Here is a 56,480-nt window from a genome sequence, read left to right as displayed (position 1 = left end):
GAAGACCTTCAACGACGGCTGGACCGAGCTCGACAACGACTGGCTCGCCGGGCCCTACAAGGTCGACGCCGAGGACAAGACCCAGAAGACGGTGAGCGTCGTCCCGAACGACAAGTGGTGGGGCGACAAGCCGCTCCTCGACAAGATCACCTGGCGCACCGTCGCCACGGACGCCACCCCGAACGCCTTCGTCAACGGCGAGATCGACGCCTTCGACATCGGCCCCGACCCGAACGGCTTCCAGCTGGCCTCCGGTGTCGCGGACGGCGCCGTGCGCAAGGCCGCCGGCCCGAACTGGCGCCACATCACCTTCAACTCCAAGGCCGGCGTGCTGAAGGACGAGAAGGTCCGCCAGGCGCTGGTCAAGGGCCTCGACCGGGCCGCCATCGGCGCGTCCGACCTGGCCGGCATCGACTGGCCGGTCACCCAGCTGAACAACGGCATCATCCTGTCGAACCAGCAGGGCTACGTGGACCTGGGCCAGAAGACCGGCATCGACTACAACGTCGAGCAGGCCAAGTCCGACCTGGAGGGCCTGGGCTGGGTCGCCGGTTCCGACGGCATCCGCGAGAAGGACGGCAAGAAGCTCACCGTCAAGTTCTCCGCCCTCGACGGCGTCCCGGCGTCGCAGAACGAGGCGCTGCAGACGCAGAACCAGCTCAAGGAGATCGGCGTCAAGGTCGACATCGTCAACGTCCCCGCCGACGAGTTCAACACGACGCTGTCCAGCCACTCCTTCGAGCTGATCGCCTTCACCTGGATCGGCACCCCGTTCCCGTTCGCCAACATCAACCAGCTGTACGGCACGGGCTCGGAGAGCAACTACCAGCAGGTCTCGCTGCCGGAGACGGACAAGCTCATCACCGAGATCAGCAAGGAGACCGACCCCGCCGCCCGGATCGACCTGGCCAACCAGGTCGCCGAGCAGCTGTGGACCAGCGTGGGCATCGTCCCGCTCTACCAGCGGCCCGAGCTGATCGCGACCAAGGCCAAGCTCGCCAACTACGGCGCGTTCGGCCTGAGCAGCCCGCAGTGGGAGAACATCGGCTTCCAGAAGTGAGCCGCTAGCACGACCCCGCGCACGCGGGAGACCTGACCGGAGGGCCGGCGCCGCAGGGCGCCGGCCCTCCGTGCGTCCAGGGCCGCCGCGCCCGCCCCTGCTAACGTCTCGACGTCATCACGGAAGAGCGGCAGGAGCGCCGGTGGACGCGAGGGATCAAGCCCTGGCCGACCTGGAGGAGCGGGTCCGGCGGCTGGAGGCCCGGCTGGGCGGCGACGAGCCCCGCGAGGAGCCGGCGGCGGGCGGCACCGCAGCCGACACCTTCTGGCTGCTGGACGCGCTGCGGGAGCGCGACCTCGCCGCGGCCGTGGCCTTCGGCGGCACGGCGGCCGACGCCGACGGCGCCCCCGTCTCCTGGCAGATCACCCGCGGCGCCGAGGACCTGACGACCACGGACTGGACCACCTCGGTCCCCGCCCTGGCCGCCCTCGGCCACCCGTCCCGGATGCAGATCCTGCAGCTCGTGGCCACCGGCCGCGCCCGCACCGCGGCCGAGCTGGCGCACGCGGACGGGCTGGGCACCACGGGGCAGATCTACCACCACCTGCGCCAGCTGGTCGGCGGCGGCTGGCTCCGCGTCACCACCCGCGGCCAGCACCAGGTGCCCCCCGAGCGGCTGATCCCGCTCTTCGTGGTGCTGGCGGCGACGTCGGGCCCCTGAGCACTCCTCTGCGCCCGCTGTCGTCCGCGCCCTGAACTTGTCGAAGGGCCTCCGACGAGCTCAGGCAACGGGGGCGCCGGCGGACCTCGAGCTCCGGCGACTCGAGGTCCGGCGAACGGTCCGGCGGAGCCGGACCACGTCTGACCCCCGAGCGCCGAGGTCGTCCTCGTCCTGTGTCTGACGGTGATCCCCCGTCGTCAACCGGGACTGGCGAGCGGTCGTGACCACCACGGTGTCGGCCTGACGGTAGCGGCCGCCGGGGCCCGGCACCAGGGTCCTAAGTCACGTCGTCGCGGGGTAGGCGACGTAGGCGAAGCGGTCGGAGTCGGGCGCCCAGCTGTTGACGTTGACCGTGCCCTGGCCGCCGCGGAAGGCGAGCACGTCGCGCAGGTCCTCCCCGGCCGGGCCCATCGTCCGCAACCGCACCTGGCGTCCGCCCGGGTGACCGGTCGTCCCGGGCGGGAAGCTGAGCACCAGCACCGTCGTCCCGTCCGGGGACACGTGCGGGAACCAGTTCACCGCCTCGTCGTCGGTGAGCTGGCTGATGCCGCTGCCGTCCGGGCGCATCCGGAAGACCTGCGCGTGCCCGGGCGCCGCGGCCGGCGCACCCTCGGGCCGCAGCTCGCTGTTGAAGTAGACCCACGCGCCGTCCGGGCTGTACTCCGGCCCGTCCGTGGGCGCGGTCGTGCGGGTCAGCTGCTCGTCGGCGCCGCCGGCGCTGGGGACGGTGAAGATGTTGCTGGTGCGCCGGCCCTGCTCGTCGGTCTGCACGCCGACGTAGGCCAGCATCGTCTCGTCCGGGGAGACACCGTGCAGGTAGTGGGTGAACCCGGGCCCGCGGTCGTTGGTGATCCGCTCCGGTCGGCCGCCGGTGAGCGGCACCCGGTAGAGGTGCCCGTCCGAGGACGAGGACAGGTACAGGGTCCGCCCGTCCGGGCTCAGCACGTGGTCGTTGTTGAGCTGGTCGAGGGGCGCGGTCTCGACCAGCTCCAGCGCGCCACCCCCCACCGGGATGCGGTAGACGCGTCCGTCGGCGTTGACGACCAGCCACCTCCCGTCCGGCGTCCAGTTCGGCGCCTCGACGTGGGCGTCGGTGGCCAGCACCAGCTGGTCCGCCCCGGTGGACAGCGTGTGCACCCGCAGCTCGGCCCGGACCCCGGGCTCGAGGCTCACGGGAGGATCCCGTCGACGTAGCCGCCGTCGACGCGCAGCGCGCCGCCGGTGGTCGCCGACGCCAGCGGCGAGGCGAGATAGGTGACCATGTTCGCGATCTCCTCAGGTTCGATCAGCCGCTGGATCAGCGACTGGGGTCGGTGGTGGCGCATGAACTCCCGCTGCGCCTGGTCCCAGGGCAGCTCGTCGCCCACCAGCGAGCGGACGAAGGCCTCGACGCCCCCCGTGTGCGTCGGCCCGGCGATGACGGCGTTGACGGTGACGCCGGTGCCCGCGGCCTCCTTGGCGAACCCGCGGGAGACGGCCAGCAGCGCCGTCTTGGACGTGCCGTAGTGGATCATCTCGACGGGGATGACCACGGCCGAGTCGCTGGCGATGTTCAGCACCCGCCCCCAGCCGCGCGCGGTCATGCCCGGCAGGTGGGCCCGCGTCAACCGCACGGCGGTCAGCACGTTGACCTCGAAGTAGCGCCGCCACGCCGCGTCGTCGATCTCCAGGGCCGGCGTCGCCTCGAAGATGCCCAGGTTGTTGACCAGCACGTCCACGTCGGGCAGCAGCGCGAGGGCGCGGGCGGTGCCCTCCTCGGTGGTGACGTCGGCCGCCACCTCGACCAGGTCGGCGGCCGGCAGCCGCTGCCGCAGCTCCGCGACCGCGCGGCCGACGGACTCCGGGGTGCGCCCGTTGACGCCGACGCGGGCGCCCGCCCCCGCCAGGCCGGCGGCGATGGCGGCCCCGATGCCCTGCGTCGAGCCCGTCACCAGGGCGGTCCGGCCGCTCAGATCGATGTGCACGACCCCACCCAAGCAGACGCCCTCGTCCGGCGGCTCAGTCGATCCCGTTCCCGAGCGGTTCGCCGTGCACCGGCCGGCGGGCCTGCAGGCCCCGTTCGTAGCCCACCCGCACCCAGTGCGCGAGGAGGTCGTAGTCCAGCCGCTCGGCCGCCATCACCAGCAGTCCGGCGACCACCAGCTCGTGGCCGACGCGGACCTCGGGCCAGGCCATCCAGGAACCGGCCGTCACCCCGGCCGCCTCCGCCAGCACGTCGTCGCGACCGCGGGCGAGCGCGCGGAGCTCGACGAGGGCGTCGTCGATGGAGCGGTGCTCGACCGCGGCCCGCCAGGCCGTCCCGTGCAGGACGGAGGAGAGCAGGTTGTCCCGGGTGGCCATGCCCCAGTATCGAACACGTGTGCGAATAGCGGTCAAGGCACCGGCGCGTCGCGGCGCCGTCGGAGGGGGTCGGACGCTCCCCGGTGAACACACCGGGAACGTCGTGGGCAACTTTCTCACCTCTCACCCCGGGCCACGGGGCCCTCACTAGCGTCGCCCCTGACCGCGCCTGTGCCCGGCGCGGCCCGACGAACCCTTGGGGGGAAGCATGTTCAGAAGGAGCAGACCGGTCCTCGTGCTGGCCGCGGCCACCTGTGCCGTCGCGCTGGTCGCGACGCCGGGATGGGCCGACAGCGCGCCGGCGAAGGCCGGGACCGTGAAGGTGGTGACCCGCGGCCTCGACGGTCCCCGCCAGGTCAGCGCGAACGGCGGCCGGCTCTACGTCGCGGAGTCCGACTCGGGTGAGATCACGCGCGTCAACCCGCGGACCGGCGCGAAGTCCGTCGTCGTCTCCGGTCTGGCCAGCCCGCAGGGGGTGGCCAAGGTGGGCGGCAAGATCTACGTGGCGACCGGCGGGCCGGCCCCGGACGCCCCCGCAGGGGACGCGCGGCCGGCCATCATGGTCGCCCGGCCCGGGGAGAAGCCGACGCTGTTCGCCGACCTGCTGGCCTACGAGCTGAAGGCCAACCCGGACGGGCAGACCCAGTTCGGCCCCGACGATGCACCCCTCGACGCCCTGTCGAACCCCTACTACGTGCTCCGCGACCGCAGCAAGAACGGCTTCCTGCTGGTGGCCGACGCGGGGGCGAACACCGTCCTCAAGGTGGACCGCAAGGGCAGGGTGTCGACCTTCTTCGTCCCCCCGACCCAGGTCACCGGCGCCTGCGCGGACCAGCCGAACAACAACGCGAGCGGCAAGGGCTGCGACGCGGTCCCCACCGGCCTGGCCTACGGTCCCGACGGCCTGCTCTACGTCTCGGCGCTGACCTCCGAGGTCCGCGGCCAGGGCCGCGTCTACAAGGTCGACCCGAAGACCGGGAAGCTGGTCTACACGATCGGCGGCTTCACCTCCCCGACCGGCGTGGCCGTGGACAAGAAGGGCAACGTGTACGTCTCCGAGCTGCTCCAGGGCGCACCGGAGGGCGACGACCCGCCGCCGCCCGGGTTCGACCCCAGCGCGGTCGGCCAGATCGTCAAGCGCGAGCCCAGCTCCGCGCACAAGCGCAGCTACGCGCAGGTGACCATGCCGAGCGGTCTGCTGGTGCGGGACGGGAAGCTCTACGCCTCGGCCTGGTCGATCGCGGGCTTCCTCGGCATCCCCGCGGCCGGTCAGGTCGTGACCGTCAGCCCGAAGGCGTTCGTCCCGCTCCGGCGGAGCTGACGTCCTCGGTCGTGCGGCCCCGGGGCTCCACCCCGGGGCCGCACGTCGGCGTCGGGCCCCGCCTAGGGTGAGCGGGTGACCGACCAGCCGCCCGCGCGCCCGAACCCCTACGGCTGGGCCGAGCCCGTGCCCGACGCGGAGGTGCAACGGGCCCTCGTGGTCACCGCGCACCCGGACGACGCCGACTTCGGCGCCGCCGGCACGTTGGCCGGCTGGGTCGCCGCGGGCGTCGAGGTGACCCTGCTGCTCTGCACGCGGGGCGAGCAGGGCGGCTTCGACGACACCCCGCGCGAGCAGATGCCCGCGATCCGCGAGCGGGAGCAGCAGGCCGCCTCGGCCGAGCTGGGGGTGACCGACGTCCGCTTCCTGGACGGCTGGAGCGACGGCTGGCTGGAGCCCTCGTGGGAGCTGCAGCGCGCCGTCGTCGAGGTGATCCGGCAGGTCCGGCCGCAGCGGGTGCTGACGCAGTCGCCGCAGCGGCTCTACCAGCGGCTGCAGGCCTCCCACCCCGACCACCTGGCCGCGGGCGAGGCGACCGTGCGGGCCGTCTACCCGGCCGCGGAGAACCGTTTCGCCTGGCCGGAGCTGCTCGAGCAGGGCCTCGAGCCGTGGAAGGTCACCGAGCTGTGGCTGATGGGCCACCCCGAGCTCCCGCACGCCGTCGACATCACCGACCGGTTCGACCGCAAGGTCGCCGCCCTCACCGCGCACACGTCCCAGACCGGTCACCAGGGCGCGGGCCTGGAGGAGATGCTGCGCGGCTGGAACGCCGGCAACGCGGCGCTCGCCGGCCTGCCCGAGGGACGGCTGGCCGAGCTCTTCGCCGTCTCCCGCCTCAACTGACCCGTCCCGGAAGGACCACTCCGTGCCCCTGCCCGGCCAGCCGCTGCGCAAGCTCGGCTTCCTGACCATCGGCGTCTTCGACCCGGCCGACCCCGGACCGGGGCACCGGGCGACCCTCGACGTGATCGCGCTCGGCGAGCAGCTCGGCTACGACAGCGCGTGGGTGCGGCACCGCCACCTGCAGCACGGGATCTCCTCCCCCGTCGCGGTGCTGGCGGCGGCGAGTCAGCGCACCCACCGCATCGAGCTGGGCACCGCCGTCATCCCGCTGGGCTGGGAGAACCCGTTGCGGCTGGCCGAGGACCTGGCCACCGTCGACCTGCTCTCCGGCGGACGGCTCAACCCCGGCGTCAGCGTCGGCCCGCCGATGCAGTGGGAGCGGGTGCAGCGTGCGCTGTACCCCGACACCGCCGACCGCGAGGACTTCGGCTACGGCCGGGTCGAGCGGCTGCTCCGGCTGGTGCGCGGCGAGCCCGCCACGGACTGGAGCGGCGTCGAGGGCATCGAGGTGTTCTCCGACCGCGTGCAGCCGCACTCCCCCGGTCTGGCCCGCCGGCTCTGGTACGGCGGTGCCAGCCTGCGCTCGGCGCGGTGGGCCGGCGAGCACGGGATGAACTTCCTCACCAGCAGCGTGGTCAAGGCCGAGGACTCGGTCGACTTCGCCGCCATCCAGCAGACGCAGGTCCGCGCCTTCCGCGCCGCCCACCCCGACGGCGAGCGGGCCCGGGTGTCCCAGGGCCTCGTCGTCATCCCCACCGACTCGGCCACGCCGGCCCAGCGGCAGAGGTACGAGCAGTACGCCGCCGGCCGCCGGGGCCGGGTCGGGGTCCCGCAGGGACCCGGTCGGCTGCTCTTCGCCGAGGACCTGGTGGGGCCGGCCGAGCAGATCGCGGAGCAGCTGCACGCCCACGCCGGCTTCCGGGAGGTCGACGAGGTGGCCTTCGCCCTGCCGTTCAGCTTCGAGCCCGAGGACTACGTCCAGATCCTCACCGACATCGCCGCCCACCTGGGACCGGCGCTCGGCTGGACGCCCACCGCCCCCGCCCCCGCCCCCTGAGCCTGTCGAAGGGCGAGGGCCGATACTGAGCCGGTGCCGCGCGACGCCTTCATCGAGGTCCGGGGGGCGCGGGAGCACAACCTGCGCGACGTGGACGTCCGGCTGCCGCGGGAGGCCGTCGTCGCCGTCACCGGCATCTCCGGGTCCGGCAAGTCCTCGCTCGCCTTCGGCACCGTCTTCGCCGAGGCCCAGCGTCGCTACCTGGAGTCGGTGGCGCCCTACGCGCGGCGGCTGATCCAGCAGGCCGGGGTGCCGCGGGTGACGTCGGTGACCGGGCTGCCGCCCGCCGTCGCCCTGCAGCAGCAGCGGGCCGCCGGGTCGTCGCGCTCGTCGGTCGGCACGGTGACCACGCTGTCCAACTCGCTGCGCATGCTGTTCTCGCGCGCCGGGACCTACCCGGCCGGGGCCGAGCGGCTGGACTCCGACGCCTTCTCCGCGAACACGGCGGCCGGCGCCTGCCCGCACTGCCACGGCGTCGGCGTGACCTACGACGTGAGCGAGTCCTCCGTCGTGCCCGACCCGTCGCTGAGCATCCGCCAGGGCGCCGTGGCCGCCTGGCCGGGCGCCTGGCTGGGGAAGAACTTCCGGGACATCCTCGCCACCCTGGGCCACGACGTCGACCGTCCGTGGCGCGAGCTGGACCCGGAGGCACGGCGGTGGATCCTGTTCACCGACGAGCAGCCCGTCGTCACCGTGCACGCCGAGCGCGAGGCCGGCCGCATCCAGCGGCCCTACCAGGGCCGGTGGACCAGCGTCCGCGCCCACGTCCTCGAGACCTTCGCGTCGACCCGGTCGGCGCCGGTGCGCCGCCGGCTCCGCGGCTACCTCGACGCCACCCCCTGCCCGGTCTGCGGTGGGCGGCGGCTCCGGCCGGAGGCGCTCGCCGTCACCTTCGCCGGGCAGGACATCGCCGACCTGGCCGCGCGACCGCTGGCCGAGCTCACCGCGGTGCTCCGCGCCGCGGCGGCGGAGCACGAGCCGGAGAGCACGGCGGGCACGGTGCTGGCCGACCTGCTGGGCCGCAGCGAGCTCGTCGTCGACCTGGGGCTCGGCTACCTGGCGCTGGACCGGGCCGTGCCGACCCTGTCGTCGGGCGAGCTGCAGCGGCTCCGGCTGGCCACCCAGCTCCGGTCCGGCCTGTTCGGCGTGGTCTACGTCCTCGACGAGCCCTCCGCCGGGCTGCACCCCGCCGACACCGAAGCCCTGTGGGCGGTGCTGCTGGGGCTCCGCGACGCGGGCAACACCGTGCTGCTGGTCGAGCACGACCTCGAGCTGGTGCGCGGGGCGGACTGGCTGGTCGACGTCGGACCCGGGGCGGGCGGCGCCGGCGGCCGGGTGCTGCACAGCGGGCCGGTGGCGGGCCTGCAGGCCGTGCCGGCCTCGGCGACCCGCCGCTTCCTCGACCCCGCGCACCGCCCCCGGCTCCGGCCGGCGCCGCGGGCGCCGAGCGGCTGGCTGTCCCTGACGGGGGTCACGGCGCACAACCTGCGCGGCCTCGACGTCGCGCTGCCGCTCGGCGCCTTCACGGTGGTCACCGGGGTGTCGGGCGCCGGCAAGTCGACGCTGGTCACGCAGGTCCTGGCCGAGGTCGTCCGGGCGCACCTCGGGCTGCCCGCCGACGTCGACGAGGAGGAACCGGCGCCGGAGGACGCCGACGACGCCCCGCAGGAGGGCGGCCCGGTCGCCGACGCCGGTCCCGGGATCGGCTGGTCGGTCGGCCGGGTCGACGGGTTGGCGGCGGTCCGCCGGCTCGTCGTGGTGGACCAGCGGCCGATCGGTCGCACCCCGCGCTCGAACCTGGCCACCTACACCGGGCTCTTCGACGCGGTGCGGACCGTCTTCGCCCGCACCCCCGAGGCCCGCCGCCGCCGCTGGACGGCGAGCTGGTTCTCCTTCAACGTCGCGGCCGGTCGCTGCCCCACCTGCAAGGGCGAGGGGTTCCTGGTCGTCCGGATGCTGTTCCTGCCGGGCACCTACGCCCCCTGCCCCACCTGCCACGGCTCCCGCTACGCGGCCGACACCCTCGAGGTCACCCACCGCGGCCGCACGATCGCCGACGTCCTGGACCTCAGCGTCGACGACGCGGTCACGGCCCTGGACGACATCCCGGCCGCCGTCCGCGGGCTGACCGCCCTGCGTGACGTCGGCCTCGGCTACCTGCGGCTCGGCCAGCCCGCCACCGAGCTCTCCGGCGGCGAGGCGCAGCGGATCAAGCTCGCCACCGAGCTGCAGCGCTCCCGGCTGACCGGCACGCTCTACCTGCTCGACGAGCCGACGACCGGCCTGCACCCGTCCGACGTCGAGCGGCTGCTCCGGCTGCTGCACGAGCTGGTCGACGCCGGCAGCACCGTGGTCGTCGTCGAGCACGACGCCGCCGTGGCCCTGGGCGCCGACTGGCTGCTCGACCTCGGACCGGGCGGCGGCGACGCGGGCGGGCGGCTGGTGGACGCGGGCCCGCCGGCCGACGTCGTCCGCCGCCGCGCCGGGCCGACCGGCACGCACCTCGCCCGCCGGCTGACCGGGCCGGCCTGACCCCGGGCCCGCGCGCGGTCAGCCGGGCTCGACCAGCAGCCCCCGCAGCACGCTGCGGAGGGTGTGCTCGAAGAGGTCCGGCCGCGGCCCGGGCGGGGTGGGTCGGGTGAGCGCGGCCACCAGGTGGGGGTGCCGGTCCGCCGACGCCACCGCGAAGAGGTCCGCCGGGGCCAGCGCCCGCGTGTCGACCGGAGCCGGCCGCGCGAACAGCGAGACGACCCCGGTGATCAGCGCGACGGCCTCCATCCTGGCCGCGGACCCGGCGCCGGCCGGGGCCATCAGCCGGAGGCAGCGCTCGATGTGGTCGGTGCCGTGGGGCCCGACGGCGGTCCCCCGCAGCCCCGCCTCCAGCAGCCAGGGGTGGCGCCGGTGCAGGTCGAGCTGGGCGCGGCCGAGGTCGACGAGGTCCTCGAGCCAGTCCGGGCCGGGCGGCTGCTCCGGGGGCAGCTCCGCCAGCACGGCGTCGACCATCAGGTCGAGCAGGTCGTCGCGGGAGGACAGGTAGCGGTAGAGGGAGGCGGCGGCGGTCCCCAGCGCGGCCGCCACGGCGCGCATCGTCGCCGCGCCCAGCCCCCCGGCGTCGGCGAGCGCCACGGCCGCCGCGGCGATCGCCTCCCGGCTGTGCTCCGGCTGCGGGCCACGGCCTCCCCGGTCCGGTCGCGTCCAGACCGACGGACGGGTCGGTCCGGCGGTGGAGGCCTCGGGGGTTGCGTCCGGCACGAGCACCAGCCTAAACTGCGAACATTGTTCGCACCACCAGGGAGGCCCGATGCTCGAGTCCACGGCCCGTTCAGCCGACGGGGGCACGATCCTCGTCAGCACCGTCGGCTCCGGCCCCGGCGTGGTCGTCCTGCACGGCGGGGGGATCGCCGCGCGCGACTACCACCGGCTCGCGGCGGCCCTCGCCGAGCGCTGCACCGTGCACCTCTACGACCGGCGCGGTCGGCCGGGCTCCCCGCCGCTGGACGGCACCGAGACCGTGGCGACGGACGTGGCGGACCTCGCCGCGGTGCTGGAGCACACGGGCGCCCGGCAGGTCTTCGGCCACAGCGGCGGCGGTTTCGTCGCCCTGCGGGCCGGGCTCGCGCTGCCGCTGGAGCGGATCGCCGTCTACGACCCGGGGCTGTCGGTCGACGGTCGCCCGTCCTTCGCGTTCCTCGAGGCGTTCGAGGAGGCCGTGAGCCGCGGGCAGCACGCCCGGGCGATGACCGTCATGGCCCGGGCCGTGCACCCCCAGGACCCCGGGGCGAAGCTGCCCTACGCCGCCGCCGAGCTGCTCACGCGGGCCTTCCTGCGCACCCCGATCGGTCGGCGCTTCGTCGAGCTGCTGCCCACCGTGCCGCCCGAGGTCCGGCGGATCGCCGAGCACGACGGGCCGGCGAGCGACTACACCGGCATCACCGCCGAGGTGCTCCTCGCGGCCGGGAGCCGGAGCTCGACCTACTTCGCCGAGAACTGCGCGGCGCTGGCCGCCGCGATCCCCGGCGGCCGCGCCGTGGTCCTCCCCGGCTGCTCGCACAACGCCGCCAACATCGCCCGGCCGTCCTTCGTCCGCCCCTTCGCCGACTTCCTCGGCGCTCCGGTGAGCGCGACGGCGGGGTGAGCGCAGCCTCACCTCAGCAGCGGTGAGCGAAGCCTCACCTGCCTGGTCAGAGCGCCTTTCGAGGGCTACGTTCGGCTCAACCGACCCTGCCCGGAGGAGACACCATGACCGCCACCCTGGAGATGCCGCACGTCACCGCGTGCACAGCCACCAGCTGCGCCTACAACCACGACGGCTGCCACGCCTACGCGGTCACGATCAACTCCTCCGCCGCCTGCGGCACCTTCCTCTCGCTCAACGCGAAGGGCGGCCTCGACGTCGTCGCCCAGGTGGGCGCGTGCCAGCGCCAGGACTGCGTGCACAACGCGGACCTGGAGTGCCGGGCCCCCTCCATCACGGTCGGCTCCACCAGCGCGGACGCCGGCTGCCTCTCCTACCAGGCGGCCTGACCCGGTCCGGCCACGACCTCGCTGCGCAGTGCCGTGCAGTCACGGCACTGCGCCGCGGCGTGAGACCACGGAGCAGCACCAGACCGCCCGGAGGTCGTCAGCGGCGCAGCCGGCGGAGCCGGGGGCGGACCTCCGCGACGCCCGGCGTCCAGTTCAGCAGGCTGGAGCGCTCCATGAACTCCTCGCCGTCGATGTCGCCGCGGGCGAAGCGCTCGGCGAGCACCCGCTTGGCCTCCTCCTCCGGGCGGGCGGGCCCGCCCAGCGACAGCTTCCCCGAGCGCACCAGGTGCAGCCCGGCGACGGTCAGGGCCACCAGCACGAGCAGGGCGGCGAGGAAGGGGAGCACGAAGAACGTCTCGTGGCTGTGGAAGCCGGGGCCGAGGTCCCGGGGCGTCATGCCCGGGCTCCCGGGCGGTGGGCGGTCGGGCAGGGCGACGGTGACCGGCGCGGAGCCGGTCGCTGGCAGGGCTGGAGCATCGGAGACGTCCTCGGTCCGGGGAGTCGAGGTCGGTCGACCTCGCGGCCACCCTCGGCCCCGCACCCGGCAGCAGCCTGGGGCACGGCTGTGCGGGACCTGTGAGACTCGCCGGCCCGCGAGGCCGTGCCATGCTCGAGCGGTGTCGTCCGACGAGGCGCAGCAGGACGCCCAGCCGTGGTCGTGGGACCCCTCGCTCTACGCCGGGAGCGCAGCGTTCTACGCCGTCGGCCGCGCCCCCTACCCGGCCGAGATCGCCGAAGGGCTCCGGGCCGAGCTGGCGCTCGACGGGCAGAGCCGGCTCCTCGACGTGGGCTGCGGCCCCGGGTCGCTGACGTTGCTCCTCGCCCCGCTGTTCGCCGAGGCGATCGGCGTCGACGCGGATGCCGACGTGCCGGCGGTGGCCGCCCGGCTCGCGGCCGCGGCGCACGTCGAGCACGTCAGCTGGCGGCACTTGCGGGGCGAGGACCTCCCGGCCGGCCTGCCGGAGATCCGCGTGGCGACCCTGGCCCAGTCCTTCCACTGGATGGACCGACCCCGGGTCGCGTCGGCGCTGCGCGGCCTGATCGCCCCGGGGGGTGCTCTGGTGCACGTCAGCGCGACGACCCACGAGGGCGTTCCGACCGAGGCCGCCCTGCCGCACCCCCAGCCGCCCCGGGACGCGATCCGACGGCTGGTGCGCCAGCACCTCGGCGACCGGCGACGAGCCGGGCGCGGGGTGCTGGCCGCGGGCACACCCGGCGGCGAAGACGCCGTCTACCGGGCCGCCGGCTTCACCGGGCCGCACCGCGTCGAGATCCCGGGTCGCGTCCTCGAACGGACGGCCGAGGAGGTGGCGGCCTCGGTCTACTCCCTCTCGAGCTCGACCCCGCACCTGCTCGGCGACCGCCTCCCCACCTTCGACGCCGAGCTCCGGCGGCTGCTCGACCAGGCGAGCCCCAGCGGCCGGTTCAGCGAGGAGATGGCGTCGACGACGCTGCACCTCTGGCGCTGACCGCAGCCGCCCTGCTTCGCCGCCGGGCGCCCGGGGTCGACCGGGGTCCGGCGGCCCGCTCAGTCCGCGGACCACTCCGCCGCGGTCGCGTCGGCGAAGCTCGCCGGGTCCGCACTGGTGAGCGGGGTGGTGGTGCCGAGGGTGACGCGGACCTCGGTCAGGCGGCCCACGAGCCGGCTGTACAGGTCGAGCCGACGTCGCGCCGACACCCCGGTCGCCCGCCACCGGCGGGCGACCTGACCCACCCACCGTGCGAGGAGGTCGTCCTCAGAGCGTTCAACGGCTGCCACCTCTGGCCTCCTGTCGTGGACCGGATCGGGGCGTGACCACCGATCGTGGTCCTCCCTACCCACCCGGACCCGCTGTCTCCCGGGTGCGCGACGAGATCTCGGGGAGCGGGCCTCCCCGGCCGCCCGCTGTGACCCGTGTGACTCGTGCGACCCACGGGTACCGTCCCGGTACGGGCCGGATCGGGCGACGGGCCAGCCGCCTCTACCCTCCGACCCGAGCCGTCTGTGAGGATGAGAGGACGACCGGTTGATCACGAGCCTGGACCGCACTCCACCGAGGGAGCCCCTCCTGCCCAGCGTCCCCCGCAGGTCCGACCACCACCGCACGCCACAGGCGCGCCCGGGCCGGAGCCTCTCGTGCACCTGATGCGGGTCCGGATGGCCACCGGGGCGACGGTGCTGGGCAGCGTCGCGACCCGGCTGGGCGAGGCGGGCGTGGACATCAACCGGTTGCAGACCCGGCGCAAGGACGCGCACCACGTGGTGCTGGACCTGCTGCTGGACGTGCCGGCCGGGCAGCCGCTGGACCTCGTGGTGCAGCACTGCCAGGACCTCGACGGGGTGGACGTCGAGCAGGTGGTCGAGTACCCGGCCGGGGCCGATCTCCACCAGGACCTCGAGCTGGTGCAGCGGCTGACCCGGAGCGGGTCCGAGCTCGCGCCGCAGGTCCTGGCCACCGCCGCCCCGCTGCTGTGCGGGGGCACCTGGGCCGCGCTGGTGGAGCTGCCCCACCGGCTCACCTTCCGCACCGCGCGCGCCCCGCTGCTGGAGCCCTCGGACCTGGTCCCGCTGGCCGGGCTCCAGCAGACCCGTGCCGTCGAGCTGCCGGACGGCTGCCCGGCCGGCTCCGGACCCACCCAGGTGGCCGTCGTCGCACTGCCGCCGGGACGGGCGCTGCTCGTCGGCCGGGTGGGTCCCGACCCCTTCAACGCCTCGGAGCTGGCGCGGCTGGACCACCTCGCCGAGGTCGCCACCGGCGCCCGGACCGGCGCACGCGCCCCCGGCTGAGCAGGAGGTGCGGGGAGCACCCGCTAGGAGATCGTCCGGCGGTAGGTGGCCGTGGCGACGACGTAGGCCACGACCAGGATGCCGACGCACCAGCCCAGGGCCACCCCGAGGTCGGAGCCGACCGGCTGCCCCGCGAAGAGGGCGCGGATCGCGTCGACGATCGCCGTCACCGGCTGGTTCTCGGCGAAGGCGCGCACCGGGCCGGGCATGCTCTCGGTCGGCACGAACGCCGAGCTGAGGAAGGGCAGGAAGATCAGCGGGTAGGAGAACGCGCTCGCCCCCTCCACGGACGTCGCGGTGAGACCGGGGATCACCGCCACCCAGGTCAGCGCCAGAGTGAACAGGACCAGGATGCCGGTGACGGCCAGCCACGCCCCCACGCCCGCCGCGGACCGGAAGCCGATCACCAGGGCGACCGCGACGACCACCGCCAGCGAGACCAGGTTCGCCACCAGCGACGTCAGCACGTGGGCCCAGAGGACCGACGGGCGGGCGATCGGCATCGACTGGAACCGCTCGAAGATCCCGCCCTTCAGGTCCGTGAACAGCCGGAACGCCGTGTAGGCGATCCCGGAGGCGATGGTGATGAGCAGGATGCCGGGCAGCAGGTAGTTCACGTAGGAGCCCGGCCCGGCGTCGATCGCCCCGCCGAACACGTAGACGAACAGCAGCAGGAACGCGATCGGCATGATCGCCGTGGTGATGATGGTGTCGGGGCTGCGCAGGACGTGGCGCAGGGACCGGCGCAGCAGGATGGCGGTGTCGCCGACGGGATGGGTGGTGGTCGTCATGCTCGCTCCTCGGTGGTCGGTCGCGGTCCTGCCGTCCGGGTGCCGACGAGGGCGAAGAAGACGTCCTCGAGGGTCGGCTGCTTCTCGACGTACTCGACCTCCGCGGGCGGCAGCAGCTGCTTGAGCTCGGCGAGGGTGCCGTCCACGATGATCCGGCCCTCGTGCAGGATCGCGATCTGGTCGGCCAGGTGCTCGGCCTCGTCGAGGTACTGGGTCGTGAGCAGCACCGTCGTCCCCTGCTCAGCCAGCCGCTGGATGGTGCGCCACACCTCGACGCGGGACTCCGGGTCGAGCCCCGTCGTCGGCTCGTCCAGGAAGATCACCGCCGGGTCGCCGATCAGGCTCATCGCGATGTCCAGCCGACGCCGCATGCCGCCCGACCAGGTCGCGACCCGCCGGCCGCCGGCGTCGGTGAGCCCGAACCGCTCGAGCAGGTCGTCCGCGACCGGGCCCGGGTCGGGCAGGTGGCGCAGCTGCGCCACCAGCAGGAGGTTCTCCCGCCCGGTGAGGATCTCGTCGACCGCCGCGAACTGGCCGGTGAGGCTGATCGAGCGCCGCACCTCCGCGGGCTCGCGGGCGACGTCGAAGCCGTTGACGCTGGCCGTCCCGGCGTCGGCCCTGAGCAGCGTGCTCAGGATCTTCACCGCCGTGGTCTTGCCGGCCCCGTTCGAGCCCAGCAGGGCGAAGATGGCGCCCCGCTCCACCTCGAAGTCGAGGCCCCGCAGCACCGCCAGGTCCTTGTAGGACTTCGCGAGACCGCGCACGCGGACGGCCGGCTCCGAGGTGCCCGTCCTCCCGCCCGTCACGGCCGGTCCCCCGCCGCCCGGTCGACCGCGTCGGTCAGCCGCTGACGCTCCTTGCTGGTCCACCCCTCCGGGTAGTTGGCGAGGAACGCCTCGGCGAACTCCAGCGGGTCCTCGCCGACGAGCCCGCGCACCGAGGTCCCGTCGGCCACGCTCTGCTCGAACAGCTCGACGAGGTCCTCGAACATCTGCGCCGCGCTGTCCGCGTCGGTGGTGCCGAAGACCATCAGGTACCGCTCGAACCCCTCGATGGCGGCGCGGTGGGCTGCGGGCAGGGCCCGGGCGCGGGCCTTGTACTGGCGCCAGCGACGTTTGTCGCCGATCACCTTGGTGGTGAACTTCGCGATGGACATGGTCATCGACCTCCTTCGTGGAGCTGTTCGAGACGTCCTGCGAGGAAGCTCCAGTTCCTCCAGAACTCGTCGAGCTGTTCGCGGCCCTGCGCGTTGAGTGAGTAGACCTTCCGGGGCGGGCCCTTCTCCGACGGGACCTTCTCCACGTCGACCAGGCCGCGCTGCTCGATCCGGACGAGGAGCGCGTAGACCGTGCCCTCGGCGAGGTCGGTGAAGCCCTGCTCCCGCAGCCACGTGGTGATCTCGTAGCCGTAGGCGGGCCGGCCCGACAGGATCGCCAGCACGAGGCCCTCGAGCGTGCCCTTGAGCATCTCCGTCAGCTGCTTGCCCATCGAGCACCTCCCTCCGGTGATGTACTCAGTGACGCTGAGTACCAGTACATAGTAACGATGAGTAGCGGTGGCGCAAGGGGTGCCGGCGTCCGGGCTGCCGATCGCAGCACGCGTTCCGCATCCAGGGCCGGCGCGCGGGCGAGTCATCGATGTCCTGGCGCCGACCCGGCGCTGCCCCGACCGCTCCCCCCGGAGCACCGTGCAGACCCTCGTGGCCTTCGCCCTCGACGCCGCAGCGCCGTCCCCCGACCGCGTCGAGGCCGGTCTGCAGCGGGTGGCGCGCTGGTAAGCGCCCCTGAGCGGGACGCCGACGCTCCCCCGGACGGTCACCCGCGGCGGGCTGGGGCTGGCCCTGTGGGCCGACCCGGGCGAGCGGAGCCGCTGGCCGCCCTGGGCCTGACCACCGCCCAGAGCCGGGCCAGCGCGCTGCACACCGCGCTGATCCGGCGGCTGGTTCCCCGGTGGGCCGGCGTCCCCTACTTCAGCGCCACGCTGCGGCAGCGGCAGGCCGTCCGGCAGCCGCGGCTGTGGGAGGAGAGCGACGCCGAGCTGGTCGACGAGCTGGTGGAACGGCCCGACTCCTGGGGCGAGGCGTTCGACGTGACCCGCGTGCAGGGCATCTGGCGTCGGGCCCGGGCTGGCCGGGCCGGGCCGCGGGACGAGCTGCTGCTCCAGCGGGTGGTCTGGCGGGCGGCCTTCACCGAGCACCTGGCCGCCGTGAACGGTGGACCTGCGCCCGTGCGGCCGCAGGTCCGGGTGCGGACCGGGGCGGGGGCCCCGGCCGGCCCACGGCGACGGCCGGCGGCGCGGTCCCCGGTCACGCTCCTCGCCACCTGGGCCAACGACGTGCCGCTGGCCCGCCGGCCCGCCCGTACCGACCTCGGCCGGCGGCTCCGGCGGCACCTCGGGGCCTGAGGTGACCGGGCAGGACCTGGGGGGAGCTCGACCGGGTCGTCACGGTCGCGCCCCCCTCAGGCCCGTCCAGGGTTAGCTGGACTCCTTCTCGATCTCGATCTCGGCCGTGGCCTGGATCAGGCTCAGCAGCTCCGCGTCCAGACCGGGGGCGAACTCCTCCCGGCGCTCGGGCGCGATGGTGATCGGCGGGCCGCCCTGCGGCATCTGCGCGGTGCTCAGCTCGGTGCCGTCACCCGAGGGCGACGCGCCACGGTAGAGCTTGGCCGCCTGGCTCGCGTGCTCGGCGTCGAAGGTGTACTGGACGCTCTGCAGCCCCTGGTCGAGCAGCTTCTTGACCTCCGGGAAGGCCTCGGCGTTGGTCTTCGGGATCGGCAGCACCTTGCCCCAGTTGACGCCCAGGCTCTCGAGCGCCTTCGCGAAGGCGTTCTCGTGGGCCTGGTCGCGGACGATCAGGTAGGCGATGGTCGAGCGGGCGGCCTTGTTGTCGGTCATCTCGTAGATCCGGCACTTCTGCAGCCGGCCCGTGGACTCGAGCATCAGGTTGTACAGCAGGTCCAGGACCAGGTTGCCCGAGTTGTAGACGTACGAGCCGCTCCACGGGTTGCCCACCGCGTCGACGGGCAGCGCCCCCTGCGCCCCCACCAGGAAGTGGTGGATGTTGCCGGTGTCCTTGGCGATGCTCAGCGGCGTGGCACCCTTCGCCCCGGGCTTGTCGACCGGGTCGCTCGGCTTGCCCGTGTAGCCCGGCGCCCCGTCCAGCAACCGGGCGATCGTGGTGCCGATCAGCTCGACGTGGCTGATCTCCTCGGTGCCGACGGCCTGCAGCAGGTCCTTGTAGGGCTGCGACGACGGGTCGCCGCGGAAGTTCATCGACTGGAACAGGTACTGCATCATCGTGCGCATCTCGCCGAACTGGCCGCCCAGGCCCTCCTGGAGGGCGTTCGCGGCGCCGGGATCCGGCTCGTCCGTCGCGATCTCGTTGATCAGCTTCTGGATGTGGAGGTACATGGCGTGCTCCTTCGTCCAGATGCCCGTGCGGGCACCAGGTGGAGCGGCTCAGCCTCTTGACCGCGGGTTCCCCTGCAGTCAACCACCGACCCCCGGCGACCGGTATGGCGGGGTCCGACCGACGCGGCGGCGCGGGGCCCGCCGACGCTAGAACACCAGGTTGAGCAGGACGGTCAGGACCACCGACAGCACGAGCGAGATGGCGATCGAGGCGAGGCAGCCGACGCGGGACACCCGCATGTTGTTCTCCTGGGAGGTCGGGAACGGGTCGTCAGAGGGCGCGGCGGCCGGCGACGAGCGGGCAGAGAAAGGGGTCGCGGCCCTTGAGCCCGACGGTGTTCAGGTAGCGGATGACGATGCCGTAGGACTGCCACAGGGTGGTCTGGGTGTACGGCACGCCCATCGCGGCGCAGTGCGCCTCCACCATCGGCTGCACCCGGCGCAGGTGCGGCCGGGCCATCGAGGGGAACAGGTGGTGCTCGACCTGGTAGTTCAGCCCGCCCATCAGGACCGACATCGGCCGACCACCGGAGACGTTGCGGCTCATCAGCACCTGACGGCGCAGGAAGTCGAGCCGCAGCCGGGCCGGCACCAGGGGCATCCCGATGTGGTTGGGGGCGAACGAGCCGCCCATGTACAGCCCGAACACGGCCAGCTGCACCGCCATGAAGGCGGCACCCTTGCCCGGGGGGAGCACGACGAAGACGAGGGTCAGCAGGCCGCCGAGACGGAGCACCAGCATCGTCAGCTCGACCCAGCGGCGCTTGAGCTTGCCGCGGCCGAGGACGCGGATCAGACCGTCGGCGTGCAGCGAGACGCCCTCGAGGAGCAGGGTCGGGAAGAAGTACCAGCCCTGCCGGGCGACCAGCCAGCGCAGCGCGCGGGGGCGCGGCCGGGTGGCGCGCGCCGGGGTGAAGGCGATGACGGCCAGGTCGATGTCGGGGTCCGCGCCCTCCTCGTTGGGAGCGGCGTGGTGGCGGGTGTGCTTGCTCTGCCACCAGCCGTAGCTGAGCCCGACGAACAGGTTCGCGACCACCAGGCTGGTCCAGTCGTTCCACCGGCCCGACCGGAAGATCTGCCGGTGCGCGGCGTCGTGGCCGAGGAACGCGGTCTGGGTGAGCAGGACCGACAGGACGACGGCGCTGCCGAGCTGCCACCAGCTGTCCCCGACGAGGACGAAGCCGACGGCCCAGGCCGCCAGCAGGACGGCCGCGCCGATGAGCTTGGTCCAGTAGTAGCCGTAGCGGCGTCGCATCAGGCCGGCGTCCTGCACGGCCTTGGCGAGGGCGGTGAAGTCGCTGGTGGCGCGCTCGGCCGGTCGGCGGCGGGCCGGCGCCGGCAGGGAGCCGGCGGGCGCGGGAGGGTCGGTCAGAAGAGTCACGGGTGGGCCCATCTAGGCACGTGCACGGGAAGGTCGGGGATCGAGGCCTTCCAACAGGACGACACGTGAGCAGCGGTTTGAACCCAACTCGCACTGTTGTAGATCTACAACGTAACTCTACACCGTCGGCCCAAGGTCACGTCCGCGGGTCCGGCTCCTCGTCCTGCGCGGTGGCCAGCTCTGTCCGGAGCCCGGTGAAGAGCACGGCCAGGCCCTGGTCCAGCTCCGCCTCGCCGTCGTAGGCGGCGAGCACGGGGGCCAGGCCCCGGATCAGGGGGAACTCCCGGGGCGGCAGCCGGTGCAGGCCCAGCCGGAGCAGGTCGTTCGTCTCCTCCGGGTCCGCCACCAGCTCCTGGAGCTCGGTGAGCATGTGGCCGTAGAGGAAGCCGATGTAGAGGCGGTAGACCCTCAGCGCGAGGTCGGGCGGGAAGCCGGCGTCGGTGAGCAGCCGCAGCAGCCGCTCCAGCGGCCGGAGGGTCCCCAGCGGCCGGAGGCCGAGCGGGGTGGACAGGGGCCGGGTGACGATCAGGCTGACGACGTGCGGGTGCGCCAGCCCGATCCGCCGGAAGTCGTGCGCCGTGCGGGACAGCTGCGTCTGCCAGTCCTGCCCGCCGTCGGGGATGTCGAGCTCGTCGAGCACCAGCTCGACGATCCCGTCGAGGAGCGCCGCCCGGTCGGGCGCGTGCCGGTAGAGGGCCATCGCGTCCCGGCCCAGCTCCTGGCCCAGCCGTCGTCGGGTGAGGGCGTCGAGACCCTCGTCGTCGACGAGGCGCAGGGCGGCGGTCAGCACGCGCTCGCGGGTCAGCGGGACGCGCTGGCCCGCCTTGTCACCGGCTGCGGGACCGGAGGGGACGTTCGTCACGGAGGCCTGCTCAGGGGAGGAACGGCGGGCCCCGGAACGGGGGCCCGGTTGGACTTCCGCCACCCTACCTGTAACGTCTAAGCCATAGACCTACAGCGTAGACATCGCTTGTAGGTCATGGCGAAGATGTCGGGAGCCGGCACCGCCAGCGCGGGACCACGGTCCGCACCCAGCAGAGAGATCACCTCATGAGCACCTCCACCGACACGCGCGGCAACGACGTCGACTACGCCCCCCGTCGTCTGTCCACCGAGACGAAGAACGCGACGAAGACCACCGAGCTCATCGCCTTCGTGCTCGCGGTCGTGGCCGTCGTCGTCACCGCCAACCTCTACGACGGCAGCGGCGACGGCACCGGTGGCGACCCCTTCGGCGCCACCACCGCCATCCGCTACGTCGTCTACCTGACGATCGCCTACATGCTGGCCCGTGGCCTCGCCAAGTCCGGCAGCCGCGAGGTCTACGACGCCTGATCTGCTCGCGGGCGCGGTGACCGCGCCCACCTGATCGGCGACGGGAACTGCACGCTCCCGGTGAGGGCCGGCTGACCTGGTCAGCCGGCCCTCAGCCGTCTCATCGGACGGATCGGCCGTCGGGGCAGGAGCACGTCGAGGACCCGGGTCGCGGGGCCGCCGTCGTCCCGACGGCGTGCGCGGCCGGAGCGACCGGCCGGCGGAGCGGCCGGCGACCCGTCAGGGTGTCGCCGACCTGAGCTCCGCGGTCGAGCTCCCCCAAGACCTGCGGAGCCTGGCGGCAACCTACGGGAGAACGGCACCTCTGCACGGCCGAACGGCGAGAGCGCAGGACCATCGGCCCGGCGACGTGGGGCGAAGGGCCCGGGTGGCGGGCCGACGCGGGTCAGACCGGAACAGGCCACCCGCACAGGGGGGTCGCGCGGCCAGCGCGGGGAACACGGGCCGGCGGGATGCGTGGGCCTGCTCCGGTCTTTCGGGCCACTACCCACACGAGCGCTCTCCTACCGCACTCCGGCACCAGATGACGGCAGTTTCTGGGGCGCTCGTCGCCCGCGCTGCCGTCCCGGGCGCGACGGGCCGTCGGAGACTCCACGGCCTCGGCTCGTCGACGCGGCGTCGGCTGACGCCGCGGGGACGACCAGGAGCCGCGGGGTGGGCCCGCCCGGGCCGGATCGGGTCACGAGCGCTGGCTCAGCGGGGCGGCGCCGTCGGCTCCCGGTCGACGAGGTCGGTGACCACCGGCAGCGCGGCGGAGATGGCCTGGTCGGCGCCGAGGAGGGCGACGAGCTGGTCGCTGGCGTCCGGTCCGGTCAGGTCGGCCGCCCCCTCCCGGACCACCACGACGACGCAGTGCCCGCCGAGGTCGTCGACGGCGGCCCACCAGCCGGGCGGTGAGACCGCGTTCGTGCTGTCGTCGAGCACCAGCCGACCGTTGGCCAGCACCTGGACCCGGTCGACCCCGACCCGCACCTCCCCGACGGCTCCCGGCTGCAGGGCCCGGCCGAACGGGACCCAGCCCTGCCGGGAGAGCCGCAGGCGGAGCAGCTCGTCCGGGCTGGTGGCGGCCAGCAGGGCCGGGACGGGCCGGCCGCCGGGGATGAGGGACTTCACGTGCACCTGGTCACCGTACGGGCGGGACGCTCCCGGCCGACGCCGGCCCCGGCCGGACCCTGACCCCGGGTCGCCGAGCCGGCTCGACCTGCCCAGGCCTGACCCACAATGGTCCCCATGCCCCGCCCGGCCCGCGACCCGATCACCGACGGGGAGCTCACGACCACCCCGGTGACGGGCCTGACGGGCGGTGAGGCCGCAGCACGTCTGCGCCGGGGCGAGGGCAACCGGGCGGTGAGCGCGTCGTCGCGGGGGTACCTGTGGATCCTCAGGACGAACGTCTTCAACTTCTACAACAGCATCCTCTTCGTCATCGGGGCGGGCCTGCTCGCACTCGGCCGCTCCGGCGACGCCTTCATCAGCGTGGCGATCGGGCTGCTGAACGCGGTGATCAGCGCCGTGCAGGAGATCCGGGCCAAGCGTCAGCTCGACCACCTGCAGCTGCTGGAGCGCAGCCCGGTGCTCGTCGTCCGGGACGGGCGGGACACCGAGGTGCTGCCCGAGGAGGTGGTCCGAGGTGACGTCGTCCGGATCCGTCCCGGCGACCAGCTGGTCGTCGACGGGCCGCTCCTCGACGGCGCCGTCGAGGTGGACGAGTCCTTGCTGACCGGGGAGTCCGACGCCCAGCTGCGGGGACCTGGGGAGGACCTGCTCTCGGGGAGCCACAGCGTCGGGGGCAGCGGGCGGCAGCTCGCGCGCGACGTGGGGGCGGCGAGCTACGCGGCCCGGCTCACCGCCGAGGCCCGGCAGGCCTCGACCGACACCACCCCCCTGCAGAAGCAGGTGGCGTTCTGCGTCCGCCTGGTGATGGTCGTCGCGGTCCTGATGAGCGGGGCCATCCTGGGGGAGGCCGCCCTGGAGGGCTTCACGCTGGTGCGGGTCGTGCAGATCGCGGCCGTGCTGTCCGGCCTGGTCCCCTACGGCCTGTTCTTCCTCATCGTGCTCGCCTACACGGCCGGCGCCGTCGCCTCGTCGCGGCGCGGGGCGCTCGTGCAGCGGGTCAACGCGGTCGAGTCGGTGAGCAACGTCGACGTCGTCTGCACCGACAAGACCGGCACCCTCACCACCGGCCGCCTCACCGTCGTCGAGGTGGCGCCGCTCGACGGGCACGACGGCGTCGAGGTCGAGCAGGAGCTCGGGGCGATGGCCGCCAGCTCCGGCTCGGCGAACCTCACCGGCACCGCCCTGGCCGCCCGGCTGCCCGCAGCGCGCGTGCCGGTGCTCGAGGAGGTGCCCTTCCGGTCCTCGCTGCGGTGGAGCGCCGTCCGCACCACGCAGTCCCTGTGGGTGCTGGGGGCGCCCGAGGCGCTCGCCGCGGTCCTGGGCGGGCCCGACCTCGGCCCCGCCGTGCGCTCGCGGACCGCCGAGGGGCTGCGGGTGCTCGTCTTCGCCCGCGCCACCGACCCGGCCGCCCCGCTCCGCTCGCCGGACGGCCAGCCCGCGCTGCCGGCGCTCGAGCCGCTCGCCCTGGTGGCCCTCGCGGACGAGCTCCGCCCCGACGTCCCCGACACCGTCGCCCGGCTGCGGGCGGAGGGCATCGAGCTGGTGGTCCTCTCCGGGGACGACCCGGGCACCGTCGCCACCCTCGCCGCCCGCGCCGGGCTGCCGTCGGCCGAACCGGTGCACGGCGCCGGCCTCGACCAGCTCGGCGACGCCGAGCTGGACGTGCTCGTGGCCCGCAGCAGCGTCTTCGGGCGGGTCACCCCCGAGCAGAAGGAGCGGGTCGTCCGCTCGCTGCAGCGGCGGGGCCGCTCCGTGGCCATGGTGGGCGACGGCGTGAACGACGCCCGGGCGCTGAAGGCCGCCGACGTGGGCGTGGCGATGCGGAGCGGCAGCACCGTCGCCCGCGACGTCGCCGACATCGTCCTGCTCGAGGACTCGCTGGCCGCCCTGCTGCCCGCCCGCCGCGAGGGCCGTCGGATCATCGGCGGGATCGCCGTCTCGGCGCAGGTGTTCCTGACGCGGGTGTGCACCCAGGCGCTGATCATCGTCACCGTCACGATGCTCGGGCTGGGGTTCCCCTACTCACCGGCGCAGACCGGGCTCACGCTCTTCACCGTCGGGCTGCCCACGCTCTTCCTCACCGCCTGGGCGCGGCCTCGCGGACCCGACCCGCACCTGCTGCTCGAGCTGGCCCGCTTCGTGCTTCCCGCGGCCGTGCTGACGGCGGGCTTCGCCGTGGCCGTCTACACGTTCCTCTACACCAGCATCACCCGGGGCTTCGACGACCCGGGGGTGCGGGACCGGCTCGTCGCCGAGTTCGAGCAGTACACCGGCCTGACCTACGGCGTGGACGCCGCCTTCACCGAGGCGGCGGCCACCCTCGGCGCCCAGACCGGACTCTCGACCTTCGTCTCGCTGGCGTCCATCCTGCTGATCCTGTTCCTCGAACCGCCCGGCCGGCTGTTCGCCGCCTGGACGCGTCCGAGCCCGGACAAGCGGCCCGCGGTCCTCGTCGTCGTCCTCCTCGCGGGCCTGGTCACCGCCCTGGTGGTCCCCACGCTGCGGGACTACTTCGGGCTGACCAGGCCGGCCGGGATCGTCTACGAGACGGCGCTCCCGCTGCTGCTGCTCTGGTTCCTCGCCCTGGGGCTCAGCTACCGCCTCCGGCTGATGGACCGGATGCTGGGGCTGAGCGAGCTGACGCGGCAGCCCCCGACGTGAGCCGGACCCGCCGGTCGGCTAGCCGGCCTTGCGCTTGCCGGCGATGGCGATCCGCTCGTAGGCGTTCGGGCCGATGGTGCCGGCCTTGAGCAGCGCGAGCCGCTCGGCGAGGATCTCCTCGAGCTCCGCGACGGAGCGACGCTCGCGCAGCATGTCCCAGTGGGTGCGGGTCGGCTTCACGTCGGGAGCCACCGAGGTGACGCCGTCGCTGCGGACCGCAGTCGCCCAGCAGGTCGGGCAGTCCCACGCGGTGGGCAGCTGCGCCTCGTCGGAGAAGACGATGGAGAAGCGATGGTGGGCGGGGCACTCGAAGTCCAGCTGCCGCCGGGGTGACAGGGCGACGCCCTCGTCCCCCTCGAAGCTCTTCGATCCGAGTCCTGTGGCCTTCAAGGTACCGCTGCGCATAAGTCCGTCCGCTTCCGATTCATGGTCGAGTGGACGCGCCGGCTGGCGCTCCCTCCCGATCACTCCAAGGTAGGCGGTGGTCTTGACAAGTCCTAACGGGGGTGGTTGCCGCCGCCCGGCGAGGCTCGGGCCCCGGGCGGCAGGACGGCCCGCCGGTCACCCGGCGAGCCGTCCTGGTCGCACCGACGCGGAGGTCAGCGGTGGCGGTCAGCGATCACCGTCGACCCCGGGGATGGCTGCGCCCGGCACCTCGGTGGGGGCGTAGATCGTGGAGTCACCCGGGTAGGGCTTCGTCCAGCCGTGCGTCCGGTACCAGGTGTAGCGGTTCATCTGCTCGGGGTGGGCGTAGTCCGGCCGAGCACTGTTGCCCCCGAAGTGCTGGTTGCGGCTCCACGCCGACCAGGCCCCGGCGACGGCCTTCCGGGCGGCAGGCACCGCCGTCGCCCGCTCCTGCGTCGTCGCGAGCTTCTCGGCCGCGACGCCCTTCAGGCCGAGCGTGTCCGGTCCGCACGCCGGCGGCGTCTGGATGCCCTCGGTCAGCGGCACCTGGTTCGGGCGCGTGGTGAACGGCTTGTAGTCCGGCTTCTGGGTGAAGGCCCCGTACATGGGCGTCGCCGCGGCCACCTTCTGGTTGAGCGGCTGGGCGCCGAGGATCTGCTCGATCGTGCGGACCATGGTGATCTGGGAGTAGTAGGTGGAGTCCACCTTGCCGTGCGACGCCCACGGGCTGATCACCTGGACCGGGGCCCGGTGGCCGTCCACGTGGTCCGCGCCGTCCTGGCTGTCGTCCTCGACGACGAAGACGACCGAGTTCTTCCAGTACTTGCTGTGCGAGATCTCGTCGACGATCTTGCCCACCGCGACGTCACCGTCGGCCACCTGGGCCTCCGGGCTGACCGGCCCACCCGTGTGGTCGCTGGAGAGCCACATCATGTTGAGGTTGGCGGGGCCCTTTCTCTCGAACTCCTGCTTCCAGATCTGGTAGCGGTAGAGGTCCGGGATGTCGGTGTCGAACTGCGGCGCGTCGTGGTTCGAGATCGCGTTCAGCGACGGGATGGGCGACTGCTCGTCCACCCGGATGTCCGGGTCGGTCAGCTGCGCGGGGTTGCCGCCGGCCTCCACGCTCGTGGAGGCGCAGTAGTACTGCTGCCACGTGGCGCCTTCCGGCTTGTTCTCGAACGCCATGAACTCGCCGAAGTTGCGAGCCGTGCCGCCGGCAGCCTGGACGGCGGTCCACAGGAAGCCGGACCGCTGGTGACCGAGGACGTCGTTCTCCGTGTCGTAGCTCCGGATGTACTCGCCCGCGCTGGACTCGGTGTACTCCGGGTTGTCCCCCTGCATCACCCAGTTGTGGCCCTCGGCGGAGTTGGTGCCGACGTCGTAGAAGTTGTCGTACAGGCCGAACTGCTTGGCCAGCGCGTGCTGGTTGGGGGTGACCCTGCGGCCGAACTGGGCGAGCGTCGGGTCGCCGTTGCCGCGCGCGTCGTCGCCGTAGACCTGGTCGTAGGTGCGGTTCTCCTTGACCAGCAGGAAGACGTGCTCGATCGTCGACGGGTCACCGACGCGCTCGGGCACCGGCACCGGCGCGGCCTTCTTGGCGGTGGCCTTCTTGGCGGTGGCCTTCTTGACGTCGTTCTTGGTCCAGCCGTTCTGCGCGAAGACCGTCTTGGTGTACCGGGCGATCTCCTGGTCGGCCGGAAGGGTGAAACGGGTCAGCGACGCGGTCGTGCTGTGCGTGCCGTGGCCGGTGGCCAGCACCGTGCCCTGGCCCTTGTCGAAGGCGAGCTCCGGACCGCGGGCGTCGATCCCCCGGGTGTTGGTGACGACGACGTCACCGCCACCGAGGGACGCCAGGTCCGCCGGGTAGTAGTCCGTCGGCAGCAGTCCGAGGTAGTCCACCGGCTCCTGCGGGTCGCCGTGGTAGCGGTACACCGCGACCGCGTTCGCCCGACCCAGCGTCACCAGCAGGTGGCCGTCCCTGGTCGTGGCGACGCTGTTGGGCTGGTACCCGACCTTGGACGACGCCCACGGCTTGGTGCTGATGGTCTGGACGACCTGGTCGACGTCGGTGTCGATCACCGAGACGGTGTCGTCGAAGGTGTTGGTGACGAAGAGCGCGTTCCCCTCCGCGTGCAGCGCCGTCGGGTGCAGACCCACCTCGACGGAGCTCACCCCGGCCGTGGGTGCGGCCGTGTTGATGACGCTCACCGTGCCGGTCGTCGAGGTGCCCTTGACGCCGTTCGCCGGCACCCTGGTGCCGTAGGACTCGATCGTGGTGTCCCCGGCCTCGGCCGTGCGGCCGCCCTCGTTGCTGACGTAGAGCTTGTTCCGGACGAGGGCGAGCGCCCGGGGTGCGATGCCGACGTCCCAGGTCTGCTCCACCTCGCCGGTCGTCGCGTCGAGGGCCACCACCGTGTTCTGACCGTTCACCGGCACGTACAGCGTCGAGCCGTCGGCGGAGAAGACCGACTTCCCGGGCAGCGGGGCCAGCTCGTCCAGGTCGGGCGACGTCGAGCTGGGGGTGATCGTCTTCGTCGGCAGCGCGATGGTGGTCGCGGTACCGAGGGTGCCGTCGGGGTTCACGGGGAACCGGGTCAGCCCGGTGGCCTGGGGCAGCCAGAGGAACTTGCCGTCGGGTGAGTACGTCGGCCCTTCCTGGCCGACGCTGCGGTCGGCGAGCTTCTGGTTGACCCCGGCGGCGCTCCCGACCAACCAGACCGGGGTGCCGCGGTCCAGGTCGATGATCTGCAGCACGACGTTCTTGTCGGTGCTGCTGGCCGCCAGGAACCGCTGGTCGGGGCTGACGGTGGACCCCATGAACTTGCCGTACCTGGTGACCACGCGCTGGCCGAGCGGCTTCAGGACCTGGTCGGAGGAGATCTGCAGGCCGGCGGCGGACGTGGTCCCCACCTGGTGCCGGCCGAACACCTTCGTGGTGCCGTAGGCGGCCCCGCTGCTGAGGACGGCGAGGGTCGCGATGCCGACCACCACGAGCTGTCCGGGGCGACGGTGCCAGAAGGGCCGGGAGGGGGCCCGGGTCGCGGATCGACGTTGGCGTCTGACCTGCATGATCAGTCCTTTCGAGGGGGGGACAACAGGTCGACGGAGCCGTCGAACTGCCAGAGGGGGTTGGGAGCGATCCCGTGGGGGGCCTGGACCTGGAAGAAGCCGTTGACCTCCTGGGGCCCGTCGCCGTCGGCGACGTAGCGCCCGTCGGCGGTGACGTCGAGCTGGTAGGTGGCGGACCCGACGGCGGTCGCGCCCGGGAGGTGCCACGACACGACGCAGCGCCAGTCGGTGCCGGGGCCGTCGTCGGTCACGAGGGAGCCGCCCTTGTCGCAGGCCACGGTGGTCTGCAGCTGCGCCTCCGTGACCGGGGGCCGGTTCAGCTGCTCGGTCTGGAGGCGGTAGAGGTGGCCGTAGGACGTGGCGAGGGAGCCCTCGAGCTTCGCCCGGTCGATCCCCGAGCCCGTGGCCGGGGTGGCCACCGCGACCACGACGACCGACAGGGCGGTGAGGACCGCCAGGGGCAGGAGCCCGGCCAGCACGACCCGCGTGCCGGACCCGTCGTTCGCCAGGTCGGTGAAGTCGCGGCGCAGGAAGAGGCGGTGGGCGGCGGCCGTGGCCACCACCGCCCAGGCCAGCGCGACGAGCACCCCGATGACGAGGGGTCCCGCCTGCGCCTCCTCGGTGAAGAGGCCGCGCCAGGCGATGAACGCCTGGCTGGGGAGGGCGAGCCGCACGACGAGCGGCAGCGGCAGCATCTCCACGAGGGCCAGCCCGACGGCGAGCACGGCCGGCAGCACCAGCCCCATCGGCGACCGTCCGAGGGCCACCGAGCCCAGCAGCCCGACGGCGGCGAAGGCCAGGGTCGGGGCCAGCACGCACAGCCAGGCGAGCAGGAACCGGCCGGCGACCTGGGAGCCGCTGAACCCGTGGCCGTCGAGGCCCGACAGCGGGCGGTCGCCCGCCGAGGCGAGACCACCGACCAGGCTCGAGGTGGCGAGCCCGGCCACGAGCAGCAGGATCACGCCGACGCTCGCGAGCGCCTTGGCCGCGAAGATCCGGCGCTTCGAGCGGACGGCGACCAGCAGGTGCCGCCAGGTGCCCAGCCGGTCCTCCACCGCGAAGACGTCGCCCGCGACCAGCGCCGTGAGCAGCGGGAGGGCCCAGCTGCACCCGAAGGCGAGCACGACCAGCGCCCCGGCCCAGCCGCTCGCGTTCATCAGCCGGCCGAAGACCGTGTCGGACGGCAGCGCGCTCTGCCGGCTGACCACCGCGACGAACGCGCCGGGTCCGACCCAGCACGCGGCCAGCAGGATGCGGACCCGCCACTGGGACAGCAGCTTGAGCAGCTCGAAGCGGAACGCGCTCAGCACCGGCGCGGGCCGCGCCGCCACCTCGGGCAGGGCGACGGCCGTCATCGGACCTCCTTCTCGACGGCCGTCGCGTCGTCGTCGCCGGTCAGGGCCAGGAACGCCGCCTCCAGTGGCGGCACCACCGGTCCGAGCTCGCGGATCCCCACGCCGGCGCCGACCAGTCGCACCACCAGCTCGTCGAGGGCCTGGACCGGACCCCGGACGACCAGGACGTCCTCCTCACGTCGCTGGTGGGGCTCGCGGGCGGTCGGGCGGCGGAGGCCCTGCACCTGGGCGGCGACGGCGCGCGCGGTGGCGGGGTCGGTGCTGCGCAGCCGGTAGTCCAGCTCGCCGCTCTCGGCCGCGAGCTTCTCCACCGGGCCGGAGAACACCACCCGGCCGGTGGCGAGGAGGGTGACCTCGGAGCAGAGCGCGGCCAGGTCGTCCATCCGATGGCTGGACAGCACCACCGCGGTCCCGGCGTCGGCGAGCTGCGCGATCACCCGGTGGACCTGGCGGCTGCCCACGGGGTCGAGGCCGTTGGCGGGCTCGTCGAGCACCAGCAGCCGCGGCCGGGTCAGGATCGCCGCGGCCAGCCCGAGACGCTGCCGCATGCCGAGCGAGAACCCGCGGACCCGGTCGTCGGCGACGTCGCCCAGCCCCACCCGCTCCAGCGCCCGGTCGACGTTCCGGGCACCACGACCCCGCAGCGAGGCCAGGGCCGCGAGGTTCTGCCGCGGGGTCAGGGAGGGGTACAGCCCGGGCCCGTCGACGAAGCCCGCGATCCCCTCGGGCACCGGCAGCCGACGGCCGACGCGGGTGCCGAGGATCTCGAGCTCGCCGCTGTCGGCGACGGCCAGGCCCAGGAGCAGACCCAGCAGCGTCGACTTGCCGGCTCCGTTGGGGCCGATCAGGCCGTGCACCTGCCCCTCGACCACGTCGAGGTCCACCCGGTCGAGGGCGACGACGTCGCCGAAGGCCTTGGTCACCCCACGAGCCCGGACGGCAGACTGCTCTTCCATCGGCCACCCCCTGGACGCTGTGAAACTCTCAGGCGGAACGTAGGCGCGCGGGGTGGCTCAGGGGGTACCGCTCGGGGAACGCACGGCGAACGCGGGACGACGATGAATAGTTAGTTGCTTGAAGTATCCAGTCGGCCGTACGCGGCGGGGCCGGCCCGCGGGGCGCCGGCTCAGGCGGCCAGGTGGGAGGTGCTCGCGAAGCGGTCGAGGAGGTCGCCGCGCCCGCGCAGCACCTCGACCAAGCCGGTCGCGATCGCGGTCAGGGGCCAGCTCGCCGGAGATGACCCGGCGGGTGCCTGGACCCGCGGCGAAGGCGAGGTCGACCGGTGGCCGGCTGGCCGAGCATCGCCCTCGCGGCGACCGCCCCCTGCCGGCGCGCGTTGGCCCAGTGCTCCACGCGCAGCCGCTCGCCCAGCTCCGGGTGCCAGGTGGCGGCGACGTCTCCCGCGGCGTAGACGTCCGGGTGCGAGGTGCGCAGGTGCTCGTCGACGCTGATGCCGTTGCCCACGGCGAGGCCGGCGTCGCGGGCCAGCTGCACGTCGGGGGTGATCCCGACCCCCACCAGGACCAGGTCGGCCGGCACGACCTCGCCGTCACCGAGCTGCACGCCGGTCACGGTGCCGGCCGCGCCGGTGAACCGCGCCACCTGCTCCTGCGCGAGCAGGTGGAACGGGCAGTTGCGCAGCTCGAGCGCCGCCCCGCGCCGGGTGGGCTCGTAGCCCAGCTCGGCGAGGGCCCGGCTGGTGGCATCCAGCAGCCGTTCACGGCTGCGCCCCCGCGGCAGCGCGGTCAGGATCCGCTGCCCGAGCAGCCGGCCACGTCGCTCCGCGGCCGCGCGCAGCGCCGCGGCGACCGGGAGTCCGTCGCGCGCCGAGTCGTCGATGGCCTGCGCCATCAGCTGGCCGGCCACGTCGTAGCGGCGTTCCGGCACGGTGACCGCCAGCTCGCGGCTCGAGCGCGCGTACAGCTTGGCGGGCCGCCCGGCGCCGGGACCGCGGCGCTCGCCGAGCCGCCTGGAGCTGGTGTCGAGGCCCCGCGAGGCTCCGGGTCACGTCACTCGCCCACCACGGGGCCCACGCCCTGTGGATCGTGCCGGCGATGCTGGTCGTCCCGCTGGTCCGGGCCTGCGGCGCCCGGCTGGCCGCGGTCACCGGGCTCGTCGGGTTCCTGGGCCTCGCGACGATGCCGGGTCTCCTGGGGACCCGGGGCACGTCATGGGTGGGCCACTTTCGCCGCTCCTGGACTGGTCCACGGTCCTACACTCACGACGTGCAGATCGGGGTGCTCGGCCGGCTCCGGGTGCTGCGCGGCGGGGCCGAGGTCGACCTCGGCCCGCAGAAGCAGCGGGCCCTGCTCGCGGCCCTGGCGCTGCACGCGGGCGAGGTGGTCTCGATGGACCGGCTGGCCGACCTCGTGTGGGGTGACCGGCCGCCCGCTGCCGTCACCGCCTCCGTGCACGGCTACGTCGCGGCGCTGCGCCGTCTGCTGGAGCCCGACCGCGCCGCCCGGAGCGCCGCCACGGTGCTGCTCACCGCGCCGCCGGGCTACCGGCTGGACGTCCCCGCGTCGGGTCTGGACGTGGCTGGTTTCACCAGCGCCGTCGAGGCGGTGCACCGCCTGGCGCCCGGCGACGTGCGTGCGGCGCCGGCGCCGTCCGTGCCGCTGGAGGAGCTGCTGGGTCGGCTCGACGCCGCCCTCGCCCTGTGGCGCGGGCCCGCGTACGCCGAGCTCGACGGCCGCCTGGAGGTCGAGGCCGAACGGGCGCGGTTGACCGAGCTCCACCGCGGAGCCGTCCAGGACCGCGCACGCATCCTGCTGGCGCTCGGCCGAGCGGCGGAGGCGGCGGCGGACCTGACGAGCCTGGTCCAGCGCGACCCGCTGCGCGAGGACGTGACGGCGCTGCTCGCCGTCGCGCTGGCCCGCAGCGGGCGTCAGGTCGAGGCCCTGCAAGCCCTGCGCACGCACCGCCAGACCCTGGTCGACGAGCTGGGCCTCGACCCGGGTCCGGCCCTGCAGGACCTGGAGCTGGCCCTCCTGCGGCAGGACCCGTCCGTCGTGGGGACGACCGGGCCGGCGGACGTCACCGCCCCGACCCCGGCGTCCGGTCCGGCGCTCGAGCCGGCGCCGGCCGGACCGCCGCCACCCGACCCGGCACCGACCTCCGGACTGGTCGTCGACGGCGGGCCGCCGCTGGTCGGACGGGACCGCGAGCTCGCCGCGCTCGAGGTGCTGCTGGACGGGGCGGAGTCCGGGCGGCCGCAGCTCGCCGTCCTGGTGGGCGAGGCCGGGATCGGCAAGACCCGGTTGGTCGCCGAGCTCTCGGCGACCGCCCGGGGCCGAGGCTTCCTCGTGCTCTCGGCCCGCTGCTCCTCCGACGAGGGGGCGCCACCGCTCTGGCCGTGGGTGGGGGTGCTCCGGACGCTCGGCCGGCGGCTGCCGGAGGTCGGCGGTCCGTCGCCGGACCGGCTGCTGGAGCCCGGCGACGACGGCCGGCACCGGTACCGGCTCTTCGACGAGGTGCTGACCGCCGTCGAGGACGCCGCCCGACGGGTTCCCGTCCTGCTGGCGCTCGACGACCTGCACTGGGCCGACGCCTCGACCCTGCGCCTGGTGCAGCACCTGGCGGAGGACCTGGACCAGGGCCGGCTCGCCCTCCTCGTCACCCGGCGCCCGTTCCCCGAGCCGTCGGGTCCGTTGGCGGACCTGGGCGCGGCGATGGCGCGCCGGCAGGCGCTGCGGCTGGACGTCGACGGGTTGACCACGGCGCAGGTCCGCGCCCTCGCCGACGCCCGCGGTGAGACCCGGATCGACGCGGACCAGGCCCGGCGCCTGCGGGACCGGACCGGGGGCAACCCCTTCTACGTCGTGGAGCTGCTGCGCTGGCGGGAGAGCGCCGCGGGCCGGGACGCGGTGGCGGACGCGGGCGGCGTCCCCGCGGCCGTCGGGGACGTCATCGCGGCCAGGGTCGCGCAGCTGCCGGCGGACACCCAGCAGCTGCTGCGCACGGCCGCCGCGCTCAACCGGCACCTCGACGTGGCGGTGCTGGCCGCCCTGGACGGGCGCGGGCCCGACGACGTGCTGGACGCGCTGGAGCCGGCGATGGCCGGCGGGCTCGTCGTCGTCGACCCGGCTGACCGCGCGCTGCGCTTCAGCCACGCCCTGGTCAAGGACGCCGTCGCGGCGACGGACTCCCCCGTCCGCCGGCAACGTCGGCACGCCCGGCTGGCGCAGCACCTGGCCGCGCGCGGCGAGGCCCCCGAGCAGCTGAGCGAGATCGCCGTGCACTGGCTGCAGGCGGGCCCGGCCCACGCGGGCCAGGCGTGGCGGGCGGCGGCGCGGGCTGCGGCGTACGCGACCTCGCTGACCGCCCACGAGGAGGCCGCCGAGCTGCTGGCCGCGGCCGTGGCCGCCCAGCGGGCCGACCCGGAGCCCGGCTGGGAGGACCGGTACGACCTGCTGATGACCCAGGGCCGGGCGTGCCGGGCGGCCGCGGACAGCGAGGGCCAACGGGCCGCGACGGCAGCGGCGGTGCGGCTGGCCGCGGAGGCCGACGCCGTGGGACGCCTCGCGCTGGCCGCCGTCACCAGCTCGGAGGGGGCGCTGTGGTCGAACCGGCCCGAGGGCGAGGTCGACGCCGCCACCGTCGACGCCCTGCACCGCGCGGCGGCCCAGCTGCCCGGCGAGGACACCGAGCTGCGCTGCCAGGTGTTCCTCGCGCTCTCCCGGGAGCTGTTCTGGGCGCCCGGGCGCCACGAGGCCGAGGCCTACGCCGAGCAAGCCCTCGCCATGGCGCGCCGGCTGGCCGCGCCGCGCCTGCGGGCCCTCGGCTGCCAGGCGGTGATCGTCTCCGCGCTCCGGCCGGCCACCCTGGCCCAGCGCGTCCGGCTGGCGGAGGAGTCCGTCGCCTGCGCCCGGACGGCGCGGGACCCCGAGCTCGAGGCGGTCGCCCTGTTCTGGCAAGCCGTCGTGGCCGGCGAGGACGGCCGGATGCCGGACCGCGACGACGCCGTCCTGGGGTGCCGGCGGATCGCCCAGCACCAGCGGCTGCGCTACCTCCAGGTCATGCTCGGCTGCTACGACGTGCCCTGGCTCGCCCTGCAGGGGGAGTTCGCCGAGGCCCAGCGGGAGCTGGAGGCCAGCCAGGGGTGGGCCGCCCAGGCCTCGTTCCCGTTCCGGGACGAGGCCCTGGTCGCGGCGCAGGCCTGGCTGGCGCTCTGGCGGGGTCAGGCGGGCGCGCTCCTCGACCGCTTCCAGGCGCTCGACGCGGTGAGCCCGACCGACATGGGCACCGCCCTGCTGCTCCTGCTGCTGCGCAGCGGGCGCCTGGACGAGGCGGCCGCGCTCCTCGACCAGCGGCCGGTACCGCTGGTCGACGACGACTTCGCCGCGCCCCTCGACCTCGCCATCGGCGCCGAGGCCGCCCTGCTGCTGCACCGGCCGGCGCTCGCCGCGGCGGTCTACCCGCTGATGTCCGGCTGGGCGGGGCGTGCGTCGTCCGCCGGCACCGGCGCTCCTCTCGGGCCCGTCGACGCCTTCCTGGCGCTGGCCGCCGCCGCGGTCGGGGAGACCGGGCTCGCGTCCGCCCACGCCGACGAGGCGGCCCGGCTCTGCCAGGCGTGGGGGCTGGTCCCGGTGGCAGCGTGGTTCGCGGCGCTGCGCGAGCGCTTCGCGTTCTGAGGCCTGGGCTCCCGGACCGCGTCACCGGCGACGGCGGCGGCGGCGGCCAGGCCCAGGGCACCGGTCGCCACCAGCAGCCAGACCTGGAGGGCCCGCTCCCCGGCGCTCAGGTCGACCCGACCGAGCTGACCGTCGAAGAACCCCGACAGCACCGAGACGAGGCAGGCCAGCGCCAGGAGCAGGGCGGCCACCCGGCCGACGGTTCCGCGGCCCCGCCGGACCACCAGGAACGCGGCGACCTGGAAGGCGATCATCGGCCAGGGTGCGCACAGCGTCGCCGCGGAGCTCCACGCTGACGCCAGCGAGCTCCGCCCCGCCCTGGCGTCCAGCAGGCCGCCGACCAGGTCGGTGACCAGCACGGTCAGCAGCGCCGGGCCGAGCAGCGGACGCAGCCGCGCCGTCGCCGACGCGCGCGCCTCACCCACCGGACCGCTCCCGTCGGGCCGCCCGGAAGGTCCGCCGCTCCCGCAGCGCGAACGGGACCCGCAGCAGCAGCGTCCAGACCAGCGCCGGACCGCGTCCGACGAACGCGAGGGCGCGCGGGCGCAGGTCGACGGGCAGGTCGTGCAGCACCCAGGGCAGCGCGAACAGGCCGTCCCTCGGCGTGTAGTGCCGGCCGAACTCCGGGTGCAGCGCGTCCCACTCCGCCGGGGTCAGGTGCCGCTGCACCAGGGCCATGGCGTCGGACTCCTCGTGGCCGAGGTGGTGCCCGAGCCGCTCGCGCGCGGCCGCCATCCGCACGACGAGCGCCGCACGGGTGTCGGCGTCGCCGCCGGACGTCAGGTGGTGGAGACCTGCGGCGCACCCGGACAGCAGCGGGTCGATCTCGCCGTGCTCGGCCTCCATCGCCTCGAGGGTGGCCCGGCCGCTCACGTCGCCCGCGCGGTCGACCTCCGTCAGCAGCAGTGGCCACAGGATCTCGTCCTCGCCGGCGTGGTGCAGGTGCAGGACGCGGGCGAAGCGGCCCCAGCGGCGGTCCAGCCGGCGCCAGGCCCGCCGGTCGTCGAGAGGGGTGGCGGCCACGGCCGCGGTGAACGCGGCCAGGTCACGACGGAACGCGTGGTGCATGAGGTACATCGGCATCAGGTCCGCCGGACCGGGCGGCGCGGCCGCCTGCCCGGGGAAGCTGGCCTGCGGAACGTCTCCGCCCGTCGTCGTGGTGGTGGTCATCTGGGGTTCGTCCTCCCGGTCCCGGTCGCGAGCTGCGACGCGACCACGCTGACGGGCGGGTCTGGACTGGCGCTGGGAGCCGGCTGGGGCCCGGGCCGGAGCGAGCTCGGGCCGCGGCCCAGCCGGGACCCAGAGGACGACGGCAGCCTCGTCGGCATGACTCCTGCTGCGCACCCCCTGCCCCTCGCCCCGTCCCCGGGCTCGCCCGGCGACCCCGTCCCGACGCCGGCCCGGCCCGCCCCGCGGGCGGTGCTGGACGGTCTCACCGACGTCCTGGCCAGCTACCGCACCTGCGAGCTGGCCACCGTGACGAGGGCGGGGACGCCCGTCGCCTGGCCGGCGGTCAGCTGGTACGACCGGGCCGCCGGCCGGCTCGTGCTGACCACCTCGATCGCGCTGCCCCGCAAGGCGTTCAACGTCCGGCGGGACCCGCGGGTGGCGCTGCTGTTCTCCGACCCCACGGGCAGCGGCCGGGCGGACCTGCCGCAGGTGCTGGTGCAGGGGACCGCCCACTGCCCGGACGAGATCCGCACCTCCCCGGAGGGCCTGGAGACGTACTGGCGGGAGCTGTGGCGCCGTCAGCCGGGCTCGTCCGGCTACGGCTCCACCCCGCTGGACCGGTGGCTCTTCGACTTCTACTACATGCGGCTGGTGCTGACCGTCGACCCGACCAGCGTGACCACGCAGCCGCCCCTGGTCCGTCCGGCGCCGCCCCGCGGGCCGAAGCCCTCCCGCACCGACGACAGCCCCTACGGGCAGGTGGCACGCCGGCTCCCCGGTTACAGCGACGGCGTGCTCGCCACCGTGACCGGGGACGCCCCGCCGGTGCTCCGCCGGGTCCGACCCTCAGCCGACCCGACGACGGGGACCCTGCTGCTGGCGGGCGGCGAACCCGTCGAGGTGCCCGACGCGTCGTCGGCGAACCTGCTGCTGCACCGCCACGACGACCAGCTGGGCCGCCTCCGGCAGTTCGGTCTCGTGGGCACGCTCGAGCCCGCGCAGGACCTCGTCGCCCTCCGGCCGACCCGGGTGCTCGCGGCGGCGGAGGCGACCACGCCGCTGTCCCTGGCCCGCACCGTCCGCCGGCTGCGGCGCTCCACCCAGCGCTACCTCGACCGGCGCGGGCTCCCCCGTCCCACCATCCCGTGGGCGGACTACCGGCGGTTGGCCTCCGGGTCCTGACGGCGGCCGGGACGGGGGTGTCGGCACGGCCCCCCACCGCCGCCGCACCACCCGGACCCGTCGGGGAGCGTGGTCGAGCGGTCGTTAGGCTGCCGTCCCAGCGGCAGCCGGGATGCCGATGAGCTCGCACGACGGAGGCCGCGGTGTCGGTGGGGCGAACGGTCGCGGCCGTGGCCGCCGTGGTGCTCTGCCTGGTCGGCGCCGCCTGCGGCGGCCCCCAGCAGGCGGACGCGGGCGCACCGGCCCCGTTGCGGATCAGCGCGATCCCGGACCGGGACCCGGCCGAGCTGGCCGCGCGCGAGAAGGCGCTCGCGGCCTACCTGGGGACCACGCTGGACGTCCCGGTCGAGTACGTGCCGGTCACGGACTACGCGGCGTCGGTCAGCCTCTTCCGGACCGGCGACCTCGACCTGGTGTTCTACGGCGGGCTGACCGGGGTGCAGGCCCGCCAGCAGGTGCCCGACGCGGTGCTGCTCGCCCAGCGCGACATCGACGCCAGCTTCAAGAGCGTCTTCATCGCCAACAAGGCGGCCGGGGTGGGTGCGGTGCGCGACGTCGCCGGCCTCGCGGCCCTGCGCGGCCAACGCTTCACCTTCGGCAGCGAGTCCTCGACCTCGGGCCGGCTGATGCCGGAGTACTTCCTCGCCCAGGCGGGCGTGACGAGCGCGACCGACTTCGCCGGCGCCCCCGGCTTCTCCGGCTCCCACGACAAGACGGTCGACCTGGTGGAGTCCGGCAGCTACGAGGCCGGGGTGCTCAACGTGCAGGTCTGGCAGGACCGGCTCGACGCCGGCACGGTCGACCTCGCGAAGGTGGAGGCGGTGTTCACCACCCCGACCTACCACGACTACCAGTGGGTCGCCGGACCTGACGTCGACGACCGGATGGGGGCGGGCTCCACCGACCGGATCCGGGACGCGCTGCTCGGTCTCGACGGGTCCGACGTGCAGGAGACGGAGGTGCTGGACCTCTACGGGGCCTCGTCGGTCATCCCCGCCGCCCCGCAGGACTACGCCCAGATCGAGGGCATCGCCCGTCAGCTGGGGCTGCTGACTTGACCCCAGCCGTGGTCGTGGCCCTGCGCGCCGTGCGGGTGCGGTACGGACCGCTGCTCGCCCTCGACGACGTCGACCTCACCCTCGTCGCCGGTGAACGGGTCGCGGTCGTCGGCCCCAGCGGCGCGGGCAAGTCGACCCTGCTCGCCCTGTGCACGGCCGCGGTCCGGCCGACGAGCGGGACGGTCGAGGTCCTCGGGCAGGACCTGACGTCGGCCACGCCGCGGCAGCTCGCCGCGGTCCGGCGACGTGTCGGCGCCCTGTACCAGCGGCTGCACCTGGTCGGCCGGCTCCGGGTGGTGCACAACGTGAACGCGGGCCGGCTCGGCGCCTGGCCGTGGTGGCGGGCGCTCCTCTCCCTGGTCAGGCCGCTCGAGGTGGCCGCCGCACGGCAGGCCCTGGCCCGGACCGGCATCGAGGCCCTGGTCGACGCCCGGACCGACGAGCTGTCCGGCGGGGAGCAGCAGCGCGTCGCGCTCGCCCGCCTGCTGGTCCAGGACCCGGAGCTGGTCCTGGCCGACGAGCCGGTCTCCAGCCTCGATCCCGCCCGCGCCGAGGAGGTGCTGCGGCTGCTCGGCGAGACGGCGACCGGGCGGGAACGGACGCTGCTGGTGAGCCTCCACGACGTCGACCTGGCGCTGCGGCACTGCGACCGGGTGGTCGGGGTCCGCGCCGGCCGGGTGGTGTTCGACCTGCCGGCCGCAGCGGTGACCGCCGACCTCCGCCGTCAGCTGTACGCGTTCGAGCCCTCGGGGTGAGCGGCCTCACCGGGATCAGCTCCCTGGAGGCGGCGCAGCAGCCGGGCCGGTCCCGCCGGACCGGGCAGGCGGCCGACCGGGGTCGGCGCCGCACCGGACGCCGCGGCTGGCTCCTGGTGGCGGCCCTGGCCCTCGCCTGGAGCGTGGCCGACCTCCTCGGCAGCGGCCGCCCGCTGCTCAACCCGGCCGGCCTGCCGCTGCTGGGCGCGTTCTGGTCGGCCGCGGCGCGACCGGACCTGTCCGCCGCGGCGCTCCGCGCCACCGCCGAGGCCGCGCTGACCACCGTCGCCTTCGCCGTCCTCGGCAGCGCCCTCGCCCTCGTCCTCGGGGCCGCCGCCGCGGTCCCCATGAGCCAGACCTGGTGGGCGCCTGCCGGCGGGCGCCGCCCCGCCCGGGCCGCGGCCACCGCCGGGCTGCTGGCGACGCGGGTCGCGGCGGGGCTGCCGCGCGGTGTCCACGAGGCGGTCTGGGGCCTGCTGCTGGTCAGCGTGCTGGGCCGGGACCCGCTGGTCGGCGTGCTCGCCATCGCCCTCCCGTTCGGCGCGATCACGGCCAAGGTCTACTCCGAGATCATCGACGAGGCCGACCACGGTCCCCACGACGCCTTCCGCGCGGCGGGCGCCGGCCGGCTGACGGCACTCTGCTACGGGATCGTCCCCAGCACGCTCAGCTCCCTGACGTCCTACGCCTTCTACCGCTTCGAGTGCTCCATCCGGGCGGCGGTGATCCTCGGCCTGATCGGCGCGGGCGGTCTCGGCTTCCAGCTGTCGCTGAGCTTCCAGGGCCTGCAGTACGACCAGATGTGGACCTCCCTCTACGCGCTCGTCGTCCTCAGCGCCGCGGTCGACGGCTGGGGGGCCTGGCTCCGCCGGGGGTCCAGCCCGGTCCGGGGCCGGCTGTCGGCCGTCCTCGCCGCCCTGCTGGCCGGGGCCTCGGTCTGGCACCTGGCGCCGGAGGCGTCGCGGTGGTCCTCGGCGCGGACCTGGCGCCTGCTCGTCGAGCTGCTGGACGACGTCACACCGCTGCGGCTGCCCCGGGAGGGCTGGCCGGGGCTGCTGGCCGGGGCGGTCGAGACCCTCCAGATGTCCGTCGTCGCCGCAGCCCTGGCCACCGCGCTCGGCGTGGCCGTCGCCTTCGTCGCCGCCCGGGGCGCCACCTCACCGTGGGGGCGGGGCGCCGGCTGGCTCGCCCGGTCGCTGCTGCTCGTCACCCGGGCGGTCCCGCCGCCGGTGTGGGCGCTGCTCGTGCTGTTCGTGGTGCTGCCGGGGCCGCTGCCCGGTGCGCTGGCGCTGGGCATCTACACCTTCGGGATCCTCGGCCGGCTGTTCGCCGAGGTCGTCGAGAACCTCGACGGGCGGCCGCGCGACGCCCTCGTGCGGCAGGGCGCGCCGCCGCTGACGTCGTTCGCCTACGCCGTCGTGCCGGCGGCGGCGGGCCAGTTCGCCTCCCTCAGCCTCTACCGCTGGGAGGTGGCCGTGCGCGAGACGGTCATCGTCGGCCTCGTCGGGGCCGGCGGGCTGGGCCGGATGCTCGAGCAGCAGCGGGTCGCCTTCGACCTCCCCGCCATGGCCACGACGGTGCTCACCCTGGTGGCCCTGTCGCTGCTGGTCGACGCGGCCAGCATCGGCATCCGGCGCTCCCTCCGCTGAGCGCGCCCCGCTGCCGCGCCCTCAGGACAGCGGCACCGCTCCCAGGTCGGCGAGGTCCTCCGGCCAGGCCGTCCCCCCGAGGGCGACCCGACGGAGCGCGGCGAGGACGAGGTCGTGACTGCTCCCCTTGACCAGGTAGCCCACGGCGCCGTGAGCACGCGCGGCGGCCCGGCTGCTGTCGCCGGCCTCGCAGGTCAGCATGACGACGCGCGCCGTCGGGTGCTCGCGGTGCAGCATCGCCGTCGCCTCGATGCCCGACACCTGGGTCATCCGGACGTCCATCAGGACGATCTCGGCCCGCAGCGCCGCCACGGCCTCGACGACCTCGGCCCCGTCGGCGCACTGCCCCACGACCTCGAAGTCCGCGCTGCCCTCGACCAGGCTCACCAGGCAGTCGCGGAAGAACTCGTGGTCGTCGACGACCAGGACTCGGATCATCAGTGACGCCCCCTGGATCGGCCGGTCGGGACCGGCGGCTGCCGGCCCTGTGACAGCAGAGTGCCCGGACCGTTCAGGCTTCACACCCCCCGGGCAGGGTGGGTCAATCCCCTACAAATGAGGCGTGCTACGACCTTCGTCCAGTCCCCTGCCCCGACGTACGAGGACGAGGGGCGCCTGGTGGCCGTCGTGCGGCGTCCGGTCGGTCGGCACCGACCGGTACGAGTAGTAGTAGTTGCGATCACTACTACGTCGCGCCAGCCTGCGGACGTGATCGAGGACTCGTCAGCCTGGGTTTCACCGCGTCGGAGGCTCGCGTGCACGTCGCCCTGCTCCAGCAACCCGAGTCGACCGGGTACGAGCTGGCGAAGGCCGCGGGCCTGCAGCGCGCCAACGCCTACGCGGCCGTGGACAGCCTCTGGGGAAGGAGGCGGTCAGCCGGGTCGACGGCGGCACCCCGGCCCGGTTCGTCGCCATCCCGCCGACGGATGTCCTCGGCCGCATCAAGCGGGCGACCGTCCGCCGCGCCGACGGCGGGCCGGCGCGGGCGAGGCCGTCCTGGTCGAGAGCGCCCAGGGCACGCAGCTGTCGGTGTCCTACAGTCTGGGCACCCGGCCGCTCCTCACCCACATGATCGACCTGACGTGACCGGGGACGAGCGGCTGCGGCGCCGTGGCCTGTCCGTTGCACCCAGGTCACGGGTCACGGAATAGGCCCGACCGTGCACTGGTTGGCGACTCCAAGAACGCTATACCCCCCGGGGGTATCGAGAGGAGCCACGATGGACGAGCCAGCACCGCACGAGCCAGCCCTGCAGCGCGACCGCACCGCCACCGGTCCCGGTGACGCCGGCGCCCAGGAGGGCCACGCCGCACCCGGCGGCCGGCTCACCGCGCCGGGGCACCACGAGGACCACGGCGGGCACGGGGACCACGAGGACGTGTTCCGGCGGCTGTTCTGGATCATGCTGGCGACGGGGCTGCCGGTGGTCCTCTTCTCCGAGATGTTCGCGGCCCTCGTGGGCTACCCGCTGCCGGACGCCGCCTGGGTCGGCTGGGTCTCCCCCGTCCTGGGCACCCTGATGTACCTGTGGGGCGGGAAGCCGTTCCTGACCGGCGCCGCCGCCGAGGTCCGCGCCACGAGCCCCGGCATGATGCTGCTGGTCGCCCTGGCCATCACGGTCGCGTTCGTGTCCTCCCTCGGCTCCAGCCTGGGCCTGCTCAGCCACGAGCTCGACTTCTGGTGGGAGCTGGCGCTGCTGATCGTCATCATGCTGCTCGGCCACTGGATCGAGATGCGGTCCCTGGCCCGGTCCGCCTCCGCGCTCGAGTCCCTGGCGGCGCTGCTGCCGGACGAGGCGGAACGGGTCGAGGGCGACCAGGTCGTCACGGTCTCCCCCACCGACCTGCGGCTGCACGACGTCGTCGTCGTCCGCCCGGGCGGCCGCGTCCCCGCCGACGGGGTCGTCGTCGACGGCGCCGCCGACGTCGACGAGTCGATGATCACCGGCGAGTCCCGGCCCGTCGCCCGCACCGTCGGCGACACCGTGGCCGCCGGCACCGTCTCCACCGACTCCGCCCTGCGGGTGGCCGTCACCGCCGTCGGCGACGACACCGCCCTCGCCGGCATCCAGCGCCTGGTCGCCGAGGCACAGGCCTCCTCGTCGCGGGCGCAGCTGCTCGCCGACCGCGCCGCGGGCTGGCTGTTCTGGTTCGCCCTCGCCGCTGCCGCCGTCACCGCCCTCGTCTGGATGCTCCTCGGACAGCCCGACGACGCCCTCATCCGCACGATCAGCGTGCTGGTCATCGCCTGCCCCCACGCCCTGGGACTGGCCATCCCGCTGGTGGTCTCGATCGCCACCGAACGCGCCGCCCGCGGCGGTGTGCTGGTCAAGGACCGCACCGCGCTCGAGGCCATGCGCACGGTCGACACCGTCCTGTTCGACAAGACCGGCACCCTCACCCGCGGCGAGCCCGCCCTGACCGCGGTCCTGACCGTGGACGGGCGGACCGAGGACGCGCTGCTGGCCCTGGCCGCAGCCGCGGAGGCCGACAGCGAGCACCCCCTCGCCCGCGCCGTCGTCACCGCTGCCACCGACCGCGACCTGCCCCGCCTCAGCGGGGCCGACTTCCAGGCGTCCACCGCCGTCGGCGTCACCGCCACCGTCGACGACCACCGGGTCAGCGTCGGCGGGCCCGCCCTGCTCCGCGCGCACCAGCTGTCCCCGCTCCCGGGTTCCGAGGCGTGGAAGGCTGACGGCGCGATCATCCTGCACGTCCTCGTCGACGGCCGGGTCGCGGGCGCCCTCGCCCTGGCCGACGAGGTCCGCCCGGAGTCCCGCGAGGCCGTCTCCGCCCTGCACGCGCTCGGCCACCACGTCGTGATGATCACCGGCGACGCCGAGCAGGTCGCCCAGGGCGTCGCCGCCGAGCTCGGCATCGACCAGGTGTTCGCCGGGGTTCGCCCCGAGGACAAGGGCGACAAGGTCGAGGAGCTCCAGGCCCAGGGCCGCCGGGTCGCCATGGTCGGGGACGGCGTCAACGACGCCCCCGCCCTGGCCCGGGCCGACGTGGGCATCGCCATCGGCGCCGGCACCGACGTCGCGATCGCCTCCGCCGGCGTCGTCCTCGCCAGCGACGACCCCCGCTCGGTGCTGTCCGTCTTCGAGCTGTCCCGGGCCGGCTACCGCACGATGCGGCAGAACCTCGGCTGGGCCGCCGGCTACAACCTCGTCTCCGTCCCTCTCGCCGCCGGTCTCCTCGCCCCTGTCGGCTTCGTGCTGCCCATGGCCGTCGGCGCCCTGCTGATGTCGGCCAGCACGCTCGTGGTCGCGGCCAACGCGCAGCTGCTGCGCCGGCTCGACCTGCGGCCCGAGGCGAGCACGAAGGCGGTCCTGTCCGCGCGGTGATCGTCGAGCGTCCGCCGCGTGGACGGTCGTGCTGGCGGGCGCGTGGGCGGCGGTCAGCGGGAGGGCAGCGGCGTGCCGGTGCGGGCCGAGGTGACGACGTCGGTGATGGCGCGGACGGACTCCGCGGCGGGGGCGACGTCCTCGAGCAGGCCCTCGTGGGTGGAGTCGACCGTGCGGTGCACGGAGCGGGTCGACAGCGCGGCGAGCTGGTCCTGGGCGCCGACCCAGCCGTCGGTCCCGGTGCTGCTCGCGGAGGCGGTCAGCACGGCGAGCGGTCGGTCGCCGAGCGTGCTGAGCGCCTGGGCCTGGGCGAAGACCTCCGGGAGGACCGAGATCTCGTCCCGCTGGCTCCGGTAGGCCCGCGGGGCGGCGGAGAGCGCGTCGACCCGCGCGGCGTCGGCCGCCGGCAGGTGGGAGGTCCCGGGGACCAGGTGGACCAGGCCGAGGCGGCTCAGCGTCGGCAGCAGCGCCAGGCCCCGGCGCATCAGCAGCTGGTACTGGCCGGGGTAGGCGGGCAGGCGGGTGAACTGCTCGGGGCTGGCGCTGTCCAGCAGCACCAGGCCGACGACCTGATCGGGATACCGGGCGGCGTACGTCATCGCGACGGTGCCGCCCGTGGAGTGCCCGACCAGCACGTAGGGGCCGTGCTCACCGGCCACCGCGAGCAACGTGTGCAGGTCCTCGGCCGACTGCACGCCGTCCCGGGGGCTCGCGACGTCGTCGCTCCAGCCCTGACCGGCGCGGTCGTAGGCGCACACCCGGGCGGTGGCGGCCACGGGCCCCATGATCCGTGCCCACCCGGCCGAGGATCCGCCGAGTCCGTTGGAGAGCACGACGGTCGGGCTGCCCTCGCCCCGGCAGTCGAGGTGGAGCCGGTGACCGTCCACGTCGTGCAGCTGTCCGGGGGCGGGGAACGCGGCCCGGTCCGCCGTCCGCGCGACGTTGCCGTAGACGGCGCCGATCGAGGCCAGGACCAGCACCGCGATCGCCGCGGCGAGCACCCAGCGCGCCCTCCCGGTCACCGAGCGGCGCACCTGGACGACCATCCACCCCGCGAGCGCCACCATGAGCGGCGGCCACACCCAGGTCGACGCGGTGAGGGTCTGGTCGCCCGGCTCGAGAACCACGAGGGCCGCGCCCGTGAAGCCCAGGGCGACCGCCGGCACCACCGCCCACCGCTGCGGTTGGCGGGTGCGGCACACCGTGAGCACGGCCATCAGGGCCCAGCCGAACCCGAACCCGAGCAGCAGGGCCCCGGTGATGGTGGCCTCGGTGCCACCGTCGAACACGACGAGGGCGAGCACCAGCGCGGCGACCGCGCCAGCAACGGCAGAAGCGACGATGGTGCGCCCGGCGGGGCGGCGGTTCGTGGCTTCCCTGGTCGGGTCCGGCGTGCGCTGCGGCCGGCTGGTCGGGTGGGTCTGGACGCTCATGGTGGTCTCCTTCTCGAGCGGGTGGGTCGCTGCTGGCGAGCGTGGACCGGAACGGGTGGCGACCGGGGGTCAGTGCAGGTGGATCGGACCTGCGGCACCGCGGGTGGCGGGCATCCGGAGCAGGGCGACGACCGCGAGGGCGGCGGCGATCCCGGCGGCGGTGATGAAGCCGGGGGCGACGGCGGCCGCGGCGCCGTCAGGCGTGGTCAGCGGGCCGGCGGCGGTCGCGACGGCGGACAGCACCGCAACGCCGAGGGCGGCGCCGACCTCGTGACCGGTCATCAAGAACCCGGAGGCCAGGCCTGCGTGCTCGACGGGGATGTCGCGCATCGCCGCGGCCGAGACCGCCACGAAGACCAGCCCGGACCCCAGCCCGACGACGACCAGCCCGGGCAGCAGGTCGGTGCGGTAGGAGGCGGCGGCGGTGACCCGCGCCAGCAGCAGCGACCCACCGGCGACCACCACCAGCCCGACGGCCGCGATCACCCGCCCCGACAGGTGCGCAGCGGCATGGGCGGCGACGTGGGTCCCGACGACCAGCGCGGTCGCCAGCGGCAGGAACGCCAGCCCGGCGGTGAGGGCCGAGTAGCCGAGCGTGGTCTGGACGACGTTGGAGGTGAGGAAGACCGTGCCGATCAGCAGGCCGGTGATGCCGAGCATCACCAGGGTGGACCACACCAGCGAGGCGATCCTCCATGTGTGCGGTGGGATCAGCGGCGCGGGTGCGCGACGCTCGACCAGGAGGAACGCCACGACGGCCGCCGCTGCGATCACCAGACCGGCCAACGTCCAGACGGACGCCCAGCCGCGCGACTCGATGCGGGCCAGCGTGAACATCAGGGTGGCGAGGCCCGCCACGAGCGTCGCGGCCCCCAGGACGTCGAAGCGGGTGGCGCCCAGCCGGCCCGCGGACCCCCGCGGCAGCAGGTGGGCCGCGGCGGCCAGCGCCACCACGCCGACGGGGACGTTGACCCAGAAGATCGTCTGCCACCCGGTCCAGGTGGTCAGCGCACCACCGACGACGACACCGGCGGCGACGCCCAGTCCTCCGATGGCGCCCCACAGGGCGAGCCCCCTGGCGCGTTGGGCGCCGCTGTAGGTGGTCATGATGAGGGCGAGGGCGGCCGGGGTCATCAGGGCGGCGCCGGCTCCCTGCAGGGCGCGGCCGGCGATCAGCTGACTGGCGGAGGAGGCGAACCCGCTGCCCAGGGAGGCGGCGGTGAACAGCGTCAGGCCGGTGAGGAAGACGCGTCGGCGCGGCAGCAGGTCCGCGATGCGGCCGCCGAGCAGCAGCCCGCCGCCGGAGAGCAGCAGGTAGGCGGTCACCATCCACTGGAGGTCGCCGCCCGCCAGGCCGAGCTCACGCCCGATGACGGGCATGGCGGTGTTGACCACGGAGATGTCCAGCACCACGAGGACCTGCGCGGTCAGCGCGAGGACCATCACCGACCAGGGGCGGCGCGGCTGCGCGTCCTTGGTCGGGGTGGGGGGAGCGGCGGCGGTGGAGTGGTGCAGAGCGTGTGACATGGGGACCTCCTGCGGTTGAGGACGGGTGGATCGCTGGTGACCTGCACGTGCGGTCGTCGGGGGCGCCCGGTGGACGCCAGGGGCCTGCCTGACGGCGGCCTCGTCGGACTCAGACGGAGAACGGGGCGAACCGGATGGCGGCGGTCAAGGCGCCGTAGCGGAGCAGCAGCCGGGCGCGGCCCTCGGGCACGCGCACAGCCTCATGGCGGAAGGCCTGGATGAACACGTCCGGGAAGCCGTCGCGGGGGTGCTCCCGCGCCGCGTCGGCGAGCGTGGCCGAGGGCAGCTCCCAGCAGCGCAAGCCGACGGCGTCGGCGGCGGCACCGGCCGCGAGCAGGTAGGCGACCGGGCCGGCGGCCGCGGTGACCCCGGGCGTGCAGTGCAGCGTGATGGCGGTCAGCAGGGTGTCGGTGGCGGCGGTCGAGAGCCCGACGTCCTCGGCCACGGCCCGCGCCAGGCGCGACGAGGTGAGGGTGAAGTCGGCGTCGCCGGTCGGGTCCACCAGGCCGGTGTCGTGGAGCAGGGCACCGGCGTAGAGCAGCTCGGTGTCGACGTCGACGCTCTCGAGCTCGCCGAGGGCGCGGCCGTAGACGTAGGTGCGGTAGCTGTGGTGCAGCAACGGACCGGGGAGGATCCCCCGGGCGCGCTGCTCCGCCACCCGCGTCAGCGGACTGGTGGGTGGTCTGAGGCGGTCCGCAGCCACGTGGGCGTGGCGGCCCGGGTGGACACCGAGGGCGAGCCGGAGCCGCCCGACCGCGTTCTGGACGTGGGTCCGGGCGAGCGGACGCAGCAGCGCCCGGCGTTCGGCGGTGGTGAGCCGGCCCGAGGTGCGTTGCACCCAGCTCGCGGGCCCCACCGTGTCCTGCACGCCGTGCAGGTCCTTGGTCTGGTTCATCGCGGTCCCTGCCGTGGAGCCGTCTGCGGGGCGGCGTCCGTCCGGCACGCTCGGCCGGCACCTCTGACCTTCGCGGCAGTCCGCGGGCATGGCACCGGTCAGATGGCCGGGATGGCGAGGGCTTGGTCAGCCGAGGGTGAGACGGGCCAGCTCCCCGCGGGAGGTGACGCCGGTCTTGGTGAAGACGTTGCGGAGGTGGAACGCGACCGTGCGGGGTGAGATCCAGCAGAGCTCGGCGACGTCCTTGTTGCTCATCCCCTCACGGACCAGCTGGGCGATCCGCAGCTCGGTGGGGGTGAGCTGGACCAGGGTCGAGGGGTCGCGTCGGCGAGCCGTCTCCCCGGAGGCGCGCAGCTCGGCCGCCGCTCGCTCCGCGAGCGGGTCGGCGGCCAGGTCCCGGAAGGCGTCGAGTGCCCGCTTCAGGTGCTCCCGGGCGTCGACGCGACGTCCAGCACGGCGCAGGTGCTCACCGTAGGCCAGCTCGGCGCGCGCGGCGTCAAAGGGACGGCCCGCTCCCGCGTGATGACGCAGCGAGCCCTCGAACAGCGCGGTGGCCTCCTCCCCCGTCCCGGCCAGCAACGCGCGGCCGTAGCAGGCCACCGCCTGCGCCCAGGGCAGCGCGCTCGCCGCGGCAAACCGCTCCATCTCGTCGGTCCACGCCCGCGCGAGGACAGGGTCGGCGGCCTGGACCGCGGCTGAGATGCGGGGCGTGGCCGCCAGCCGGGCCAGCACCCCGTCGCGCATCCGGGTGAAGTGGTGCAGGGACTCGCCCGCATCGCCGCCCAGACCCGCACGCACGGCGCGGGCCCAGCGCAGCACATCGGCGACGAAGCCGTCCATCACGCCCAGTCGGTGATGGGTGAGGAGCGCGGTGGCCCGCTCGTGGAGGTCGTCGTAGTCATCGCGCCCCTGCAGCGCCGCCAGCAGGGTCAGCCAGGCCAGGGGGGTTCCGGTCTGCGCCGGCTGGCCGATGCTGCGGGCCAGCGACAACGCCTCATCGGCTGAGCGGCGCACGGCGGACCAGTCGCCGGCCGCGTACTGGCTGAAGCACAGCCGGTGCAGCGCGTACAGCACCTCCATCACGGCACCGTCGGTCCGGGCTGCGGCCAGCATGCGGATGAAGAAGGAACGGTGGGCGGCGTCGTCACCCAGGTGCAGCGCCAGGTTCCCCAGGTTCGCCCACACGTCGCGGTCCTCCGCCGCCATGCCGTGGCTCAGCGCGGTCCTCAGCGTGCCGATGGCCCCGGCCCAGTCCTGGTCCGCTTCGCGGTCGGTCGCCTCCAGCAGCAGCTTGAGGCACCGCACCCGCGGGGCGTCGTCCGGCTCGACGAAGGACGACAGGGTGCCCGGCGGCAGGGCGGCGCCGCTGTCGATGCCGTGGCTGCGCAGCACCCCGGCGTACGCCGCCATCTCCAGAGCCTGGACCGGGCTCTGGGCGGCGACGTCGCGGGCGGCGGTGATGAAGATGCGGTGCGCGTCGACGGCGGACCCGGCCGCGACCTCGATCCGCCCGCGGAGCCGGTCGATCGCGGCCCGCAAGCGCCGTTCGTCGGCGACCGCCCGTGCGGACGTGAGGAGCGCCTCGGCCTCGTCGGTCCGGCCCGCCGCGTAGGCGTTGCGGGCCGCAGCGAGCAGCCGCTGCGCGCGCTGGTCGTCGCGGGTGCTCAGCTCGGCAGCACGGGCGTAGGCCAGCGAGGCGGCTTCGTGGCCGCCGCGACTCTCGGCCCGGGCAGCGGTGGCCGCGAGCTCCTCGGCGACGGCGTCATCGGCTCCCTCGGCCGCCGCGGCCCGGTGCCACGTCCGCCGGTCCGCGTCCGCACCGGCCCCAGCCCCGGCGCCGTGGTCGAGAGCCGCGGCGAGTGCGGCGTGGGCGACCCGGCGCTCGGCGGCGGTGGCGGCCTGGGAGACCGCCGAGCGGACCAGGGGGTGACGCACCTGGACGAGGTCGCCGTCGACCCGCAGCAGGCCCGAGCGCTCCATCTCGCCGAAGGCGACTTCGCCGGCCCCCAGCGCCCGGCCGGCGCGGCGCAGCTCGGCGAGGTGGAGCGAGTCGTCCGCGGCCGCCAGCAGCATCAGCGTCTGAGCCTCCGGGGACAGCCGACGGCAACGGTCGAGGAAGGTCCGCTCCATCCGCTCGGTGAGCGGCAGCTCGGAGGGCAGCAGGTCGGTCCCGGACAGCTGGCCTGCGCTCAGCCGACCGGGAGCCTCGACCAGGGCCAGCGGGTTCCCACCGGTGCGCGCCGCCAGCGCGTCCACCACCGGGTCCGCGACGCCGGCGCCGGCGCGCTCCTCGAGCAACGACCGCACCGCCGCGGGCGCCAACGGCCGCAGCGACAGCTCGGGCACGTCGAGGGGGCTGAGGAACGACCGCGCCTCGTCGTCGCGGGCGGCGAACACGATGACAACCCGTTCGGCGAGCAGCCGTCGGGCGACGAACAGCAGCGCGTCACGCGAGGCGGCGTCGAGCCAGGGGAGGTCGTCGACCAGACACAGCACCGGCTCCGTCTCGCCGAGCTCGGTCAGCAGCGTCAGCGTTCCCAGGGCCACCAGGAACGGGTCGAGACGGCCCCCGTCCTCCTCCCCGAACGCCACCCGCAGCGCCCGCCGCTGCGGAGCCGGCACCGCAGCCACCCGGTCCGACGCGGGACGGAGGAGCCGGTGCAGGGCCGCGAACGCCAGCGCGGACTCCGCCTCCAGCCCGGCCGTCCGGAGCACCCGGAACCCGGAGGCGCACACGGCGGTGTCGTCGAGCAGCGCCGACTTCCCCATCCCGGCCTCGCCCCGGACCAGCACGCTGGACGCCTGCCCGGCTCGCGCGGCCGCGAGCAGCTGGGCGAGCCGAGCTCGCTCCGGGTCGCGGCCGTGCAGCACGGCGTCAGCCTAGGGCGCCTGAGCCGGCGACACCGGCCATCTGACCGGGGCGAACCAGCCCCCGGCGACGCGACGCTCGACGCAGCGAGGCGACGGACCGCAGCGAGACCACGCCGAGCGGGCGCCACCCACAGATCCAGGAGGAACACCATGTCGTCCCACCTCACGCGCATCGCCCGGGCCGCCATCGCGGCCGCCCTGATGCTGCTGACCCTGTCCGGGCTCGCGGTCGCCGGCGTCGTCCGCAGCACCAGCCAGAGCCACGCGGCGACACCCGGCGGAGCCAGTCCCGACAGACCGCCCGACCGGCCATCATCGGGTGGGCGCCTCGTCGTCGCCGTCGCCCTCGGAGCCTCCGGAACCGTCGGCAGCGACGCCCTCGCACCGTTCGAGGTGTTCGCCAGCTCGCCGGCGTTCTCCGTCTACACCGTGGCGGCCAGTGCCGCACCGGCGCCCGTCGACGGCGGCCCGGCCATCGTCCCGACCTACACCTTCGCCGATGTCGCCGCAGGCCGGGCGACGAGGCCGGACGTCGTCGTCGTCCCGGCCGTCGACGACCCGGACGGCGAGGCGGAGGCCCCGCTGCGAGCCTGGGTGGTCGAGCAGTCGCAGCGCGGTGCGCGGATCCTCTCGGTCTGCGCCGGCGCGCGGCTGCTGGCCGCCACCGGGCTGCTGGAGGGGCGGACCGCCACCAGCCACTGGTCGCGGATCAGCGCCCTGACGGAGCAGCACCCCGAGACGCGCTGGGTGGACGGCGAACGGTACGTCGACGACGGATCGATCACCACCACCGCGGGGATCACCTCCGGCATCCCCGGCGCCCTCCACCTCGTCGACCAGCTGGCCGGCACCCCGGAAGCTGTCCGCGTCGGCCGGCTCGTCCACTACCCGAACTGGTCACCCACCGCGTCGACGACGATCCCGGTGCAGTCCCTCACCGCCGCCGACCTGCCGGTCGCCCTCGACCTCGCCGTGCCCTGGTTCCGACCGACCCTCGGCCTGGCGCTCGCCGACGGCGTCAGCGAGCTCGACGTCGCCAGCGCCTTCGAGGTGTACTCCAACTCCTACGCCGCCCGTGCGATCGCCATCGCCACCGGCAGCACCGTCACCACCCGGCACGGGGTCGTCCTGGCGGCCCATCCCCTCGCCGACGCCCCTCCTCTGGACCGGGTCGTGGTGCCGGCCACCAGCGACGGCACCGCCGGCGGAACCCAGATCCGCGGCTGGGCCGCCCAGCAGGGACTGCCGGTCGACGCGCTGCGGGGACCGGGCGGCGACGCCGGGTTCGACGGGGGCCTGGAGTACCTGGCGGCGACCGCCGGTCGCGCGACCGCGGTGTCCGCGGCCAAGATGATCGACTACCCGACCGACACCCTGGAGCTGGCCGAGGGCACCGCCGGGCTGCGGGTGCCGCTGCTGGTGGTGCTCGGCCTGCTGCTGGCCGGGGCCGTCGGCTTCGTTCCCACCCTTGTCCGCCGCTCTGTGCGCCGCAGCGCAGAACCTCCCGCGACGCGGCCGCCCCGACCCCGACCCCCGGCCGTCGGCCGTCCATCCACCACCCGCCCACCCGCCGATGTCGTGGTGCCGTCATGAACGGCCTCGTCGCGGCCGGCCTCGCGGAGGTCGCCCTGGGCGCCGTGCTCGGCTTCCCCTACGCGCTGACCCTCGAAGGCGGCCCGGCGTCCAAGCGGCTGATGGCGACCCTGCGCATCAACCACCCGCGTCGGCTCCGGCAGCTGCACCTGGACCTCATCATCATGGGCAGCCTGCTCATCGCCGCCGGGGCGGCGGTGCCCGACCTGCCGCTGGCCCCCGTGCTCGCCGTCGGCATCGGCGGCTGGACCAACGCCCTGCTGTTCGCACCGCTGATGGTCGACGAGAAGCTCCAGGCGACCGTCGTCTTCCGGGTCCTCACCGTCGCCTCGTTCCTCGCCGTCAGCACCGGCTGGGTCTGGATCGCCGTGATCGCCCTCGGCCGCCTCTAGCGGCCCGCGACCAGCCCGCCACCCGCCACCTGCCACCTGCCACCTGCCACCCAACCGGAAGGAATCTCGCCATGACCTCACGCGCTCCCGTCCACCACGCGGACGACCCCGCCCGAGCCCGGCCGCACGACGTCAGACCGGGGTCGGCGCCAACCCGCACCGGGTCAGCTCCCGGCAGGGCCGGTCACGAGCCTGACGGTCATCGGGCCGCCATCGGCTGGGGGATCGTGGTCGGCATCGCCACCGCGGCTGCACCGCTCGCCTTCTGGTGGCTGCCAGCGGCGACGGTCTACGCCGTCGGGCTGGCGTTCATCGCCGCCGTCTACCTCGGCTTCGCCGTCGCTGACGGCCGCCGCCACGTGATCGCGGTCGAGGTCGGCGTCCTCAGCGCCTTCGTCCTCGTGGCAGCGGCCGCCGTCACCGCGACACCCTGGGTCGTCGTGGCCGGACTGGCTGGCCACGGGCTCAAGGACCTGTGGCAGCACCGCACCCGGTTCGTCGACAACACCCGGTGGTGGCCGCCGTTCTGCGCCACCGTCGACTGGGTCGCCGCCCTGCTCGTGGCGGTCGCGATCATCGCCGACGGAGGCCTCCGCTGACCCGGGCGGAGCTCGAACACCGGTGCCCCGGGAACCGGCGACGAGGTCGGCGACCGCCGCCCCGGACCCCGACCCACCCGGCGCTCGGACCGGTGGTCCGCGTGGCGCTGGCGGGAGACGTCAGAGCTCCGCCCGTACGAGAGGGGTGAGGGCCGAGGCCCAGAGGAGTGACGTGCCTGACCGAGGCTACTTCGAGGGAGTGGAGCTTAGGGGATTCGAACCCCTGACCTTCTCATTGCGAACGAGACGCGCTACCAACTGCGCCAAAGCCCCTCCGTCGGCTGCGCCGACCGCAGAACAATACCACTGGCGGGGCCGTGCTCCCCGCCACGACTCAGCTCGCGGCCGCCTGCCGGCCGTCGTCCTCGACGTCGGAACGGGCTGCCCGGACCGGGGCGGCGGGGGCGTCGGCGGTGACCGGCCCGTCGTGCCGGGTCGAGCTGGCCACACCCGGCCCGGAGAGGTCGATCGTCCGGACGGTGCGCGGCGCGAGCGGCTTGGAGACGTAGGTGGGGACGGTGATCGGCACCGGGTCCCAGAGGGCACTCGACGCCGAGGCGGTGGTGAGCGCCTTCGCCGGGGCGGACGTCGCGGCGACCAGGTCCTTGCGGCTCAGCCGCACGGTGGACTCGGTGTCACTGCCCCGCCGGACCCGTGCGAAGCGGGCGTCGAGCTCCCGTCGCAGGGCGCGGACGCTGACCCGGGCGACGGCGAGGAAGGCCACCAGCAGCGCACCCGGGACCAGGACCAGCCCCCACGGCACCAGGCCCAGGGCGGCGACGGCGACGGTGGCGCTCAGCAGCGCGAGCAGGACCAGCAGGACCCGGCGACGACGGCTGGCCGCGACCTGCTCCAGGCGTCGCAGCTCGTGGATGGCGGCCCGGCGGGTGAGCGGCGTCGACACCTCGTACTCCGCGATCGGGCTCAGGTCCTGGTTGAGCAGCGGGGCCGTGCCGTGCCGGACGATCCGCATGGACTCCGAGAAACGGCTGGCGGGGTCGGCCTCGTCGACGACGAGCTCCTCCTCGCGACGGCGCACGAAGTGGGGCACGAGATAGGCCAGCCAGGCGATCGCGATCGCACCGAAGATCACACCCGTCGTCCCCACACCCGAACCGTAGGGGGCGGCCTCCGCCGGCCCCCGGACCTGCGGCGGTGTGTCGGGAAGAAACGGCCGGCGCGGGCCGACGACCCCGTTCCCTGAGCCTGTCGAAGGGCCTTCGACAGGCTCAGGCCGCGGACGCCGGCTCGGGCCGCGGACGCCGGCTCGGGCCGCGGACGCCGGCTCGGGCCGCGGACGCCGGCCGCCGGCCGCCGGCTCGGGCCGCGCGGGCGGAGGGTCAGCGGGGACGCAGGCTCTCCCACCGCTGCAGCAGGCCGCCCGGGACCTCCTCGGCGTTCAGCGCGAACACCAGGTGGTCGCGCCAGTCGCCGTCGATGTGCAGGTAGCGGGGCCGCAGGCCTTCGGGCCGGAACCCCAGCTTGGTCACCACCCGCAGGCTCTTGTCGTTCTCCGGCCGGATGGCGATCTCGATCCGGTGCAGGTGCATGACCTCGAAGCAGTAGTCGACGGCCAGCGCCACGGCCGTGGGGATGATGCCGCGGCCGGCCAGGCGCTCGTCCACCCAGTAGCCGATCTGGCCCCAGGCCGCCGAGCCCCCGACGATGCCGCTGACCGTCAGCTGTCCGGCGAGCTGCGGCCGGCCGCGGCCGTCGCCGTCCCAGAAGACCAACCAGGGCAGCATCCGACCCTCCCGGGCCTGCCGCGACAGCGTCCGCACCAGCCCTGCGTACGTCGCGGGACCGGCGTGGCCGCCGGGCGGCAGCGTCGCCTCCCAGGGCCGCAGCCAGCTCGCGTTCGCCCGCCGCACGCGCTCCCAGTCGGCCCGGTCGCGCGTCCGCATCGGGGCGAGCCGGACCGGCCCGTGCCGGAGCGTCACCGGCCAGTGGTGCCGGCCGGACATCTGGAGTGCGGACACGCTGCGCTGCGGCCGCTCGACGTCTCCGCCCACCTCAGGGCCGCCTCCCGGGGCGGCTGCGCTCACCGGGGATGGTCGGCACCACGCAGCTGGGCCACGGCGTGCGGCAGGACGGGGGCCAGCACGGCCATCCCGTCGCGGGCTCCCCCGGTCGAACCGGGGAGGTTGACCACCAGGGTCTGACCAGCGACGCCGGCGACGCCACGGCTGAGCAGCGCCGTCGGCACCCCGTGGTCCACGCCGTACCGGGCGATCTCGGCGGCCAGCGCCGGGATCTCCCGCTGCACGACGCTCCGGGTCT

51 protein-coding genes and 1 tRNA gene (2 of these 52 cut by a window edge) are annotated in these 56,480 nt (G+C 74.7%); 23 read left to right on the top strand and 29 right to left on the bottom strand.

Going from position 1 to position 56,480, the window contains the following annotated elements:
- Together BLT72_RS03695 and BLT72_RS22960 are read left to right on the top strand one after the other, a co-directional pair.
- On the top strand, positions 1-1,060 hold the 3' portion of the coding sequence (locus tag BLT72_RS03695) for an ABC transporter family substrate-binding protein (protein ID WP_091410279.1). The gene continues 626 nt to the left of window position 1, outside the view; only the last 1,060 of its 1,686 coding nucleotides appear in the window; its start codon lies off the left edge, out of view; it ends in the stop codon at positions 1,058-1,060.
- A 142-nt stretch (positions 1,061-1,202) separates the two neighbouring features.
- Positions 1,203-1,721 (top strand): winged helix-turn-helix domain-containing protein, encoded by a 519-nt coding sequence (locus BLT72_RS22960; RefSeq protein WP_231930306.1) that lies wholly within the window; start codon positions 1,203-1,205, stop codon positions 1,719-1,721.
- A 282-nt stretch (positions 1,722-2,003) separates the two neighbouring features.
- Here BLT72_RS22960 and BLT72_RS03680 read toward each other — a convergent pair whose 3' ends face one another.
- Genes BLT72_RS03680 through BLT72_RS03670 form a run of 3 tightly spaced genes read right to left on the bottom strand, consistent with a single transcriptional unit; the run spans position 2,004 to position 4,061 of the window.
- Positions 2,004-2,894, bottom strand: a complete 891-nt coding sequence (locus BLT72_RS03680) for a TolB family protein (protein WP_091410273.1) — start codon at positions 2,892-2,894, stop codon at positions 2,004-2,006.
- The gene (locus tag BLT72_RS03675) at positions 2,891-3,685 is read right to left on the bottom strand and encodes an SDR family NAD(P)-dependent oxidoreductase (RefSeq protein ID WP_091410271.1); all 795 of its coding nucleotides are present in this window, start codon (positions 3,683-3,685) and stop codon (positions 2,891-2,893) included. Before BLT72_RS03675 ends, BLT72_RS03680 begins: the two co-directional genes overlap by 4 nt.
- 34 nt (positions 3,686-3,719) lie before the next feature.
- Complete coding sequence (locus tag BLT72_RS03670) at positions 3,720-4,061, bottom strand: hypothetical protein (RefSeq protein WP_091410269.1); 342 nt, start codon at positions 4,059-4,061, stop codon at positions 3,720-3,722.
- A 208-nt stretch (positions 4,062-4,269) separates the two neighbouring features.
- Here BLT72_RS03670 and BLT72_RS03665 point away from each other — a divergent pair, with 208 nt between their 5' ends.
- From BLT72_RS03665 to BLT72_RS03650, 4 genes are all read left to right on the top strand, one after another.
- The gene (locus tag BLT72_RS03665) at positions 4,270-5,382 is read left to right on the top strand and encodes a ScyD/ScyE family protein (protein WP_157720285.1); all 1,113 of its coding nucleotides are present in this window, start codon (positions 4,270-4,272) and stop codon (positions 5,380-5,382) included.
- A gap of 75 nt (positions 5,383-5,457) precedes the next feature.
- A complete protein-coding gene (locus BLT72_RS03660) occupies positions 5,458-6,225 on the top strand; it encodes a PIG-L deacetylase family protein (protein WP_091410264.1) in 768 nt (255 codons plus the stop codon).
- Between the two features lie 22 nt (positions 6,226-6,247).
- On the top strand, positions 6,248-7,282 hold the full coding sequence (locus tag BLT72_RS03655; protein WP_091410260.1) for an LLM class flavin-dependent oxidoreductase: 1,035 nt from the start codon (positions 6,248-6,250) through the stop codon (positions 7,280-7,282).
- 33 nt (positions 7,283-7,315) lie between these two features.
- Positions 7,316-9,814: an AAA family ATPase gene (locus BLT72_RS03650; protein WP_091410257.1), complete on the top strand. Its 2,499-nt coding sequence runs from the start codon at positions 7,316-7,318 to the stop codon at positions 9,812-9,814.
- 18 nt (positions 9,815-9,832) lie between these two features.
- Here the strand turns inward: BLT72_RS03650 and BLT72_RS03645 are convergent, their stop codons facing one another.
- Complete coding sequence (locus BLT72_RS03645; protein WP_091410255.1) at positions 9,833-10,534, bottom strand: TetR family transcriptional regulator; 702 nt, start codon at positions 10,532-10,534, stop codon at positions 9,833-9,835.
- A gap of 49 nt (positions 10,535-10,583) precedes the next feature.
- Here BLT72_RS03645 and BLT72_RS03640 point away from each other — a divergent pair, with 49 nt between their 5' ends.
- Together BLT72_RS03640 and BLT72_RS03635 are read left to right on the top strand one after the other, a co-directional pair.
- Positions 10,584-11,417 (top strand): alpha/beta fold hydrolase, encoded by an 834-nt coding sequence (locus BLT72_RS03640; RefSeq protein WP_091410253.1) that lies wholly within the window; start codon positions 10,584-10,586, stop codon positions 11,415-11,417.
- A gap of 104 nt (positions 11,418-11,521) precedes the next feature.
- Positions 11,522-11,806: a DUF1540 domain-containing protein gene (locus BLT72_RS03635; RefSeq protein WP_091410250.1), complete on the top strand. Its 285-nt coding sequence runs from the start codon at positions 11,522-11,524 to the stop codon at positions 11,804-11,806.
- 97 nt (positions 11,807-11,903) lie between these two features.
- Here BLT72_RS03635 and BLT72_RS22660 read toward each other — a convergent pair whose 3' ends face one another.
- On the bottom strand, positions 11,904-12,203 hold the full coding sequence (locus BLT72_RS22660) for an SHOCT domain-containing protein (RefSeq protein WP_091410247.1): 300 nt from the start codon (positions 12,201-12,203) through the stop codon (positions 11,904-11,906).
- Positions 12,204-12,423: 220 nt separating this feature from the next.
- On the opposite strand from BLT72_RS22660, the gene BLT72_RS03625 reads away from it, so the two are divergent.
- On the top strand, positions 12,424-13,275 hold the full coding sequence (locus BLT72_RS03625) for a class I SAM-dependent methyltransferase (RefSeq protein WP_231930304.1): 852 nt from the start codon (positions 12,424-12,426) through the stop codon (positions 13,273-13,275).
- A 59-nt stretch (positions 13,276-13,334) separates the two neighbouring features.
- On the opposite strand, the gene BLT72_RS03620 is transcribed toward BLT72_RS03625, so the two are convergent.
- The gene (locus tag BLT72_RS03620; protein ID WP_157720284.1) at positions 13,335-13,565 is read right to left on the bottom strand and encodes a hypothetical protein; all 231 of its coding nucleotides are present in this window, start codon (positions 13,563-13,565) and stop codon (positions 13,335-13,337) included.
- Positions 13,566-13,922: 357 nt separating this feature from the next.
- Here BLT72_RS03620 and BLT72_RS03615 point away from each other — a divergent pair, with 357 nt between their 5' ends.
- The gene (locus BLT72_RS03615) at positions 13,923-14,573 is read left to right on the top strand and encodes an ACT domain-containing protein (RefSeq protein WP_091410240.1); all 651 of its coding nucleotides are present in this window, start codon (positions 13,923-13,925) and stop codon (positions 14,571-14,573) included.
- Positions 14,574-14,596: 23 nt separating this feature from the next.
- Here the strand turns inward: BLT72_RS03615 and BLT72_RS03610 are convergent, their stop codons facing one another.
- Genes BLT72_RS03610 through BLT72_RS03595 form a run of 4 tightly spaced genes read right to left on the bottom strand, consistent with a single transcriptional unit; the run spans position 14,597 to position 16,852 of the window.
- Positions 14,597-15,364, bottom strand: coding sequence for an ABC transporter permease (locus BLT72_RS03610; RefSeq protein WP_091410238.1), 768 nt, complete (start codon positions 15,362-15,364; stop codon positions 14,597-14,599).
- The gene (locus tag BLT72_RS03605; protein ID WP_280949243.1) at positions 15,361-16,128 is read right to left on the bottom strand and encodes an ABC transporter ATP-binding protein; all 768 of its coding nucleotides are present in this window, start codon (positions 16,126-16,128) and stop codon (positions 15,361-15,363) included. The genes BLT72_RS03610 and BLT72_RS03605 overlap by 4 nt, the downstream gene beginning before the upstream one ends.
- Before the next feature lie 38 nt (positions 16,129-16,166).
- The gene (locus tag BLT72_RS03600) at positions 16,167-16,526 is read right to left on the bottom strand and encodes a DUF1048 domain-containing protein (protein WP_091410233.1); all 360 of its coding nucleotides are present in this window, start codon (positions 16,524-16,526) and stop codon (positions 16,167-16,169) included.
- Positions 16,523-16,852, bottom strand: a complete 330-nt coding sequence (locus BLT72_RS03595) for a PadR family transcriptional regulator (protein ID WP_091410231.1) — start codon at positions 16,850-16,852, stop codon at positions 16,523-16,525. Before BLT72_RS03595 ends, BLT72_RS03600 begins: the two co-directional genes overlap by 4 nt.
- Before the next feature lie 354 nt (positions 16,853-17,206).
- Here BLT72_RS03595 and BLT72_RS03590 point away from each other — a divergent pair, with 354 nt between their 5' ends.
- Positions 17,207-17,767, top strand: a complete 561-nt coding sequence (locus BLT72_RS03590; RefSeq protein WP_091410229.1) for a hypothetical protein — start codon at positions 17,207-17,209, stop codon at positions 17,765-17,767.
- A 72-nt stretch (positions 17,768-17,839) separates the two neighbouring features.
- On the opposite strand, the gene BLT72_RS03585 is transcribed toward BLT72_RS03590, so the two are convergent.
- The 3 genes from BLT72_RS03585 to BLT72_RS03575 form a co-directional block, all read right to left on the bottom strand.
- The gene (locus BLT72_RS03585; protein ID WP_091410227.1) at positions 17,840-18,775 is read right to left on the bottom strand and encodes a manganese catalase family protein; all 936 of its coding nucleotides are present in this window, start codon (positions 18,773-18,775) and stop codon (positions 17,840-17,842) included.
- Positions 18,776-19,046: 271 nt separating this feature from the next.
- A complete protein-coding gene (locus BLT72_RS03580) occupies positions 19,047-20,156 on the bottom strand; it encodes a fatty acid desaturase family protein (RefSeq protein ID WP_231930302.1) in 1,110 nt (369 codons plus the stop codon).
- Between the two features lie 136 nt (positions 20,157-20,292).
- Positions 20,293-21,018 carry a TetR/AcrR family transcriptional regulator C-terminal domain-containing protein gene (locus tag BLT72_RS03575; RefSeq protein WP_091410223.1) on the bottom strand — a complete coding sequence of 242 codons (726 nt, stop codon included), beginning with the start codon at positions 21,016-21,018 and terminating at the stop codon, positions 20,293-20,295.
- 188 nt (positions 21,019-21,206) lie between these two features.
- Here BLT72_RS03575 and BLT72_RS03570 point away from each other — a divergent pair, with 188 nt between their 5' ends.
- The gene (locus BLT72_RS03570; RefSeq protein WP_091410221.1) at positions 21,207-21,491 is read left to right on the top strand and encodes a hypothetical protein; all 285 of its coding nucleotides are present in this window, start codon (positions 21,207-21,209) and stop codon (positions 21,489-21,491) included.
- A 693-nt stretch (positions 21,492-22,184) separates the two neighbouring features.
- On the opposite strand, the gene BLT72_RS03565 is transcribed toward BLT72_RS03570, so the two are convergent.
- On the bottom strand, positions 22,185-22,610 hold the full coding sequence (locus BLT72_RS03565) for a hypothetical protein (RefSeq protein WP_091410219.1): 426 nt from the start codon (positions 22,608-22,610) through the stop codon (positions 22,185-22,187).
- Positions 22,611-22,721: 111 nt separating this feature from the next.
- Here BLT72_RS03565 and BLT72_RS03560 point away from each other — a divergent pair, with 111 nt between their 5' ends.
- Entirely contained in the window at positions 22,722-25,268 is a 2,547-nt protein-coding gene (locus BLT72_RS03560; RefSeq protein ID WP_091410217.1) for an HAD-IC family P-type ATPase, read from the top strand.
- An 18-nt stretch (positions 25,269-25,286) separates the two neighbouring features.
- Here the strand turns inward: BLT72_RS03560 and BLT72_RS03555 are convergent, their stop codons facing one another.
- The 5 genes from BLT72_RS03555 to BLT72_RS03530 form a co-directional block, all read right to left on the bottom strand.
- A complete protein-coding gene (locus BLT72_RS03555) occupies positions 25,287-25,673 on the bottom strand; it encodes an RNA polymerase-binding protein RbpA (RefSeq protein ID WP_091410214.1) in 387 nt (128 codons plus the stop codon).
- Between the two features lie 207 nt (positions 25,674-25,880).
- Complete coding sequence (locus BLT72_RS03550; RefSeq protein ID WP_091410212.1) at positions 25,881-28,742, bottom strand: bifunctional YncE family protein/alkaline phosphatase family protein; 2,862 nt, start codon at positions 28,740-28,742, stop codon at positions 25,881-25,883.
- A 2-nt stretch (positions 28,743-28,744) separates the two neighbouring features.
- Positions 28,745-30,097: an ABC transporter permease gene (locus tag BLT72_RS03545; protein ID WP_091410209.1), complete on the bottom strand. Its 1,353-nt coding sequence runs from the start codon at positions 30,095-30,097 to the stop codon at positions 28,745-28,747.
- Entirely contained in the window at positions 30,094-31,053 is a 960-nt protein-coding gene (locus tag BLT72_RS03540) for an ABC transporter ATP-binding protein (RefSeq protein ID WP_091410208.1), read from the bottom strand. The genes BLT72_RS03545 and BLT72_RS03540 overlap by 4 nt, the downstream gene beginning before the upstream one ends.
- Positions 31,054-31,312: 259 nt before the next feature.
- Positions 31,313-31,984, bottom strand: a complete 672-nt coding sequence (locus BLT72_RS03530; RefSeq protein ID WP_231930301.1) for an FAD-dependent oxidoreductase — start codon at positions 31,982-31,984, stop codon at positions 31,313-31,315.
- Positions 31,985-32,151: 167 nt separating this feature from the next.
- Here BLT72_RS03530 and BLT72_RS03525 point away from each other — a divergent pair, with 167 nt between their 5' ends.
- Positions 32,152-35,730, top strand: a complete 3,579-nt coding sequence (locus tag BLT72_RS03525) for a BTAD domain-containing putative transcriptional regulator (protein WP_091410207.1) — start codon at positions 32,152-32,154, stop codon at positions 35,728-35,730.
- Between the two features lie 417 nt (positions 35,731-36,147).
- Here the strand turns inward: BLT72_RS03525 and BLT72_RS03520 are convergent, their stop codons facing one another.
- Complete coding sequence (locus BLT72_RS03520) at positions 36,148-36,900, bottom strand: hemerythrin domain-containing protein (RefSeq protein ID WP_091410204.1); 753 nt, start codon at positions 36,898-36,900, stop codon at positions 36,148-36,150.
- Positions 36,901-37,056: 156 nt separating this feature from the next.
- Between BLT72_RS03520 and BLT72_RS03515 the strand changes: the two genes are divergently transcribed.
- The 4 genes from BLT72_RS03515 to BLT72_RS03500 all read left to right on the top strand — a co-directional run bounded on the left by BLT72_RS03515 (position 37,057) and on the right by BLT72_RS03500 (position 41,544).
- Complete coding sequence (locus BLT72_RS03515; RefSeq protein ID WP_091410201.1) at positions 37,057-38,082, top strand: pyridoxamine 5'-phosphate oxidase family protein; 1,026 nt, start codon at positions 37,057-37,059, stop codon at positions 38,080-38,082.
- 143 nt (positions 38,083-38,225) lie between these two features.
- Positions 38,226-39,140, top strand: a complete 915-nt coding sequence (locus BLT72_RS03510) for a putative selenate ABC transporter substrate-binding protein (protein WP_091410199.1) — start codon at positions 38,226-38,228, stop codon at positions 39,138-39,140.
- On the top strand, positions 39,137-39,895 hold the full coding sequence (locus tag BLT72_RS03505) for a phosphonate ABC transporter ATP-binding protein (protein WP_197677190.1): 759 nt from the start codon (positions 39,137-39,139) through the stop codon (positions 39,893-39,895). Before BLT72_RS03510 ends, BLT72_RS03505 begins: the two co-directional genes overlap by 4 nt.
- A complete protein-coding gene (locus BLT72_RS03500) occupies positions 39,892-41,544 on the top strand; it encodes a PhnE/PtxC family ABC transporter permease (protein ID WP_091410197.1) in 1,653 nt (550 codons plus the stop codon). Before BLT72_RS03505 ends, BLT72_RS03500 begins: the two co-directional genes overlap by 4 nt.
- Positions 41,545-41,565: 21 nt before the next feature.
- Here BLT72_RS03500 and BLT72_RS03495 read toward each other — a convergent pair whose 3' ends face one another.
- Positions 41,566-41,982, bottom strand: coding sequence for a response regulator (locus tag BLT72_RS03495; RefSeq protein ID WP_091410194.1), 417 nt, complete (start codon positions 41,980-41,982; stop codon positions 41,566-41,568).
- Between the two features lie 98 nt (positions 41,983-42,080).
- Here BLT72_RS03495 and BLT72_RS23465 point away from each other — a divergent pair, with 98 nt between their 5' ends.
- Both BLT72_RS23465 and BLT72_RS03485 read left to right on the top strand, forming a co-directional pair.
- Complete coding sequence (locus BLT72_RS23465; RefSeq protein WP_091410192.1) at positions 42,081-42,695, top strand: helix-turn-helix domain-containing protein; 615 nt, start codon at positions 42,081-42,083, stop codon at positions 42,693-42,695.
- 68 nt (positions 42,696-42,763) lie between these two features.
- A complete protein-coding gene (locus BLT72_RS03485) occupies positions 42,764-44,890 on the top strand; it encodes a heavy metal translocating P-type ATPase (RefSeq protein ID WP_091410190.1) in 2,127 nt (708 codons plus the stop codon).
- Positions 44,891-44,943: 53 nt separating this feature from the next.
- On the opposite strand, the gene BLT72_RS23260 is transcribed toward BLT72_RS03485, so the two are convergent.
- From BLT72_RS23260 to BLT72_RS03465, 4 genes are all read right to left on the bottom strand, one after another.
- Complete coding sequence (locus BLT72_RS23260) at positions 44,944-46,323, bottom strand: alpha/beta fold hydrolase (RefSeq protein ID WP_091410188.1); 1,380 nt, start codon at positions 46,321-46,323, stop codon at positions 44,944-44,946.
- 69 nt (positions 46,324-46,392) lie between these two features.
- Complete coding sequence (locus tag BLT72_RS03475; protein ID WP_091410185.1) at positions 46,393-47,850, bottom strand: MFS transporter; 1,458 nt, start codon at positions 47,848-47,850, stop codon at positions 46,393-46,395.
- A gap of 109 nt (positions 47,851-47,959) precedes the next feature.
- Positions 47,960-48,745, bottom strand: coding sequence for an HD domain-containing protein (locus tag BLT72_RS03470; RefSeq protein ID WP_157720282.1), 786 nt, complete (start codon positions 48,743-48,745; stop codon positions 47,960-47,962).
- A gap of 126 nt (positions 48,746-48,871) precedes the next feature.
- Positions 48,872-51,616, bottom strand: coding sequence for a helix-turn-helix transcriptional regulator (locus tag BLT72_RS03465; protein ID WP_091410181.1), 2,745 nt, complete (start codon positions 51,614-51,616; stop codon positions 48,872-48,874).
- A 150-nt stretch (positions 51,617-51,766) separates the two neighbouring features.
- On the opposite strand from BLT72_RS03465, the gene BLT72_RS03460 reads away from it, so the two are divergent.
- The 3 genes from BLT72_RS03460 to BLT72_RS03450 all read left to right on the top strand — a co-directional run bounded on the left by BLT72_RS03460 (position 51,767) and on the right by BLT72_RS03450 (position 54,200).
- Positions 51,767-53,209: a DJ-1/PfpI family protein gene (locus tag BLT72_RS03460; protein ID WP_091410179.1), complete on the top strand. Its 1,443-nt coding sequence runs from the start codon at positions 51,767-51,769 to the stop codon at positions 53,207-53,209.
- The gene (locus BLT72_RS03455) at positions 53,206-53,601 is read left to right on the top strand and encodes a hypothetical protein (RefSeq protein ID WP_091410177.1); all 396 of its coding nucleotides are present in this window, start codon (positions 53,206-53,208) and stop codon (positions 53,599-53,601) included. Before BLT72_RS03460 ends, BLT72_RS03455 begins: the two co-directional genes overlap by 4 nt.
- 227 nt (positions 53,602-53,828) lie before the next feature.
- Positions 53,829-54,200, top strand: coding sequence for a hypothetical protein (locus BLT72_RS03450; protein ID WP_091410174.1), 372 nt, complete (start codon positions 53,829-53,831; stop codon positions 54,198-54,200).
- Between the two features lie 200 nt (positions 54,201-54,400).
- Here the strand turns inward: BLT72_RS03450 and BLT72_RS03445 are convergent.
- The 4 genes from BLT72_RS03445 to BLT72_RS03430 form a co-directional block, all read right to left on the bottom strand.
- Positions 54,401-54,473, bottom strand: a tRNA-Ala gene (locus BLT72_RS03445).
- Between the two features lie 61 nt (positions 54,474-54,534).
- Positions 54,535-55,308 carry a divisome protein SepX/GlpR gene (gene sepX / locus BLT72_RS03440; RefSeq protein WP_157720280.1) on the bottom strand — a complete coding sequence of 258 codons (774 nt, stop codon included), beginning with the start codon at positions 55,306-55,308 and terminating at the stop codon, positions 54,535-54,537.
- Between the two features lie 232 nt (positions 55,309-55,540).
- Entirely contained in the window at positions 55,541-56,164 is a 624-nt protein-coding gene (locus tag BLT72_RS03435) for a GNAT family N-acetyltransferase (RefSeq protein ID WP_091416609.1), read from the bottom strand.
- Positions 56,165-56,241: 77 nt separating this feature from the next.
- A protein-coding gene (locus tag BLT72_RS03430) for a MogA/MoaB family molybdenum cofactor biosynthesis protein (RefSeq protein ID WP_231930298.1) crosses the window boundary here: on the bottom strand, positions 56,242-56,480 show its 3' portion. Its footprint extends 277 nt past the window's final position; the window shows 239 of its 516 coding nt (coding positions 278-516); the start codon falls outside the window, past its right edge; the stop codon is at positions 56,242-56,244.

The organism is Friedmanniella luteola, from assembly GCF_900105065.1.
GTDB classification, from domain to species: domain Bacteria; phylum Actinomycetota; class Actinomycetes; order Propionibacteriales; family Propionibacteriaceae; genus Microlunatus; species Microlunatus luteolus.
Note: the sequence above shows the minus strand (reverse complement) of the source record. Positions and strands in the feature narration are given on the sequence as shown.

Coding starts and splice junctions, on each gene's coding strand:
- BLT72_RS03670 (WP_091410269.1), bottom strand. CDS start 4,061: ATGGCCACCCGGGACAACCTGCTCTCCTCCGTCCTGCACGGGACGGCC.
- BLT72_RS03665 (WP_157720285.1), top strand. CDS start 4,270: ATGTTCAGAAGGAGCAGACCGGTCCTCGTGCTGGCCGCGGCCACCTGT.
- BLT72_RS03640 (WP_091410253.1), top strand. CDS start 10,584: ATGCTCGAGTCCACGGCCCGTTCAGCCGACGGGGGCACGATCCTCGTC.
- BLT72_RS03635 (WP_091410250.1), top strand. CDS start 11,522: ATGACCGCCACCCTGGAGATGCCGCACGTCACCGCGTGCACAGCCACC.
- BLT72_RS22660 (WP_091410247.1), bottom strand. CDS start 12,203: ATGACGCCCCGGGACCTCGGCCCCGGCTTCCACAGCCACGAGACGTTC.
- BLT72_RS03610 (WP_091410238.1), bottom strand. CDS start 15,364: ATGACGACCACCACCCATCCCGTCGGCGACACCGCCATCCTGCTGCGC.
- BLT72_RS03600 (WP_091410233.1), bottom strand. CDS start 16,526: ATGACCATGTCCATCGCGAAGTTCACCACCAAGGTGATCGGCGACAAA.
- BLT72_RS03595 (WP_091410231.1), bottom strand. CDS start 16,852: ATGGGCAAGCAGCTGACGGAGATGCTCAAGGGCACGCTCGAGGGCCTC.
- BLT72_RS03585 (WP_091410227.1), bottom strand. CDS start 18,775: ATGTACCTCCACATCCAGAAGCTGATCAACGAGATCGCGACGGACGAG.
- BLT72_RS03570 (WP_091410221.1), top strand. CDS start 21,207: ATGAGCACCTCCACCGACACGCGCGGCAACGACGTCGACTACGCCCCC.
- BLT72_RS03560 (WP_091410217.1), top strand. CDS start 22,722: ATGCCCCGCCCGGCCCGCGACCCGATCACCGACGGGGAGCTCACGACC.
- BLT72_RS03555 (WP_091410214.1), bottom strand. CDS start 25,673: ATGCGCAGCGGTACCTTGAAGGCCACAGGACTCGGATCGAAGAGCTTC.
- BLT72_RS03550 (WP_091410212.1), bottom strand. CDS start 28,742: ATGCAGGTCAGACGCCAACGTCGATCCGCGACCCGGGCCCCCTCCCGG.
- BLT72_RS03545 (WP_091410209.1), bottom strand. CDS start 30,097: ATGACGGCCGTCGCCCTGCCCGAGGTGGCGGCGCGGCCCGCGCCGGTG.
- BLT72_RS03540 (WP_091410208.1), bottom strand. CDS start 31,053: ATGGAAGAGCAGTCTGCCGTCCGGGCTCGTGGGGTGACCAAGGCCTTC.
- BLT72_RS03525 (WP_091410207.1), top strand. CDS start 32,152: ATGCTGGTCGTCCCGCTGGTCCGGGCCTGCGGCGCCCGGCTGGCCGCG.
- BLT72_RS03520 (WP_091410204.1), bottom strand. CDS start 36,900: ATGACCACCACCACGACGACGGGCGGAGACGTTCCGCAGGCCAGCTTC.
- BLT72_RS03515 (WP_091410201.1), top strand. CDS start 37,057: ATGACTCCTGCTGCGCACCCCCTGCCCCTCGCCCCGTCCCCGGGCTCG.
- BLT72_RS03495 (WP_091410194.1), bottom strand. CDS start 41,982: ATGATCCGAGTCCTGGTCGTCGACGACCACGAGTTCTTCCGCGACTGC.
- BLT72_RS03485 (WP_091410190.1), top strand. CDS start 42,764: ATGGACGAGCCAGCACCGCACGAGCCAGCCCTGCAGCGCGACCGCACC.
- BLT72_RS23260 (WP_091410188.1), bottom strand. CDS start 46,323: ATGAGCGTCCAGACCCACCCGACCAGCCGGCCGCAGCGCACGCCGGAC.
- BLT72_RS03475 (WP_091410185.1), bottom strand. CDS start 47,850: ATGTCACACGCTCTGCACCACTCCACCGCCGCCGCTCCCCCCACCCCG.
- BLT72_RS03470 (WP_157720282.1), bottom strand. CDS start 48,745: ATGAACCAGACCAAGGACCTGCACGGCGTGCAGGACACGGTGGGGCCC.
- BLT72_RS03460 (WP_091410179.1), top strand. CDS start 51,767: ATGTCGTCCCACCTCACGCGCATCGCCCGGGCCGCCATCGCGGCCGCC.
- BLT72_RS03455 (WP_091410177.1), top strand. CDS start 53,206: ATGAACGGCCTCGTCGCGGCCGGCCTCGCGGAGGTCGCCCTGGGCGCC.
- BLT72_RS03435 (WP_091416609.1), bottom strand. CDS start 56,164: ATGTCCGGCCGGCACCACTGGCCGGTGACGCTCCGGCACGGGCCGGTC.